This window comes from Hydrogenophaga sp. (assembly GCF_051860785.1).
Lineage (GTDB): Bacteria > Pseudomonadota > Gammaproteobacteria > Burkholderiales > Burkholderiaceae_C > Hydrogenophaga.
In genome coordinates this window covers 1-42,450 of sequence record NZ_JBIMLB010000033.1, presented here as the reverse complement: position 1 = coordinate 42,450, position 42,450 = coordinate 1, and the positions used below count along the sequence as shown (strand labels likewise).

Here is a 42,450-nt window from a genome sequence, read left to right as displayed (position 1 = left end):
CGTCCAGCGTCCAGGTCGTGCCGTCATCGAACACCGCCGATTCGATCAGGTAGCCAGCCTGCACCTGCCCGTTGTAGAACACATTCTTGATCGTCACCGAGTCGCTGTCATTGCCCATCCAGCGCAGCACAACGTCACTGCCCGAACGAATCACTTCGGTGTTGGCCACCGTTAGCCCGGCGCCCAGGCGCAGCGTATCCAGATTGCCAACGCTCGTGTCGTAGTCCGTAATGCTGTCAGCCCCGTCGCCGAGGTTGAAGACGTACGAGTCATTGCCCAAGCCACCATTGAGTACGTCGTTGCCCGTTCCACCGATCAGCGTGTCTGCCCCCGCATTTCCGTTGAGCGTGTCATCGCCAGCGCCGCCTTCAAGCACGTCGGCTTGGGCACCACCGTGTAGCGTGTCGTTACTTGCCGTGGTGTCCACGATCAACCTGGCAATCAGATCGGCTGTACCCAACACCGTGCCATCGTCGAACACCACCGATTCGATCAGGTAGTTGGTCTGGACCTGCGAGCCAGAGAACACCTGCTTGATCGTCACCGAGTCGCTGGCGTTGCCGACCCAGCGAAGCACCAGATCACCACCCGAACGAACCACCTCCGTGTTGGCTGCCGTCAGCCCTGCGCCCAGCCGCAGCGTGTCAAGGTTGCCGCTGGTGTAGTCATGGTCCGTGATCCTGTCCGCGCCATCGCCCACATTGAAGACGTAGGTGTCGTCGCCCGCACTACCACTTAGCGTGTCATTGCCACGGCCGCCATACAGAAAATCATGTCCTTCACCCCCATCCAAAACATCATTCCCCAAGCCACCGAAAATGAAGTCATTGCCCTCACGGCCGCTGTAAGTATTAACACCGTCGCCACCAATAAAGATGTCACGGCCAGCGCCTCCCCAAGAGTTGCCCTCCAAGATGCGCTCCAGCCCCAATGCCGCCAAGTCTTCCCATAGTGGTGAGTCCGAGGGCCACTCTGCGATCCACAACGCGAGTGCCATCTCGCTGTTGAACCCTACCTCCTGAAGAAGAGAAGGCACAAACCGGAACAGATCGACAAGATCACCCAACGCATGAGACGGATTTAACGCCTTTGCGTCTTCCAGCATTTGGACTAGTTCTGCGGACTCGAATCGAATTTCGTCTCCATGAGTTACCAACTCGATGCTGTCCAGGTAGGGCTTGAGCCGTGTTTGCAGTGCAAGCTGCGAGTAGATGCCTTCGGCAAGGCTGTCCCATGCTTCCTCCAGGAGTTCAACCTGCGGGCCACCGAGGGTGAGCGTGTGGACCTTGTAAGCCGCAGCGCCGACACCTACGGTGGTACCCGCGCCCAGCTGGAAATTGCCTCCTTGCTGACCTGGCAAAGCCACCTGCACGAATCGGGTGCCGTTGAAGACTTCCAGCAATGCCACTCGATCCAGCAAGTCCTGGCCTTGCTGGGTCAAGATTTGCTGTGAGCCCCCTTGTCCGCTCCAGACATTCACGAACATGCCCGTTGGTATCAGCCTGATCACATCCGTGGTCACTTCACTTGACAAACTTCCCGTCGTACGGATGCCTCCCTCCGTCACCAGAGCGTACTCACCCTCACCGTCCACCAATCGTCCAGTGGTACCCGCCCAAGCGGAAATCACGTCCTCCAGCAAGGCGCGTTGCTCATACGCCGTGGTTGCGGCGGTAAAGGCTGCCACCGCGTCCCGCAAAGCATCTGCCTGCGGTGTGCCAAGGCTCATCGCCTCGCGCAGATCGCGCACCCAGCCTGAGCCCCCCAGCTGCGGCAGGGCTTGCGCTGCCTCGGTCAAGTCCGGGTCATCGGTGAATTCCCGATAGAAGTTATTTGATGCCAGAAGCAAACTGCCCGAGAGTTCGGGCGACCCGCTGTCCCCCGTCGTGCCATCGATGCGCGTGAAGCTACCGCTCCAAGGCTGAGAGTTGCCATTGCCCAGATTGATCTGGGTGGCCGTTCCTTGGACGCTGATGCTCGCGATGCCTGCTTCCTGCAACGTTTTGAGTTCTTCGGCTTGGCTGATGCCGTCCTGGTTGGTGTCCTGCCAGATGCGCAGTTGGGCATAGATTGGATCTGCGGCGTCGATCTTGCCGTCTGCGTTGCTGTCGTGCTGGGCCAAGGCTTCATAACCATGTGCAGCGGTTTCGCCGCTGGGAAGCAGCGTGTTGTCGCCAAAGAGTTCACGGCCGCTATCGATCAGGCCGTTGCCGTTAATGTCAAGCACCAACAGACCGTCATCGGCCTTGATCCAACCAGTAGCGGTTTTGATGCCATCTGCGTTGTGATCGAAATAGACCAACTTTGAGGCGTTGATGCCTACAGCCTCAACTCCATCACCATCCATATCCAACACCAGAGGATCTCGGGGAGGGGTCCAATTAACCGCTGCATTGAAGTCTTTTGGGCAACTTTTTAGAGAGCGCATCTCACCCGTCAGCAGCGCTTCCCATAGCCCATTCATCATATCTTTCGTTGAAACCCCATGGTTGGAATTCAAGTACTCATCTATATCCCCATCACCTACGGCAGCATCCCAGAAATTTGAATCTGTGACGATATCGACGAAGGTTTTATTTGCTGCCGCAGCCGCAATAGCTGAGGCCGCAGTCATTCCAATTGCAATTGCTCCAACTCCAGGAACAACCACCCCGGCAGCTTTCGCAGTTACAGAAATCCATCCACCTATTTTCGCAAACAGAGCCAGCGTCGGTGCGCTTATAGGGACACCTGGGATATATGTCACAACCCCACTTCCATCTGAGACAGCTATTGCAGTGGCTCCAGATTGAGAGGCAATAGCAAACTGCCCTGTAATGACCCCTGCAGCAGGATTAATTCTTCCAGCAGCAAAATTAATTGCCGCAATCCACTTATTTGCAACAACTATGGGATTAGAATCATTCGACTCGCAGCTCATTGGATCTCCTATTATATCAATTTAATTAATGCAACCACGCAGAATATCCATAGGACCAGAGAGACAAAAGGTCTCCTGTAAGGCGCATAAAAAACTGCCTCAAACAAGTTCACCCTGTCGTTGGTTTCTGCATATCGCCTTTTTATGTACTCATTTTCTTTCTTAAAACTATCATTCCATTTACTTTGGAAAACTCGGTCTGCTTGCACATTCAGATACCACAGAATCCACCATACCAAGAAACAGCCGCTGATAATCCACAATGCATTCAGCACAGTGCCGAAAATACCCGCCACAGAATTAAGCATTTAATTAACCGTTTATTGACATGTAACTCTGATTGATCGAGCAAGGGGCATTGCAATTACGCCCTATTCTTGGCCTACTAACATAGGCATCTGTCTCACAACCATATCTTCCTAAGTCAGGATATGTTGGCCATGTCATTGCACCCTCCAATTAAAATGAATCCAGCTCTTTTATCGTGCATCCGAACAATTCTTATTTGATCCACGCGTCCGCAAATGGGCTCGCCTTCTTGTGCAACGAGGATGGGAATGGTTCGATGTTTCTGCGATATATATTCTCCAGATGCCAGCGAAGCCCTGTTTTATCGCCAACGTAACTCGCATTTCAAAGGTATCGGGACACAGTGACAAAATACATATATATTTTCCCTCAGAAACGTCAAAACCATTTTTTAGATACTTGCTTCGAATTCGTCACTGACACTTCTTCAAGTCGGGCCTCAAAACTTTTTTATTCAGAGCCACAGCCCGCCTAACTGCCAAGCAATAATGCGAAAAGAAATTTTTTACTGAAAATACCCTCAGTTCAATAAATCGATATTGCATTTGGTGCTTGACTCCGCCGTGCATAACGGCGATCCAATCCGCACAACAATGCAAGGCGAACCAAAAGCAGTCCGGGCGAGTAGGCTTGTAAAGTTGTCATAGCGCCGTCCCTGAAGCGGCGGCCGTCTGCGTGGTGTCTTCCCACATTCCTGGACGGGCCGTGTTTGTTGGTTCGCTTCCTGAAGAAAAACGCCGGGCTAAGCTGTCGTAAGCGCTATCTGCCTGGCTGACCGGTTTCTTCAGGTTTTTTCGAAGCGCGGATCATCACGCGTCGCCTGGAGGTGGCGGCGGTACAAGGCACTGATTGCGCATTCAGTGCCACCAGATGACAAAGATCTGCCCTGAACCTGTTGCAAGGCGGGGCGAAACCGGCGGGCTTGTTGAGGCAGACGGCCCGCTACACCCAACGCAGCAACAAGCCCGCCAGCGATGGCAACACCAGCGCACTGAACAACGCACTCAGCCCCATCGCCAACCCTGCGAAAGCGCCGGTCTCTTCGCTTTCCTGGAAGCCTCGCGCGGTGCCGATGCCGTGGGCGATGGTGCCGAGTGCGAAACCGCGCACCGCCGGATCGCGGATGCGCAGGGCGTCGAACAGGTAGCGGGCGCCCACGGCGCCGAGCACGCCGGTGCCCATGACGAGCACGGCGGTAAGTGACGGCAAGCCGCCAATCTTTTCTGCGATGCCCATGGCCACGGGCATGGTGACGGACTTGGGTGCGAGCGAGGCGATGGTGGCGGTGGAGGCGCCGAGGGCCCAGGCCAGCACGATGGCCGTGGTGGTGGTGGCCAGCACGCCCGCCACGAGCGCGCCGAGCAGTGGCAGCGCCAGGCGGCGCAGGCGGTGCATCTGTTCGAACAGGGGCACGGCCAGGGCCACCGTGGCGGGGCCGAGCAGGAAGTGCACGAACTGCGCGCCTTCGAAATACGTGGCGTAGGGCGTGCTGGTGGCCCAGAGCAGCGTGGCCAGCACCAGCACGGCCAGTGGCACGGGGTTGGCCAGCGGATGAAAGCCGCAGCGGCGATAAAACATGAATGCGGCCTGGTAGACCAGCAGCGTAAGCGTGAGGCCGAGCAGCGGCGTGGCCGAGAGGTAGACCCAGATGTCGATGAGGCGCTGCGGCGATTCAGGGGCCATCGTTGCGCCTTCCCTGCCGGCGCATGAGCCAGATCATCACCCAGGCCGAGACGGCCAGCCCGACGAAGGTGCTCACCACCAGCGCCACGCCGATGGCCAGTGCCTCGTTGCCCAGGCGTTGCAGGTGCTGCATCACGCCCACGCCGGCCGGCACGAACAGCAGCGAGAGGTGTTGCAGCAGTCCTTGCGAGGTGGGCTTGATCGCGTCGACCCACTTCGGCCGCAGCGCCAGCCCGGCCAGCAGGAGCGCAAGGCCCACCACCGGGCCGGGCACCGGCAGGGCCGCCCACCGCACCACCACCTCGCCCAGCAACTGGCACGCGAGCAGGGTGGCGAGCGCGGGGATCATGCTGCCCCGTCGCTCAGGGCTTCGTCGAGAACTTCCACCCAGTGCCGCACGGGTGTGGCCGTGCCGCTCTGCAGGTGCGTGATGCAGCCGATGTTGGCGCTGGCGATCACGGCGGGCTTCAGTTCATCCAGGTGGCCGAGCTTGCGGTCGCGCAGGGTGTAGGCGATGTCGGGGTTGAGCACCGAATACGTGCCAGCCGAGCCGCAACACAGGTGGGCTTCGTTCTTCGCCACCTGCACGGTGAAGCCGAGCGCGGCCAGGTGTGTTTCCACACCGCCCTTGAGTTGTTGACCGTGTTGCAGGGTGCAGGGTGGGTGAAAGGCGATCACGCGGGAGGCATCGGGCGTGTGCTTCAATTTCGGCCGCAGCGCGGGCACCAGCGCGGGCATCAGTTCGCTGAGGTCGCGGGTGAGGGCGCTCACGCGCGCAGCGCGTTCGGCGTAGGCGGGGTCGTCGGCCAGGATGTGGCCGTATTCCTTCACCGTCACGCCGCAGCCCGAGGCGTTCATCACGATGGCCTCGACACCACCATCTATATAAGGCCACCAAGCGTCGATGTTGGCGCGCATCTGCGCCTTGCCGCCATCCTGGTCGTTCAGGTGGAATTTCACCGCGCCGCAGCAGCCGGCTTGCGGCGCCACCACGCCCTGGATGCCGGCGGCGTCGAGCACGCGCGCGGTGGCGGTGTGGATGTTGGGCATCATCGCGGGCTGCACGCAGCCGGCGAGCATGAGCACCTTTCTGCTGTGCGTGGCCGTGGGGAGGCGGCCTGCGGCCTGGGGTGCGGGCACCTTGTTCTTCAGGCTGGCGGGCAGCAACGGGCGGACCCATTGACCGAGCTTCATGGCCGGGCCGAACAGCGGAGAAGGCAGCCCCTCCTTCAGCAGCCAGCGCACGGCGTTCTCGCTGGCGGGCCGCGCCACTTTTTCATCCACGATCTGGCGGCCGATGTCGACGAGGTGGCCGTAGTCCACGCCACTGGGGCAGGTGGTTTCGCAGTTGCGGCAGGTGAGGCAACGGTCCAGGTGCAGTTGCGTCTTGCGCGTGGGCTCGGCCCCTTCGAGCACCTGTTTGATGAGGTAGATGCGTCCGCGTGGTCCGTCGAGCTCATCGCCGAGCAACTGGTAGGTGGGGCAGGTGGCGGTGCAGAAGCCGCAGTGCACGCACTTGCGCAGGATGGCCTCGGCCGCCCGGCCATCGGCGCGCTGCTGGTATTCGGGGGAGAGCTGGGTTTGCATGGGGCGTGCTCAGGCGGGCTGGCCAAAGATCTGGCTGGGGTCGAACTCGGTGCGCAGGCGTTCGGTGATGGCCTTGATGGTGGGGCTCAGCGCATCGAAGCGCGGCACACCTGGGGCGCCGTCGGCTCCGGTGCGGAACACAGTGGCATGACCGTTCACTGCGGCAGTGGCAGTGCGGATCTCGCCCGCTGCGCTCGTCGGCGCCCACAGCCAACGCTGCGCGCCCTGCCATTCGATGAGCTGCGCCCAGGGCAGCGGGATCACCGGCGCGGTCTGCGGCACCGACAGGCGCCACAGGCACAGATCGGCCGAAGACGCGGTGAAGAACGGCAGGCGCTGGTCGCGGCACTGCGCCCAGTCGGGGCCCGCCTGCGCGTTGTCCATGCGTGTGCCACCGGCTTCGCGCAGCAGGCGTTCGCACGCGGCATCCACCGCTGCCACGGCGCCGCGCAGGCGCACGAAGAGCAGCTCGGGCGCGCTGGCCTGTGTGTCGTCCTTCACCCAACACGACGCGTTGATCGGCAATGGCTGCCCGCCCCAGCGGTGCAACTGTTCCAGCGCCTCGTGCTGGCCAAGTTCAAACACCAGCGTGGCCTCGGCTGGTGCGAAGGGCAGCACTTTCAGGCTCACTTCGGTGATCACACCGAGCTGGCCCAGGGAACCCGCCAGCGCGCGACTCACGTCGTAGCCGGCCACGTTCTTCATGACCTGGCCGCCGAAGGTGAGCAGCTCGCCGCGCCCGTTGATGAAGCGCGCGCCGAGCACGTAGTCGCGCACCGTGCCCACGCTGGCGCGCGCCGGCCCGGCCAGGCCTGCGGCGACCATGCCGCCCACGGTGCCACCCGGTGCAAAGTGCGGCGGTTCGAAAGGGAGGCACTGGCCTTGTTCGGCCAGGACGGCCTCCAGCTCGGCCAGTGGCGTGCCTGCGCGCACCGTGACCACCAGCTCGCTCGGCTCGTGGCTGACGATGCCCGACCAGCCCGCGATGAGCAAAGGTTCGCCCCGCACGGGCTCGCCGTAGAAGGCTTTGGTGTTGCCACCTTCGATGCGCAGCGGTGTGCGGGCAGCGGCGGCGGCGCGCACCTGTTCGATCAGTGGGCCGGGGTACTCGTGGGGGCTTTCAGGCATGCCTGCGATGGTAGTCGCAGCACCCCGGGCGACCTTTGAATTTTCTGCACACCGCAGTGCAATTGCGGTGCACCCTCCTCAGCGGGTGTACCCGGCGCACATGCCGGCATTCGGACGGCCCCTGCATTCGCGCTTGAGGCGCTTCTCGCGCGCCTGCGGGCTTTCTTCAGACGGCGCCTTGTGGAAGGTCACCTTGGAGGGTGCCTTGCGTTTGCCATCGCTTCCGGTGGTCTGGGCGGACAGGCCCGTCGTGGCAAGCAGGGCGAACAGGGCGATGGCGACGAGGCGCGGCTGGGCACGGGACATGATTTCCTCCTGAATGTTGTGGTGTCCGGGCGCGCATCATAGATAAAAAAACCCGCGCGCCTTGCGGCACGCGGGTTTCACATCCTTGGAGGGATGAAGGATCAGGCTCAGCGGGTGTAGGCCGTTTCGCCGTGCGACGTGATGTCCAGACCTTCGCGTTCGGCTTCTTCGCTGATGCGCAGGCCGACCACGGCGTCGACGATCTTGTAGGCCACGAACGAGACCACGCCCGACCACACGATGGTCAGCAGCACGCTCTTGATCTGGATCCACAGCTGTGCGCCGATGGCGTAGTCGTCGCCCTTGACGCCACCCAGGCTGGCGGCGGCGAAGACAGCCGTCAGCACGGCACCAACGATGCCACCGACACCGTGCACGCCGAACACGTCGAACGCGTCGTCGGCACCCAGCATCTTCTTGAGGCCACCCACGCCCCACAGGCACACCAGACCAGCGATCAGGCCGAGGAGGATCGAGCCCATCGGGCCGATGAAGCCAGCGGCGGGCGTCACGGCCACGAGGCCAGCCACCGCACCGGAAGCCGCGCCCAGCATGGAGGCCTTGCCCTTGTGCATGGCTTCACCCAGGATCCAGGACAGCGTGGCCGCGCCGGTGGCGAGGATGGTGTTGATGAAGGCAAGGCCGGCGATGCCGTTGGCAGCACCCGCAGAGCCGGCGTTGAAGCCGAACCAGCCCACCCACAGCAGCGAGGCACCGACCATGGTCAGGGTCAGGCTGTGGGGCGTGAGCGCTTCCTTGCCGTAGCCGATGCGCTTGCCCACCACGTAGGCACCCACCAGACCGGCGATACCGGCGTTGATGTGCACCACGGTGCCGCCTGCGAAGTCCAGCGCGCCGTCAGCGCCCAGCAGACCACCGCCCCAGACCATGTGGGCCATGGGGATGTAGCTGAAGGTGAACCAGATCACGGAGAACAGCACCACTGCGGAGAACTTGATGCGCTCGGCGAAGGAGCCCACGATCAGCGCGCAGGTGATGGCCGCGAAGGTCGACTGGAAGGCCACGAAGACGAACTCGGGGATCGTCGGCAGCAGGCCCGAGATCGTGTCCGGCGTGATGCCCTTCAGGAACACCTTGTCGAAGCCACCGAAGAACTTGCCTTCGCCGGCAAACGTCAGGCTGTAGCCGTAGATGCACCACAGGATGGTGATGAGCGAGAAGATGACGAACACCTGCATGAGCACCGACAGCATGTTCTTCGAGCGGGCCAGGCCGCCGTAGAACAGTGCCAGGCCAGGGATGGTCATCAGGATGACCAGCATGGTGGACGTGAGCATCCAGGCGGTGTCGCCCGTGTCGAGGGCGGGTGCGGCAGCTTCTGCGGCGGGCGCTTCGGCAGCGGCAGCGGGTGCAGCAGCTTCGGCAGCAGGTGCAGCCGCAGCGGGCGCTTCGGCTGCGGCAGGGGCGGAGGCGGCCGCCTCAGGCGGGGTTGCCGTCTGAGCGATGGCGTTGAGGCCACCAAAGGCCAGGCCCATGCCCAGGAACAGGGTTGCAATGAGTTTTTTCATTTCGGTGATCTTTCTTTTCCAGTGGCGGCGATCAGAGCGCTTCCTTGCCGGTTTCGCCGGTCCGGATGCGCACCACCTGTTCCAGGGAGGTGACGAAAATCTTGCCGTCGCCGATCTTGCCGGTGCGAGCCGCACCTTCGATGGCTTCGATCACGCGCTCGACGAGTTCGTCGGACACGGCGGCTTCGATCTTCACCTTGGGCAGAAAATCGACCACGTACTCAGCACCGCGGTACAGCTCGGTGTGGCCCTTCTGACGGCCAAACCCCTTGACCTCGGTGACGGTGATGCCTTGCACGCCCATGCTGGAAAGTGCTTCTCGCACCTCGTCCAGCTTGAACGGCTTGATGATGGCTGAAACCATTTTCATGCTGTGATTCCTCTTCTAGAACAGGAGGGTGATCAGACCGGGAGGCCGACACCGATGGTGAAACGGGCTTGAACCACCCCAGGGGTAGGCCAAGCACGGCAGGCGGACTGTTTCATGGGAACTCCCTGGGCTTGAATCAATCGCTTACACCCCCAAGCACGGACCATGCCAGCCGGGCGCCTGCGCAGTGCCTTTGCCCGTCCGATGCGCCTGCTGGTCACGCGCTCCCGATGCCGGTGCGGGTACCGGGTATCACTGCCGCAGGGGTGCCTGTGCCATCATCCGCGCCTTCGAAACGGCCGGGTCTGTCACCCCAAAGCCGTGCGCACCAAACCAGTGCGTCGCCAGCGCCGTGTTGCTTCACACGGGCAGGGCCGGGAAATGCACCGAAACAGGGAGAAATGGGCGATGGGTTTGTCATTGGTGCACAGCCGGGCCCTGCTCGGGCTGGAAGCGCGGCCGGTTTGCGTGGAGGTTCATCTGGCCAACGGCCTGCCCAGCTTCACCCTGGTGGGCCTGGCGGACACGGAAGTGAAGGAAGCGCGCGAGCGTGTCCGCTCGGCCATCGCCAACGCCGGGCTCGAATTTCCTTCCAACAAACGCATCACCGTCAACCTGGCGCCGGCCGACCTGCCCAAGGACTCGGGCCGGTTCGACCTGCCCATTGCGCTGGGCATCCTCGCCGCCAGTGGCCAGATCGCCAGCGCACGGCTGGCGGGCTGGGAATTTGCCGGCGAGCTCTCGCTGGGTGGCGAACTGCGCCCAGTGCGAGGCGCCCTGGCCATGAGCCTGGCCCTGCACCGCGACGCCGGTCCGCACGAGGCCCAGGCCCGGCTGGTGCTGCCGCCCGGCAGCGCCGAGGAAGCGGCCCTGGTGCCCCAGGCCGAGGTTTACCGCGCCCGCCACCTGCTGGACGTGGTGGCGCGCTTCCTGCCTGAAGGCAAGGAGGGTGCAGAAGCGCCGAACGATGGCGGCTGGGCGCGCCTGGTTCCAGCGGCGACGGCCGTGACACCGGTCTATGCCGACCTGGCCGACGTGAAAGGCCAGGTTGCCGCGCGGCGCACCCTGGAGATCGCAGCGGCGGGTGGCCACAGCTTGTTGATGGTGGGGCCGCCGGGCTCGGGCAAATCCATGCTGGCGCAGCGCTTCGCCGGCCTGCTGCCGCCCATGGACACCACCGAAGCACTGGAGAGCGCGGCGGTGGCTTCCCTCGCAGGCCGCTTCACGCTGGAACGCTGGGCGCAGCGTCCCACGTGCGCACCACATCACAGCGCCAGCGCGATCGCGCTGGTGGGTGGGGGCTCACCTCCACGACCGGGCGAGATCTCGCTGGCCCACCACGGGGTGCTGTTCCTGGACGAATTGCCCGAGTTCCCGCGCACCGCGCTCGAGGCCCTGCGCCAGCCGCTGGAGAGCGGGCACATCCGCATCTCGCGCGCCGCGATGCAAAGAGAATTCCCGGCGCGCTTCCAGCTCGTCGGCGCCATGAACCCCTGCCCTTGCGGCTTCCTGGGCCACCCCACCCGCGCCTGCCGCTGTACGCCCGAGCAGATTTCGCGCTACCAGGGCAAGCTCAGCGGCCCGCTGCTCGACCGCATCGACCTGCACGTGGAAGTGCCCGCGCTGGCGCCGGGCGAGCTGTTCGACGACACGGCCCGGGGCGAAAGCAGCGCGGCGGTGCGCGAGCGCGTGGTCGCCTCGCGCGAACGCGCGCAAGCCCGACAGGGCACCACCAACCAGGCCCTGGCCGGGCAGGCGCTCACCGAGCACGCCCGGGCCGACGTCGCCGCAATCCAGTTCCTGCACAAGGCCGCCGCGCGCCTGGGCTGGAGCGCGCGCAGTACCCACCGAGCCCTGCGCGTGGCGCGCACCATTGCAGACCTGGCGGGCGCGGACGCGGTGGGGACGGGCCATGTGGCCGAAGCGGTTCAGTACCGGCGGGTGTTGCGACAGGGTGGTTGAGCAGCCTGGATTTCCCCCGGCCACCGGCTTGCCGACGCAACTGGTATGGTTCCCGGTTCGACGCGACCGACGACCTTCAATCCAGGAACCCGACATGAGCTACCCGAACACGCTTCTCTTCATCAACGGCCAATGGCGCGAAGCCGCCAAAGGCGAGTCCATCGCCGTGTTCAACCCGGCCACCGGCAAGGAAATCGGCCGCGTGGCACACGCGCGGCAGGCCGACCTGGACCAGGCGCTCGCTGCGGCGCAAAAGGGCTTCGAGACCTGGCGCGACACAACGGCCATCAACCGCTCCAAGACCATGCGTGCGGCCGCAGCCCTGTTGCGCGAACGCGCGGGTGAAATCGCCCGGCTGCTCACGCTCGAACAGGGCAAGCCGCTGGTCGAGGCCAAGGGCGAAGTGCTGGCGGGCGCCGACATCATCGACTGGTTCGCCGACGAAGGCCTGCGCGTCTATGGTCGCATCGTGCCCTCGCGCGGCAACCTGGCCATGCGGCAGATGGTGCTGAAAGACCCGATCGGTCCGGTGGCCGCATTCACGCCCTGGAATTTCCCCATCAACCAGGTGGTGCGCAAGCTGGCCGCAGCGTTGGCCACCGGCTGCTCGATGATTGTCAAGGCGCCGGAAGAAACCCCAGCCGCGCCGGCCGAGCTGGTGCGCGCCTTTGCCGACGCGGGCCTGCCGCCCGGCGTGCTGGGCCTGGTCTATGGCACGCCATCTGAAATCTCCACCTACCTGATCGCGCACCCGGTGATCCGCAAGATCACCTTCACCGGCTCCACGCCGGTGGGCAAGCAACTCGCGGCCATGGCCGGCCAGCACATGAAGCGCGTGACCATGGAGCTGGGCGGCCATGCACCGGTGATCGTCTGCGAGGACGCGGACATCGCCCTGGCCGTCAAGGCGGCCGGTGCCGCGAAGTTCCGCAACGCCGGGCAGGTGTGCATCTCGCCCACGCGTTTTCTGGTGCACGAGAGCATCGTGAAAGAGTTTTCTGCCGCGCTCGTGAAGCAGGCGAAGGGCCTGGCCGTGGGCGACGGCACGGCCGAAGGCACGCAGATGGGTCCGCTGGCCAACCCGCGCCGCGTGACGGCCATGGCCGAGTTCACGAAGGATGCCCTGGAGCAAGGCGCCACGCTGGCCACCGGTGGCGAACGCATCGGGGACGCCGGCAACTTCTGGCAACCCACCATCCTGACCGACGTGCCGCTGAACTCGCGCGTGTTCAACGACGAGCCCTTCGGCCCCATGGCCGCGGTGCGCGGCTTCAACACGCTGGACGAAGCCATTGCCGAAGCCAACCGCCTGCCATTCGGCCTGGCCGGCTACGCCTTTACCAGCTCGCTGAAGAACGCCGACCTGCTCGCACGCCGCGTCGAAGTGGGCATGCTGTGGGTGAACATGCCTGCCATGCCTTCGGCCGAGATGCCGTTCGGTGGCATCAAGGACTCGGGCTACGGTTCCGAAGGCGGCCCGGAGGCCATGGAGGCCTACCTGAATGCGCGGGCTGTGACGATCATGAACGTCTGAGGCCGGTGCGCCTTGCGCGCACCTCAGCTCACGCGGCTTTTGAACCCCACCGCCCGGCTGTCGGAGACGATGTGCAGTTCCCGTCGCGTGGGTGGTATGAAGATCTGCTGGTAGTAGATCGGGTCCGCTTCGCCCAGGTAGGCCACGGCGCGCAACGCCATGCACGGTTGTTGCGGGCCGATTCCGATGAGTTTCGCCACATCGGGCGGCGGCGTTTGCTGGCGCATGAAGATGTCGATCTTCTGGATCGCCTGTCCGCACGCGCGGAAGATCACATCCTTGAAGTTCTCGCCAGAGAGTTTGCGCAGTGGCAGCTTGCCGAACACCGGCAGGCGAGCGGGATCGACCACGAAGGAACTGGAAACGGAGAACTCGTCGCTGATGCGGATGCAGCGGGTGATCTCCAGTCCCTGCGCCACGCCCAGCGTCCGTGACCATTCGCCCGGCGCCGTGATGGTGTGCCTTTCCAGCGCCTCGGGAAACACGGGCAGGTAGCCGTGGCCTGAATCGTCCACGAAACGGCAGTGGAAGGGGTGTGCCATTTCCCCGTCCTCGCTCTTGCCGGCAATGAACGAACCCTGGCCCTGCCGGCGCAGGATCACGCCCTCTTCCACCAGCTGTCGCAAGGCGCGCTGGATCGTTCCCAGGCTCATCGGCAGGCTGCCGGCCAGCTCCTGCTCGTTCGGCACCCGATCTCCCGGCACGAACTTGCCGCTGGCCACCGCGTGCACCACGGCGTCGCGCAGGGCGGTGTATTTCGGCACCCCGGGCCGGGAAGAGCGGTCCAGCAGCCGGGCCAGTTCGTCGAGTGTCATGGGTTGTATTTTGACCCGCCGCGATTCGTTTGCCTGAACCTCTTGCTGTTGAACAATTTATTCAATACTATATAGCTTTAGTTATTCAGATATCGCACCTACCGCATGCCAAACAACGTCATCGTCATCATGTCCGACGAGCACAACCCCAAGGTCATGGGTTGCTCGGGCCACGCCATCGTCTCCACGCCGCACCTGGACGCGCTCGCCGCGCGCGGCACGCGTTTCACGTCGGCCTACACCACCAGCCCCGTGTGTGTGCCGGCGCGCGCCGCCTTCGCTGTGGGCAAATACATTCACCAGATCGGGTTCTGGGACAACGCCGACGCCTACGATGGCTCCGTGCCCAGCTGGCACCACGGCCTGCGCGAGCGTGGGCATCGCGTGGTCTCGATCGGCAAGCTGCACTTCAACCTGACCGGCGAGGACCATGGCTTCTCCGAGGAGCAGGTGCCGATGCACATCCTGGGCGGCAAGGGTGACCTGATGGGACTGGTGCGCGAGGACCTGCCCCGCCGGGGCGGCGCGAAGAAGATGGCCGCGATGGCGGGGCCGGGTGAGTCCTCCTACACCCTGTACGACCGCGACATCTGCTCCCGCGCCCAGATCTGGTTGCGTGAAAACGCAGACCAGTCTCATGACAAGCCCTGGGTGCTGTTCGTTTCCTTCGTGGCGCCGCACTTCCCGCTGACGGCGCCGCCCGAACACTACTACCGCTATTTCAACAAGCGCCTGCCCATGCCCAAGCTGTATGCGCCGCAGGAGCGCACCCAGCACCCCTATCTGGATGACTACCGCAAGAGCTTCTGCTACGACGACTATTTTGAGTCGACCGAAGACGTGCACCGCGCCCTTTCAGGCTACTTCGGGCTGGTGAGCTTCATGGATGAACACGTGGGCAAGATCGTGCGTGTGCTCGATGAGATGGGCCTGACCGACAGCACGGACGTGATCTACACCAGCGACCACGGTGACAACCTCGGCGCACGCGGCCTGTGGGGCAAGTCCACCATGTACGAAGAGATTGCCGGGGTGCCGATGATCTGCGCGGGCCCCAGCTTTCCCAGCGGGCAGGTGGTGGCCACGCCGGTCAGCCACGTCGACGCCTTCCCCACCATCGTGGAAGCGGCCGGCGAGTCGTTCGCGGCCATGAGCGACGACCACCCCGGCCATTCGCTGGCCGACATCGCGCGCGGTGCGACACCCGAGCGCACCGTGCTCAGCGAATACCACGGCATGGGCTCCAGCACCGCGGCTTTCATGATCCGTGTTGGTACCTACAAGTACGTTCACTACGTCAAGTACCCGCCGCAGCTGTTCGACCTGGCGCGCGATCCCGATGAGTTGAACGACCTCTCGCGCGATCCTGCCATGGTCGGCGTCCTCGCCGAGTGCCGGTCGAAGCTCGAAGCGCTGCTCGATCCCGTGGACGTGGACCAGCGGGCCAAGGCCCGTCAGGCTGAATTGCTCGAACGCCATGGTGGTCGCGAAGCGGTCCTCGCGCGTGGTGACCTCGGCTTCACCCCTGCACCCGGCGTCGCCGCCGATTTCCAGTAGCCCACGGCCACAAGAGCCCATCCAGAAGGAGACATCCATGCCGACGAGAAGAGACATTCTGCTGGCCGCCGCAGCCAGCGCCAGCCTGCACACGGGCATGAGTTTTGCGCAGGCCGCATGGCCCGAGAAACCCATTCGCCTCGTCGTGCCCTTTCCCGCCGGTGGTGGTGTCGATTTCGTGGCACGCACGCTGGCGCTGCGGCTGGGCGAAGTGTTCAAGCAGCAGGTGATCGTGGACAACCGCAGCGGCGCCAGTGGCGCGATCGGAGCGGACGCGGTCGCCAAGGCCGAGCCGGACGGCTACACCTTGCTGATGGCCTCGCCGGCCGAAGTGCTGGTCGGGCCGATCGCCGGGCAGAAGACGCCCTACACACCGGAGACGGACTTCATCCCCGTCGCGCTGGCGGGTGAAACCCCTCTCATCATCGTTGCCCACCCCAGCCTGGCGGCCAAGAGCCTGCCGGAGTTGCTGGCCTACGCGAAGGCCAATCCCAACCGGCTGAGCTATGGCACGCCGGGCAATGGCAGCTCCATGCATTTCGCCGGCAAATCGCTCGAAGCGGGCGGTGGTGTCTCGATGATGCACGTGCCGTACCGGGGTGCAGCCCCCGCGATCAACGATGCCCTGGGCAACCAGGTCGGCCTGGCGATCGTGGGCATGCCGCCCACCGTCGCCCACATCAAGGCCGGCAAACTGCGCGCCCTCGCCGTCACCACCACTCAACGTTCCAGCGTCTTCCCCGATGTGCCTGCGGTGGCCGAACTGCCCGGCATGTCGAACTACCGGTTCACCAACTGGATGGGCGTGTTCGCGCCAGCGCGCACGCCACAGGCCATTGCGGACCGTCTGTCCACGGTGATCTCGCAGATCGTCAAGGAGCCCGCCATGCGGGAGAAGTTGACCGAAGCCGGCGTGGATCCGGTCGGCATGCAGCGCGATGCCTTCGCGGCTTTCCTGGCTTCGGAACGGGCACAGTACACCGCCATCGCCAAGTCGGCGTCGATCCGCTTCGGGGATTGACGACTCCCCGCTTCTGTCGCGTCAACGGTTGGGGCCGAGCCGGTGCGTGAAGGCCACCACCAACGCCGTGACCAGGAAGAAGGCCTGCAGCTCCAGACGCCAGCCACCGGTGTTGGTGATGTCGAGGAAGTGGCTGGCGTGTGCGAGCGCCAGGGCGAAAACCATGTTGATGGCGATCAGCAACGCGGCCGGCACCACCCAGAAGCCCACCAGCAGCATCAGTGGCGCAATCAGTTCGCCGAGGTAGACACCGTAGGCGATGAAGCCCGGCAGCCCCTTGGCGACCAGCATGCCCTCGATGCCACCGACACCGCCGGTGACCTTGGCCCAGCCGTGAAGGATCATGAGGAGGGCGAGGGTCCAGCGCAACAGGAGGATGCCGGCGCGGGGGTGATCGAAGAGTGCGTTGAGTGTTTTCATGAGATGGGCAGGGACTGGCCGTGACAAGGAAAGGTTGGCTCACGATGACAGAGCCAGCCGAGTGCTCAAGGTTCCGCAGCGCGCCTGGAGGGTGGACGTGCGCCCGCGCCAGCAGCTGCGGCCAGCACAGTCTCGTACTGTGGCACGGGTTGCTCAGCGCGCGGTACGCCGGCGGCCGATTCTGAATGCGCCTTGTACAAGGACAGGGCCTTGTATACACGGTCTTGCGGGGTCGCGTCTGGGTTCTGCCTGCACGTTTCAACCAAGTCCCGTATCAACGCGACTCGGTCTGGTGCTTCCGCGAAGCCTGTAAACGCTAGGTTGGTAAAGGGGTTCTTTGCTGCTCCTTCAATCAGGTGACGCGTAGCGCTGTGCGAAATGCAGTGCCTGCCATCGGGGACGCCCTTTTGATCATGTAGGTACACGGGCCGCCTCGGCCCAACCGTTGCAAAGGGCTGTGCCGTGATGAAACATTGGGTGTCGGTGACCAGATCTCCGTCGTGTTGACGATCACTGGCGACCAAGTCGCCATGCAACGCTTCCAGAAGAGCCTTCTCGTCACGTGGCAATTCGTTGGCGAACGTCATGGCTTCCTGGATCGCGTCTGCGGTTCCGTTGTGCCCGAGACGCCGCGCACTTGCGGCCAGGCTGACCCCTTTCTCCTTGAAGATGTCCAGCAAGGCCGGGATTTCTGTTTCCGCTAGCGCCTCGATGACCTCGGGCTTCCCATTAGATGTAGCCAGATAGGTAGGTCCGCGATTGTGCGAAGGGTCTTCAGAAAGGGTTGCTATCACCTTCGGATTCTTGGAGTTCGCCAACGCCGCTATGACTCCCGGGAATCCCGATTCGGCTGCCATTTCCGCTGGCGTGGGGCCAGTTGCATTCAAACGCATTGAAAGCGTGTTTGCAAGCTCCGGTACGCCACTGTTTGCCAATGCATCGATCACGGATGCGTGCCCCCTCAGGGCGGCAAGGTGTGACAGGTGACCGTAGCGGCCTCGCCCGGTCATGCTGGCCCGCAGCTGGGGGTCTTCAATGCGCGCCAAAGCGGAAATGGCCTCGTGTTTCCCACGTAGGACCGCCCTTTCCGCCGGCGTGCACTGGTCCATCGGATTGCTTTTCGACAGGCTAGCCAGCACCTCAGGGATATCGGTGTCTGCGAGCGCAGCAATGACATTGCCGTTCCCGTAATGAGCTGCCGTATCCGCTGGCGTGAAGTAATTGAACCGATGCGTGCCGCCTTTGGTCAGCACATGCGGGATGCCGGTATTCGCCAACTCGGTGAAGGCAGCGTCGTTGCCGAGGGCAGCGGCTAAACATGCTGGCGTATACCCTCTATCCGGATCGTGAGTCAACAGACCCGCCTTCATCTGATCGATTCCGGTGAGAGCTATCGCGGTGATCACCCCGTCTATTCCTGTAGAAATCGCGTGCATGGCAATTCCGTTGGCCCATGACGTCAGAGACTTGCCGTCAGCGTCGGATATCGGAGGCCCTCCTCTGTAGCTTGCCAGCGCTTCGACGAACTGTGCGACATCTGCAGAGCTGTCCACCCGATCTATCCATGCAGCAAGGCTTTCTTCCATGGCTCACTCCTTGTCGAAAGAAAAATGAGCGCATGGTGCCAACCCCCGCTCGGGGCCCGCCTTTTCGTCACAAACCACGTCGATCTCGGAACGGGTGCGCCGTGCAGGAGAACCGAGTACCTTCGTTCAGCCGAGCTGGGTTCAGAGATTCGGCGCCAGCCAACGCTGCAATTCGTCCCGCGCCACGGCGCTGCGAGCGGCCAGGTCTTCCACCTGATCCTCACCGACCTTGCCCACGTTGAAGTAGGTGCTCTGCGGGTGTGCGAGGTAGAAGCCGCTCACGCTGGCGGCCGGGGTCATGGCCAGGCTTTCGGTCAGGCCCATGCCGATGTCCTCGCATTGCAGCAGCTCGAACATGCCGCGCTTGACCGAGTGGTCCGGACAAGCCGGGTAGCCGGGCGCCGGACGGATGCCCTGGTACTTTTCGTTGATGAGTTCATCGTTGCTCAGCGCCTCGTCGGCCGCGTAGCCCCACAGGTCGGTGCGCACGCGGTGGTGCAGGCACTCGGCCAGCGCCTCGGCCATGCGGTCGGCAATCGCCTTGAGCATGATCGCGGAGTAGTCGTCGAGATCGTCGATGAACTGCTTTTCCTTCTTCTCCACGCCCAGGCCGGCGGTGACGGCGAACACGCCCACGTAATCGTCGGCCACGCCCTTGGGGGCCACGAAGTCGGCAAGGCAGCGGCTGGGGCGCATCACGCCGTCGATCTCCTGTTTCTCGGTCTGCTGGCGCAGGCCGTGCCAGGTCAGCGCCACTTCGCTGCGGCTTTCGTCGGTGTAGAGCTCGATGTCGTCGTCGCGCACGGTGTTGGCCGGGTACAGGCCCACCACGGCACTGGCGCTGAGCCAGCGGCCTTCGATCAGGCGCTGCAGCATGCGCTTGCCATCGCTGAACACGCGCCGCGCTTCCTCGCCCACCACCTCGTCCTTGAGGATCTCGGGGAAGGGGCCAGCGAGGTCCCAGGTCTGGAAGAACGGGCCCCAGTCGATGTACTTGGCGATCTCGTGCAGGTCGAAGTTCTTGAACACGCGGCGGCCGATAAAGCGGGGCTTGGCCGGGGTGTACGAAGTCCAGTCGATCGGCGTCTTGTTGGCGCGCGCTTTCTCCAGGGGCCACAACGGCACCTGCTTCTTGTTGGCGTGCTGGGTGCGCACGCGTTCGTAGTCGGCATTGACCTCGGCGATGTAGGCCGCAGCCTGCTCGCTCAGCAGGCCCTGGGCCACGCTCACGCTGCGCGAGGCATCGGGCACGTACACCACCGGGCCTTCGTAGTGCGGCGCGATCTTCACCGCTGTGTGCACGCGGCTGGTGGTGGCGCCACCGATCAGCAGCGGGATGCGGCGTTCGCGGAAATGTGCGTCCTTCTGCATCTCGCCGGCCACGTACTGCATCTCTTCCAGGCTGGGTGTGATCAGGCCCGAGAGGCCGACGATGTCCGCCCCCTCTTCCTTGGCCTTGGCCAGGATTTCGTGGCAGGGCACCATCACGCCCATGTTCACCACCTCGTAGTTGTTGCACTGGAGCACGACGGTGACGATGTTCTTGCCGATGTCGTGCACGTCGCCCTTCACCGTGGCGATCACGATCTTGCCCTTGGCCTTCACGTCGCCACCGGCGGCCTGCATGGCCAGTTTCTCGGCCTCGATGTAGGGCAGCAGGTGCGCCACGGCCTGCTTCATCACGCGCGCACTCTTCACCACCTGCGGCAGGAACATCTTGCCCTGGCCAAACAGGTCGCCCACCACGTTCATGCCATCCATGAGCGGGCCTTCGATCACGTTCAGCGGGCGGCCGCCACCGGCTTCGATCTCGCGCCACATCTCTTCGGTGTCTTCGGTGATGTGGTCGTTGATGCCGCGCACCAGTGCGTGCGAAAGGCGCTCGCGAATCGGCAGGGCGCGCCATTCGTTCTTCTTGCTGTCGTCGCGCGCCGCGCCCTTGGCGTTCTCGGCCACTTCCACCAGGCGCTCGCCGGCATCTGCACGGCGGTTGAGCACCACGTCTTCCACGCGCTCGCGCAGCTCGGGTTCGAGCTCGTCGTACACGCCAACCATGCCGGCGTTGACAATGCCCATGTCCATGCCGGCCTGGATGGCGTGGTACAGGAACACGGTGTGGATGGCCTCGCGCACCGGGTCGTTGCCGCGGAAGCTGAACGACACGTTGGACACGCCGCCGCTGACCTTGGCGCCCGGCAGGTTCTGCTTGATCCAGCGCGTGGCGTTGATGAAATCGACCGCGTAGTTGTTGTGTTCCTCGATGCCGGTGGCGATCGCGAAGATGTTGGGGTCGAAGATGATGTCTTCAGGCGGGAAGCCGACCTCGTCCACCAGCACGCGGTACGCGCGCTCGCAGATCTCTACCTTGCGCTCGTAGGTGTCGGCCTGGCCCTTCTCGTCAAAGGCCATCACCACCGCGGCCGCGCCGTAGCGCTTGACCAGCCCGGCTTGCCGCTTGAACTCGTCCACGCCCTCTTTCATGCTGATGGAGTTCACCACGCCTTTGCCCTGCACGCACCGCAGGCCGGCCTCGATCACCTCCCACTTGGACGAATCCACCATCACGGGCACACGCGCGATGTCGGGCTCGCCGGCAATGAGGTTGAGGAAGCGCACCATGGCGGCCTTGCTGTCGAGCATGGCCTCGTCCATGTTGACGTCGATGATCTGGGCGCCGTTCTCCACCTGCTGGCGCGCGACAGCCAGCGCGTCTTCGAAACGGCCTTCCAGGATCATGCGGGCGAAGGCCTTGGAGCCGGTGACGTTGGTGCGTTCGCCGACGTTCACGAACAGGCTGCCTTCGCCGATGCGCAGCGGCTCCAGGCCGGAGAGCAGCATCGGGGGAACGGGTGGGGACGGGGAAACGGTAGCGGAAGACATGAGACTCACCAAGGCAGGTTGCGGACAACAGACTGGGTGAGCGCCGTTTGGGCCTGTTCGCGCCCACTCAAGCCTGACGCACGGTGGAGGTTGGTGAACAACCTGCCGGCGCTGCAACGCTCCTTGAGAAGGCGCGATTTTAGCCCTTTGGTCAGCGCGTGGTGGCCAGCAGGCTCGTGAGCGCGTGCGGCATGCCGCCCGTCGTCCTGCACGGTCGCACGTTGGCACGCCCCAGCGCGGCCTCCAGAGCGCCCGCATCGCATGGCTCGAACACCAGCGCCCGAACAGCCACGCCCATGGCGGCGGCCTCGCGCGCAGCGCGTTGCAGATCGGCGCGCAGGTAGTCCGGGTCGTGTACGTCGATGTCGTGCGGCTCGCCGTCCGTCAACACCACCACCACGCGCCGCCAGCCCGGGTGCTGGCGCGAATCCTGTTCGCAGAGGTGCAGCGCATGGCGCAAGGCGACCCCTACGCGGGTGGAGCCAGCCGCTCGAAGGCGCGACAGCTGAGGCAGCGCCTCTCCCCAGGCTTGCAGGCAGGGCATGTCGATGCGGTGGCGGCCCTGGCTGGAAAAGGCCCAGAGGCCCGTGCGATGACCAAGCCGGCGCAAAGCGAGCGAGGCGGTGGCGGCGCTGCGCTGGATGCGCGCGAGCAGTTCGCCATCCTGCTTGCCCTCCTGTTCGCCGCTTCGACCCGTGGAGGCCGACGCATCGACCAGCAGCAGCACGGCCAGCGGCGGCGTGGGCCGCCAGGGGCGGCGGTGGATGCGCGGGTCGGGCGTGCGCTGGCCGCGCAGGTCCAGCGCGCAGTCGATCAGCGCCGCGTGGTGCAGCTCGTCGCCATCGGTGGCGCGGCCGCTGCCACGCCGCCACGGCCCACCCAGCCCTGCGAGGCGCCGCGCCAGCAGCCGTTGTTCCTGCGCCAGCGCGCCCGGCGCCCAGGCGGGCGGCCCTGGCGGTGGAGTGCCGCCATACACACTGCACCAGCGCGCCCGGTAGCGGCCGATGCGATGGTCCCATTCGGCGTGCACGGCGTCGGATTCGGCGCGCGTCGGCTCGGGCGATGCGGCGGGCGCCTCTTCGGTCGGTGGCGCGGCCTCGGCCTGCAGCGTCGTGTCGGAAGGCGGCAGGGACGCGTCGGGCAGCCACAAGTGGGTGTTGTCGTCGCGGTAGCGCGCGTGCACGGTGTAGGTGCGGGCGTTGAACGGCAGCCGCATCTGGCCGATGTCGTTGCCGAGCAGCGAGGCCGCTTCGCGAACCTGCGCGGGCGTGCGCAGTGCCAGCGTGCGACCATCCGACTCGAAGACCATGCGCCGCACGCGCGCCACCCAGGCGTGCGGATCGTCGTGCGCCGGATCGAGCAGGCAGGCGGACAGGCGCGCCAGCAGGTCTTCGAATCCGGCGCCGCGCAGTGCGGCCGCATCGGCATGGAAGGCCCGCCACACGGCACGCAGGCCGGGCAATTCCTGCAGCGCGAGCCATTCCACGCGCGCGTCTTCCAGCACGCCGAGCAGCGCCTGCTGCACGGGCTTGAGGCCTTTGCGGGGCTGGGGTTCGCCGCCAAAACGCAGGTGGGCGGCGGCGTGCGCGGCCACCGCCAGCGGCAGGTCAAGCGCCGGGTTCGCGGGGTTCGGCAGGTGCAGCACCGGATCGGCCACTTCGCCCCGCGTCAGCACGGGGCGGCGATCGGCATGCGGCTCGCCGACCTGCCAGGCGGTCTGCAAGGGCTGGCCCCACATGGCCCGTGCCACGCGACGAACCTGATCGGCGGTGTCCACGGTGTCGGCGTCAGAAGCTCGCGCGCACCAGCGCGCGCAGGGCGGTGCCCACCTCGGGATCGTCGCTCAGCGGTTCGGCGATGGCCTGCAGCGCGGCGTCGTGCATCGACAGGCCGGCGCGCGTCAGCAGCGCCGCGTGCACCAGCATGCGGGTGGAGGCGCCCTCGTCCAGACCTTCGTCTCGCAGGTGGCGCGTGCGCGTGGCGAGCTGCACCAGCCGCATGGCCAGTTCACCATCGACACCGCCTTCGTGCGCCACGATGGCGGCCTCGGTCCCGGGCTCGGGGTAGTCGAAGCCCAGGGCCACGAAGCGCTGGCGCGTGGACGGCTTCAGGTCGCGGTGCAGGCCCTGATAGCCGGGGTTGTAGCTCACCACAAGCTGGAAATCGCGGTGCGCCTGCAACAGCTCGCCGCGCCGCTCCAGTGGCAGCGCGCGGCGCGTGTCGGCCAGCGGATGCAGCAGCACGGTGGTGTCGGCGCGCGCCTCCAGCAATTCATCGAGGTAGCAGATGCCGCCGTGGCGCGCAGCGAGTGCGAGCGGCCCGTCCATCCACCGCGTGCCCTGGGCATCGAGCAGCCAGCGCCCGGCGAGGTCGCCCGCGCTCAGGTCTTCGTGGCAGGCCACGGTGACCAGGGGCAGCTTCAGGCGCCAGGCCATGTGCTCGACGAAGCGCGTCTTGCCGCAGCCCGTCGGCCCCTTGAGCAGCAAGGGCAGGCGCGCCGAGCGCGCCGCCTCGAACGCGGCGATCTCGCTGCCCACCGGCTGGTAGAAGGGTTCTTCCTGAAGGCGCCAGTCGGCCAGCGGGTCGGCTGCGCAGGACACTACCGATGGCCCACGGTACTCGGGTTGGGAATGCCCTCGATCGGACATTCCTCGGTGCCCACCATGGGCCGCGTGATGGCCTCCACCGCCTTCTGCGTGCCCTCGGGGTCGTTGACCCAGTTGGCGTAGAAGCCGTAGGGGCAGGCGGCCACGCCCTTGTCGCCCTCGCGCGAATTGATCAGGCCGGTGTAGCCGCGGTGAAGCAGCTTGAACAGGTGGTTCTCGCTCTGTGCGTTCTTGCGGAAGTCGCGGATGAGGCTGGTGGAGAGCGCGGCGTACTGCACGCCGTAGTCTTCCTCGCCACATTCGCCGAGCGTGCGGCCGTCAAAGCCAATGAGGGCGCTGTGGCCGAAGTAGCTGTAGACGCCGTCGAAGCCTGAGGCATTGGCCACCGCCACATACGTGTTGTTGGCCCAGGCCATGGCCTTGGCCATCAGCACCTGCTGGTCTTTCGCGGGGTACATGTAGCCCTGGCAGCGCACGATGAGTTCGGCGCCCTTCATGGCGCAGTCGCGCCAGATCTCGGGGTAGTTGCCGTCGTCGCAGATGATCAGGCTGATCTTCAGGCCCTTGGGGCCTTCGCTCACGTAGGTGCAGTCGCCCGGATACCAGCCTTCGATGGGCACCCACGGCATGATCTTGCGGTACTTCTGCACGATCTCGCCCTGGTCGTTCATCAGGATGAGCGTGTTGTACGGCGCCTTGTAGGGGTGCTCCTCGTGCTGCTCGCCGGTGAGCGAGAACACGCCCCACACCTTGGCCTTGCGGCAGGCCTCGGCAAAGATGTCGGTCTCGGCGCCTGGCACGGTGGACGCGGTGTCGTACATCTCTTTGGCGTCGTACATGATGCCGTGCGTGCTGTACTCGGGAAAGATCACCAGGTCCATGCCCGGCAGGCCGGTCTTCATGCCGACGATCATGTCGGCGATCTTGCGCGCGTTGTCCAGCACCTCGGCCTTGGTGTGCAGCCGGGGCATCTTGTAGTTCACCACGGCCACGCCGACGGTGTCCTTGCTGCTTGAAATGTCGCCGTGCATCATGGAAGTACGACCTCGTTGTTGGAAATGAAGGGGGTTGCAGCCATTGTGGGAGGCGCTTCGAAGCTGGCGTATACGTCAATTGACGTAGCCGGTGGCTGGATCAGAATCCGTACCACAAGAGGAGACATCCATCATGCGAACCGCGAACGCGATCCTGGCGAGCGCGCTCCTGCTGGCGACCGTGGCAGCGGAGACGCACGCTTCCCTGGACGGTCACCCGTCCGTGACCCAGTACCTGTCGAACGATGCACCCTTCGTCGTCTTCGGCGTGACGCCCACCAGCCTGGGCGCGGCCTCGACGAGCCTCAAGCTCACCTTCATCGCCACCGACCCGCTGGAGCAGGTCAACGTCTTTCCCTTCGTGCGCCGCACACCCGACGGACCGGCACGCCTGCGCCCGCATGTGGCCTGCGGCCCCAGGGATCCAGGGTCGTGGGACTGCCACATTCCTGTTGCCGAGCTGTTGCGCGAGCTCAAGGACAGCGATGGCGAACTGGGCCTGCGCATCGAGGCCCATGGCGATCTGCGCAAGCGCAGCCAGCACAGCACGGTGATCGTCACCTTGCCGGTGCGTCATCCGCCGGCCAGCGCGAGCCGATGACCCCGTTCAGCGCGGGTGGCGCGCCAGCGTACCGCGCAAGATCTCGATGAAGCTCAGGCTGGCGGCCGACAGCGAGCGGCCCCGCTTGGTCACCACCGACACATCGCGCGACACTCGAGGCGCCGAAATCGGCCGGATCACCAGTGCCGGATTGCCTTCAGCGCGAGCATAGGCCGAGGGCATGATGGCAGCGCCCATGCCGCTGGAGGTCATCCACAGCGCAGTGGACAGGAACGACACCTCGTTGCTCACCTCCAGATTCACCCCCACCTGCGCTGCGGTGGTCTCTATCAGCGGGCGGATGCCGTACCCGGGACGCACCGTCACCATGGGATGACCCGCCAGGTCGGCCCAGCGCACACTGCGCAGCCGGGCCAGTGGATGCGCTTGCAGGCACACGAGCGCGAGGTGATCACGCAGCAGGGTTTGCGTGTCGATCTCGGCACCCGGCCGTTCGGGGGTTCCGATCCCGAAGTCCACATGCTCTCCCAGGATGCGCGAGACGAACTGGTCGGGTGCGCAGTCGTCCACCAGAAGCCGCACGTGTGGGTGCTGCTGCATGAAGCGCTGGACGGCGTCGGGCAGGAGGAACGAGGCCAGTGTCGGCGTGATGGCCACGCTGATGCGGCCACGCTCGAGCAGCGCCAGATCACGGAAGCCAGCCGACAGCGCATCCACGTCGCGCAGGATGCGCTCGGCCATGGGCAGCATCTCGGTGGCGGCCGGGGTGGGCTGAAGCGAGCGCGTGGTGCGGTCGAACAGGCGCGCGCCCAGGCCTTCCTCGAGCTGGCGCAGAAGCATGCTGACAGCCGACTGCGTGACAAACAGCTTTTCCGCCGCCGCGCTGAGCTTGCGAAGGTGGTGCACCTGCACAAAGGCACGCAACTGCCGGATCGACGGGCTGAAGTTCGGATTCATCAGGGAACATCATATTTGATTCGGAATTTATTGATTTACGAATGAATGAATGAAGCGTTCAATGCGTGCTTCCGGGCACGACAACAAGGAGACAAGCACCATGACCGACGCATTCAACACAGCGCACACGCCAGGCAGACTCAGCCGCCGCACCGCCCTGGCCGCCATGACCCTGGCCGGTATGTCCGCCGCTGGCCTGGCTCGAGGTCAGACGAGTTCCGACTACCCCAACAAGCCGATTCGTGTGGTGGTGACGTTCCCGCCCGGCGGAAGCGCCGACGCGGTCTTTCGCCTGCTGGTGCCCCGGCTCACCGAGAAGCTCGGTCAACCCGTGATCGTCGACAACCGGCCGGGTGCCGGCGGCAACGTCGGCATGTCGCTGGTGGCCAAGGCGCCCAACGACGGCTACACGCTGGGCCTGGGTGCTGCAGGCGCCCTGTCCGCCAACGTGAGCCTGTACGACCAGATGCCCTTCGATGCCCAGCGCGATCTGAAGCCGGTGGCCATGCTGGCGGGCATTCCCTTCGTGCTCGTCGGTCACCCGTCGGTGGAGCCGCGCACGCTGAAGACCCTGATCGAACGCGCCAAGTCCGCACCTGACAAGCTGTCGATCGCGCACGGGGGCAACGGCACCGCCATGCACCTGTCGACCGCCCTGTTCCAGCAGATGGCGGGCATCAAGCTGGTGGAGGTCGCCTACCGCGGCTCCGGCCCGGCTGCGCTGGACACACTGGGCGGGCAGGTGCCACTCGCCATCGTCGATCTGCCGGCGTCGCTGCAGCAGATCCAGGCCGGCAAGCTGATTGCCTATGCCGTGACCGGCACCCAGCGGCTGCCCACCCTGCCCGATGTGCCGACGATGGCCGAGGCCGGCCTGGCGGGCTACGACTCCACCGGCTGGTTCGGCATCGTGGCACCGGCCGGCACGCCCGACGCCATCGTCTCGCGGCTGAACGCCGAAATCAATGCCGGCCTGCGAGACGAGCAGACGCGAGCCACCATGAACTCCATGGGCGTGGCGGCGGCGCCAGGCACTCCTGCGCAGTTCGCCAGCTACATCGCCTCCGAAACCACCAAGTGGGCCACGGTCATCCGCACCGCCCGCATCAAGCTCGACTGACCTGATGAACCAGCAGACTTCGATCGCCGACGTGCTGATCGTGGGCGCAGGCCCGGTGGGCCTGACCCTGGCCATGGACCTCGCTTCACGGGGCGTGAGCGTCGTGATCGCCGAAACCCGCCGCCGCGGCGAGCCGCCCAGCGTGAAGTGCAATCACGTGGCGGCTCGCACCATGGAACAGTTCCGCCGCCTGGGTGTGGCACAGAAGGTGCGGCTGGCCGGCCTGCCCGAGGATTATCCGAACGACGTCGTGTTCCGCACCTCCTTCACGGGGCAGGAGCTGACGCGCATTCTCATTCCCTGCCGGCGCGACCGCTACACCGCTGAGGACGGCCCGGACACCTGGTGGCCCACACCGGAGCCGCCGCACCGGATCAACCAGATCTACCTCGAGCCGATCCTGCTGGAACATGCGGCGTCATTGCCCGGTGTGTCGCTGCTCGACCGCACGCAGATCACCGGTTTCACCCAGGACGATGACGGCGTGGTGGCCACCGCGCTGAGCCTGGACGATGGGCGCACCATCGACATCCGTTGCCGCTACCTGGTCGGTTGCGACGGCGGCAGCTCGACCGTGCGCAAGACCATGGGTGCGAAGCTCGAAGGCACGCCGGTGATCCAGCGCGTGCAGTCGACCTACATCCGGGCCCCGGGCCTGCGCGAGCTTGTGCCAGGCGCACCGGCATGGTCGTGCTACGCGGTCAACCCGCGCCGCTGCGGCACGGTCTTCGCCATCGATGGGCAGGACCGCTGGCTGGTCCACAACCACCTCAACCCCGACGAGCCGGACTTCGAGTCCATCGACCGCGACCAGTCGATCCGGAACATCCTCGGCGTGGGGCCCGATTTCGAATACGAGGTGATCAGCAAGGAAGACTGGGTGGGCCGGCGTCTGGTGGCAGACCGGTTCCGGCAGGGCCGCGTCTTCCTCGCCGGCGACGCCGCACACCTGTGGGTGCCCTACGCGGGTTACGGCATGAACGCCGGCATCGCGGATGCGATCAACCTGGGGTGGCTGCTGGGCGCCTGCATCCAGGGCTGGGCCGACGAGCAGGTACTGATTGCGTATGAACTCGAACGCCAGCCCATCACCGAGCAGGTGTCGAACTTCGCCATGGACCATGCGCAGAAGATGATCCGCGCCCGCAGTGCCGTGCCACCGGACATCGAGGCGCCAGGCCCGCATGGCGAGGCGTTGCGCGCCGCCATGGGACGGGAAGCCTACGAACTCAACGTGCAGCAGTTCTGCTGCGCCGGCCTGAACTTTGGTTACTTCTATGCGGACTCTCCGCTGATCGTTTCCGATGGCGAGGCGCCGCCCCCCTACACCATGGGCAGCTTCACCGCTTCCACCGTGCCCGGCTGCCGCGCGCCCCATTTCTGGCTGGAGGACGGGCGCTCGGTGTACGACGCCTTCGGCCCGGGCTACACGCTGTTGCGCAGCCACCGCGCGGTCGATATCGAGCCCCTGCTGCAGGCCGCTCGGCAAGCCCGCATGCCACTGGCTGTGATCGACGTGGCCGCAGCGCAACTGCCCGAAGGCTACCGCCACCCGCTGGTGCTGTGCCGCACCGACCAGCACGTGGTGTGGCGCGGCGAGCGCCTGCCCGAGAACACCGGCGCGTTGGTTGCCCGCCTGTGCGGCCGCGCCCATGCGCTGGTGCCCGAGGCACTCAGTGGCTGATCATCCAGGGCCGCTTTGACGGGAAGGCCTTCGCGCCATTCGGCGCCGTCACAGTCGCCTTGCTGCGCCCGGAGGTGCTGCAGCAGCCGCAGCCGGCCGGGTGCTTCAAGCGCTGGTAGTCGCGCGACATCTTCGGCTCGTGCCGCGCGCGCTCGTTGATGCCGATCGCCGTGCGCGTGCCGCCATCCATGAGCGCCAGGCGCGGCGCGCTGACGAACACGCGCGGCGAGGCGGTGCCGCAGTCCGGGCAGCCGGCCGGCTCGTTGCGTTCGCTCAAGGAGCGGAACGCATCGAAACCACCGCAGGATGGGCAGTCGTAGTCGTAGGTCGGCATGGCGTCACAGGTCCGGCGACAGGGGCATCACCACCGAGCCATCGAGGTGCTTGATCGGGCCGTTCGCGTTCGGGTTGATGTCGAACTCGAAGATCTGCGTGGGCAGCCACAGCGTGGCGCAGGCGTTGGGCACGTCCACCACGCCGCTGATGTGGCCCTGCACGGGCGCGGTGCCGAGGATGGAGTAGGCCTGCGCGCCCGAGTAGCCGAACTTCTTCAGGTACTCGATGGCGTTCAGGCAGGCCTGGCGGTAGGCCACGTTCACGTCCAGGTAATACTGCTTGCCGCTCTCGTCGACGCTGATGCCTTCGAAGATGACGTAGTCGTTGTAGGTGGGCGTGATGGGGCTGGGCTTGAAGATCGGGTTCTTGATGCCGTACTTGGCCATGCCGTCCTTGATGATGGACACCTTCATGTGCACCCAGCCAGCCATCTCGATGGCGCCGCAGAAGGTGATCTCGCCGTCGCCCTGGCTGAAGTGCAGGTCGCCCACGGACAGGCCCGCGCCGTCCACGTAAACCGGGAAGAAGATCTTCGAGCCGCGCGAGAGGTCCTTGATGTCGCAGTTGCCGCCGTGTTCGCGCGGGGGCACGGTGCGCGCGCCGGTGGCCGCAGCCTTGGCCAGCGCATCGCCCGTGAGCTTGCCCATGTGGGCGGTGCCGGCGAAGGGCGGGTTGGCCAGGCCGCTGGTGGCGGGATCGGAATCGATCAGCGCCTGCTCGCGCGTGTTCCACATCTCCAGCATCTTGGGGTCCGGCAGGCAGCCGATCAGCCCCGGGTGGATCAGGCCGGCGTACTTCACGCCCGGCACGTGGCGCGATTCGGTGAACATGCCCTTGAAGTCCCAGATCGACTTCTGCGCCTGCGGGAAATGCTCGGTGAGGAAGCCGCCGCCGTTCTTCTTGCTGAAGAAGCCGTTGAAGCCCCAGAGGCTGTCGTCCTTGGCGCCGATGTCGAGCAGGTCCACCACCAGCAGGTCGCCGGGCTTCGCACCCTTCACGCCCACCGGGCCGCTGAGGTAGTGCACCGTGGTCAGGTCGATGTCGCGCACGTCGTCGGCGCTGTCGTTGTTCTTGATGAAGCCGCCGGTCCAGTCGTAGGTCTCGAGCACGAAGTCGTCGCCCGGGTTGACCCAGCAGGCCATGGGAATGTCCGGATGCCAGCGGTTGTGCACCCCTTCGTTGCTGGGTGCGGGGGCGTTCAGGTCGACTTTGATGAGGGTCTCGGGCATGGCTTGTGCTCCTTGGGTGGACGGGGAATGGAATCGGGGAGGAAGAAGGTCAGACGGAAAGGTAGGACTTGATGCGCTGCTGGTCGGTGTCGCCGCGCTCGGTCTCGTGCACCAGGCGGCCGCCTTCGATGACGAACAGGCGGTCGGCCACGTCCATGGCGAACGAGAGCACCTGCTCGGAGACCACGATGGTGATCTTGCGCATCTTGCGGATTTCGTTGAGCGCCTTGGCGATGTCCTTGATGATGGACGGCTGGATGCCTTCGGTGGGCTCGTCGAGCAGCAGCACCTTGGGGTTGGTGACGAGCGCGCGCGCGATGGCGAGCTGCTGTTGCTGGCCGCCGGAGAGGTTGCCGCCCTTGCGCCGGCGCATGTCCCACAGCACCGGGAACAGCGCGTAGATCTCCTCCGGAATGGTGCGATCCTTCGCGTTCTCCAGGCCGGTCTGGATGTTTTCCTCCACCGTGAGTGTGGGGAAGATCATGCGGCCCTGCGGCACGTAGGCCAGGCCCTTGGCCACACGGCGAAAGCTTTCGTCGTGCGTCACGTCCTGGCCGGCCACCGAGATGTGGCCGGTCTTGGTGGGCAGCACGCCCATGAGGCTCTTGAACAGCGTGGTCTTGCCCATGCCGTTGCGGCCCATGATGGCCACGCACTCGTTTTCGCGCGCCTCGAACGAAATGCCGTGCAGCGCCTGGCTCTGGCCATAGGCGACGACGAGGTCCTTGACTTTCAGCATACGAACTCCTTACTCGAAACTCGCGTCGGCGCGCGGGATGATTCCAGAGGCACCGAGGAACCGGCTTTGCCGGGCCTCTGGTGCCGTCCCCCTCCCGCCGAAGGCGAGAGAGGGGGAAGACGCGAAGCGGCGCAGGGGGTGTTTCATGTCAGTGGCCGAGGTAGACGTCGATCACTTTCGGATCGGCTTGAACTTGATCCATGGGACCTTCGGCCAGGATCTTTCCCTGGTGCATGACGGTGACCTTGTGGGCGATCTTCTTGACGAAGTCCATGTCGTGCTCGATCACGATCACGGCGCGGTTCTGGCAGATGCGCTGCAGCAGTTCGGCGGTGAGGTCGCGCTCCCGCGCGCTCATGCCGGCGATGGGCTCATCCAGCATCAGCAGCTCGGGCTCCTGCATCAGCAACATGCCGATCTCCAGCCACTGCTTCTGCCCGTGCGAAAGCAGCCCGGCCTCGGTATCGAGCTTGTCGCCCAGGCCGATGTCCTCGGCCACCGCTTTCACGCGCGCCTGGATCTCCTCGGTGGCGGTGAAGGCCAGCGCACCCCAGACCGAGCGGCCGGAAGGAAACGACACCTCCAGGTTCTGCAGCACCGAGAGGTTCTCGTAGATCGAAGGCGTCTGGAACTTGCGGCCGATACCCTTGCGCACGCGCTTGTGCTCAGGCACCTTGATGATTTCCTCATTCTTGAACTTGATGCTGCCGGCGCTGGCCTTGGTCTTGCCGCAGATCAGGTCCAGCAGCGTGGTCTTGCCCGCGCCATTGGGGCCGATGATCACGCGCAGCTCGTTCTTGTCCACGTAGAGCGTGAGGTCGTCGATGGCCTTGAAGCCGTCGAAGGAGACGGTGAGGTCTTCCACGGAAAGGGCGAAGTCGGTGTTGCTCATGGGGCTCTCCTCAGACGCTCTGGCCGCTGGTGCCTTCGGGCAGCTTCACCGACGACGTGGACGGCGGCTGCTTCATCATGGGCGCGTGGGGCGGTGGGGATGGTGGTTGTGGCCGCGAGGCAGACGCCTCCTTCAGCGCGGTGCGGCGGCCCTTCCACCAGGGCACGATCCTGCTTTCCCACACACCGGCCAGGCCCATGGGGAAGGCCATGGTCACGCCAATGAAGAGGCCGGCCATGAGGAACAGCCAGAGGTCGGGGAAGCTCTCGGAGAAGAAGGTCTTGCCGGCGTTGACGAGCAGCGCGCCGTACACCGCGCCCACCAGGCTCATGCGGCCGCCGACCGCGGCGTAGATCACCATCTCGATCGAAGGCACGATGCCCACGAAGCTCGGTGACATGAAGCCCACCTGCAACGTGAACAGCGCACCGCCGATGCCGGAGAGTGCTGCCGCCAGGCAGAACACGAAGATGCGGAAGTCGGCCACGTCGTAGCCCGAGAAGCGCACGCGGTCTTCCTTGTCGCGCATGGCCAGCAGCAGGGTGCCGAGCTTGCTGGTCTGGATCCAGCGGCAGACCACGATGGAGAGCACCAGCATGCCGACGCAGACGTAGTACAGGATGTACTTGGCGCTGTCGGTGCGCGTGTCCCAGCCCAGCAGCGTCTTGAGGTCGGTCATGCCGTTCACGCCGCCGGTGTAGCCCTGCTGGCCGATGATGAGCACCGTGAGGATCAGCGCCACGGCCTGCGTGATGATGGCGAAGTACACGCCGCCCACACGCCGCTTGAACATGGCGAAGCTGATCAGCCAGGCCAGCAGCGTGGGCACCACGATGACGGCGGCCAGTGCGAACGGGAAGCTCTTGAACGGCACCCAGAACGAGGGCAGCTCGGTGATCTGGTTCCAGTCCATGAAGTCCGGAATGCCGGGGGTGGACTGGATCTTGGTGGCTTCGGGGTCGGAGGCTTCCAGCTTGAGGAACATCGCCATGGCGTAGCCCCCCAGGCCGAAGAACACGCCCTGCCCCAGGCTGAGCACACCGCCATAACCCCAGAGCATCACCAGGCCGATGGCAACGAAGGCGTAGGTGAGGTACTTGCCGACCAGGTTGAGGCGGAAGATGTCGAGGCTGAGCGGCAGCACCACCGCGAGCAGCAAGGTGAGTATCACCAGGCTGGCGAGCTGGTAGCGGGTGATCCAGGCTTTCAGGGCGTTCATGACGTACTCCGGGAGACAAAAAATCAACGGCGGACTTTGCTGGCGAACAAGCCTTGGGGCCGCAGCATCAGGATCACGACGATCAGGGAGAGCGTGAGCATCTTGGCCATGGAGCCAGCCATGAAGAACTCGGTGATCGACTGCGTCTGGGCGATGCCGAAGGCCGACACCACGGTGCCCAGCAGGCTGGCCGCACCACCGAAGGTGACGACCAGGAACGCGTCGACGATGTAGAGCGAGCCCGAGGTGGGACCGGTGGAGCCGATGGTGGTGAAGGCCGCGCCGGCCACGCCGGCAATGCCGCAGCCGATGGCGAAGGTCAGCCGGTCGGTCTTCTTCGTGTCGATGCCGATGGCGTTGGCCATGGCGCGGTTGCTCACCGTGGCGCGCACCCGCAGGCCCCAGCGGCTCCTGTGCAACGCGATCAGCACGCCCGCGGTGACCACGAAAGCCAGCGCCAGCACGAACATGCCGTTGATGGGAATGTCCAACCCATCGGCAGGCGCCCAGGAGCCCAGGAGCCACTCCGGCAGCGTGGGACTCACTTCCTTGGGACCGATGAAGGTGCGGAAACACTGCTGCAGCGCCAGGCTGATGCCCCAGGTGGCCAGCAGCGTGTCCAGAGGACGTTTGTACAGGTGGCGAATCAGCGCCCACTCCACCAACCAGCCGGCCATGAAGGCAAAGACAAAGGCGGCCAGGATGGCGAACGGAAAATACGCAGCCACCGCGCCGGGGCTGATCTCATTGGCCAGCGTGGAGCCCAGGAAGACGGTGTAAGCGCCGATGGTCATGAACTCGCCATGCGCCATGTTGATCACGCCCATCTGCCCGAAGATGATGGCCAAGCCCAGCCCCATGAGCAGCAGCACGGCGAACAGGCTCAGGCCTGCGAAGCCTTGCATCAGGCCGATGTTGAGCAGGTCGTTGAAACTCATGTCCATGAGGAAACTCCAAGGCGAAGAACGGCGCAACGAGAGCAGACCTCTCGATCCAGGATGCGGCGGATCCGGCTCCGCCGGTCCGCACGCATCGCCCCCTTGAGGGGGTCACGGCGCCAGTGCGCCGTGGCAGGGGTGGGTCACTGGTAACCCTTGGGAAACGGATCGGGTTTGATCAGCTCGGGCGACTCGGCGACCACCTTGAAGGTGCCGTCGGGCATGCCCATGGCGATGCGCGACTTGCTCCACAGGTGATGGTTCGGATCGAGCTTCACGTAGCCTTCTGGCGCCGTGGCGAGCTCGATGCCGGTGCGCGAGGCGGCCACCACCTTGTCGACGTCGAAGCTCTTGGCCTTCTCGACCGCGGCCTTCCACAGCCAGGGGCCGAGGTAGCCGGCCTGGGTCACGTCGCCGATCACGGCGTCCTTGCCGTACTTGGCCTTGAACGCCGCCACGAACTTCTTGTTGTTCGGGTTGTCCAGGGTCTGGAAGTACTTCATCGACGAGTAGAAGCCCGCGAAGTTTTCGCCGCCCACGCCGGTCATCTCGTCTTCGGTCACCGACAGGGTCACGAGCGTCTGCTTGTCACCGGTGATGCCGGCGGCCTTGAGCGCCTTGTAGAAGGCCACGTTGGAGCCACCGACCACGGCGGCGAAGATGACGTCGGGCTTCTGCAGCTTGATCTTGTTGACCAGCGAACCGAAGTTGGTGCTGCCCAGCGGGTAGTACTCTTCGCCGACGATCTTGCCCTTCTGGAAGTTCTCGACGTGCTTGCGCGCGATCTTCATCGACGTGCGCGGCCAGATGTAATCGGAACCGATCAGGAAGAAGGTCTTGGCTTTCTTCTCTTTCTGCGCCCAGTCCAGGCTGTACAGAATCTGCTGCGTGGCTTCCTGGCCGGTGTAGATCACGTTCTTGGACTGCTCCAGGCCTTCGTAGAAGGTGGGGTAGTACAGCAGGCCGTTCTCTTTCTCGAACACCGGCAGCACGGCCTTGCGCGAGGCCGAGGTCCAGCAGCCGAACACGGCGGCGCAGCGGTCGTTGATCAGCAGCTTCTTCGACTTCTCGGCAAACGTGGGCCAGTCGGAGGCGCCGTCTTCCTTGATCACCTTGATCTTGCGACCCAGGATGCCGCCCATGGCGTTGATCTCGTCGATGGCGAGCTGCTCGGCCTGGATGGAGCCTGTTTCCGAGATGGCCATGGTGCCGGTGGACGAGTGCAACTGGCCCACGGTGACTTCGGTGTCGGTCACGGCCAGCTTGGTGGTGTTCACCGAGGCGGTGGGCTGGCCGAAGCTCCAGGCGGGCAGACCGGCCAGGCCGGCCGCGCCCAGCATCTGCAGCACGCGGCGGCGGCTGGCTTCCGGGGTTTCAAGGGTCTGGAACGGCTGGGCATTCGGATCGGAGGGGTTTTTCATGAAGGGCTCCTGGAACGGTTGGGAGGGAGAAAACGGCAGCGCGCCGACTGGGTTGAAGACTAGGGAAAACACCCATCCGCTCCCATACGTCAAATAACGTAGAGCCCCTATCTGGCCGGTGGGGACGGTTCTTGCTAGCGTCGATGGCATGCCTTCGCCCGACGCCGCCACGCCCGTGGCCACCCAGAAAATCTTCCGGTTCCGCCGGGAATACAACTCGTGGGTGGCCGACGAAACCATGGAGGACTACGCCCTGCGCTACACGCCGCGCAGCTTCCGCAAATGGAGCGAGTGGCGGGTGGCCAACACCGCGTTCGGCTCGCTCTCGTTCCTGGCGCTGGAGGCGATCGGCGGCGCGATCGCGGTGAATTACGGCTTTGCCAACGCCATGTGGGCCATCCTGGTGGTGGGCGCCATCATCTTCTTCACCAGCCTGCCCATCGCCTACTACGCGGCGCGCTACGGGCTGGACATGGACCTGCTCACACGCGGCGCCGGCTTTGGCTACCTGGGCTCGACCATCACCTCGCTGATCTACGCGGTGTTCACGTTCATCTTCTTCGCCATCGAGGCGGTGATCATGGCGCTCGCGCTGGAAATGGCGACCGGCTGGCCGCTGGCCTGGTGCTACCTCATCTCGGCGGTGGTGATCGTCCCGCTGGTCATCCGGGGCATCACCCTCATCTCGAAGCTGCAGGCCTGGACGCAGCCGCTCTACCTGTTCCTGCTGGTGCTGCCTTTCGTGTGGATCGGGCTTTCGCAACCGCAGCTGTACCGCGACTTCACCACCCTCACCGGCATCCGCTCGGGCAGCAACGAGTTCCACCCGCTGATGTTCGGCGCTGCCGCCGCCGTCATCTTTTCGCTGGTGGTGCAGATCGGCGAACAGGTCGACTTCCTGCGCTTCATGCCCGAGCGCACGCGCCAGAACCGGGTGCGCTGGTGGGCGGCGGTGCTCATTCCAGGCCCGGGCTGGATCGTCATGGGCATGCTCAAGATGGTGGGCGGCGCCTTCCTCGCGTTCGCCGCCATGCAGTTCGAGGTGGACCCCGAGCGCACCGCCGAGCCCACGCAGATGTTCCTGGCCGGCTTCACCGAGGCCGTGGGCCACCCGGGCCTGGCGGTGCTCATGACCGTGGTGTTCGTGATCCTGGCGCAGATCAAGATCAACGTGACCAACGCCTACGCGGGCTCACTGGCCTGGAGCAACTTCTTCGCGCGCGTCACGCACAGTCACCCGGGCCGCGTGGTCTGGCTGGTGTTCAACGTGTGCATCGCCACCCTGCTCATGCTGCTTGGCGTGTTCACCGGGCTGGAGAAGGTGCTCGGCGTGTACAGCAACGTGGCCATCGCCTGGGTGGGCGCGCTGGTGGCCGACCTCATCATCAACAAGCCGCTGGGGCTGAGCCCCAAGGGCATCGAGTTCCGGCGCGCCCACCTCTACGACTTCAACCCGGTCGGCATGGGCTCCATGATCATCGCCGCGCTGGTGGCCAGCCTGGCCTACGCGGGCGTCATGGGTGAGTACGCCGCGGCTTTCTCGCCCTTCATCGCGCTCGGTCTGGCGCTCGTGCTGGCACCGCTGATCGCGTGGGCCACGCGGGGCCGCTACTACCTCGCACGCAAGCCATCGGTCGAATGGAAGCCGGGTCAGGCGGTGCGCTGCTCGGTGTGCGAGAACCAGTTCGAGTCGGACGACATGGCCAGTTGCCCAGCGTACCAGGCACCCATCTGCTCGCTGTGCTGCTCGCTCGAATCGCGCTGCCACGACCGCTGCAAGACCAACTCGCGCGCCATCGATCAGTTGCGCGCCGCGCTCACCGCCGTGCTGCCCAAAGGCCTGGCGGTGCGCGTCAACTTCCGGGCCGGCCAGTTCCTCACGGTGTGGCTCTCGCTCAGCGCGATCATGGCCTTTCTCATCGGCATGATCTACGTGCAGGAAAGCCTGCACGCACCGGCCGAAGCCCTGCAGCTGCCCTTCCTCAAGATCTACGCCTTCCTCGTGCTGCTGGCGGCGGTGTGCTCCTGGTGGGTGGTGCTCACCACCGACAGCCGCCGCATGGCGCAGGACGAATCGGAGCGCCAGACGCAGCTGCTGATGCTGGAGATCGACGCCCACAAGCGCACCGACGCCGAACTGCAGTCCGCTCGCGACCGCGCCGAGGCGGCGAGCCAGGCCAAGACGCGCTACGTGGCGGGCATGACGCACGAACTGCGCACGCCGCTCACCAGCATCCTGGGCTACGCGCAGATCCTGCTGAAGAACAGCGACATCTCGGTCTGGGTGCGCGAGACCATTGCCACCATGCAGCGCAGCGGCCAGCACATGCACACGCTGATCGACGGCTCGCTGGACCTGGCGCGCATCGAGGCCGGGCGCCTGCGGCTGGACCCGGTGCCGCTGCCGCTGGGGCAGCTGCTGGAAGACGTGGAGCGCATGATCCGCCCGCAGGCCGAGGCCAAGGGCTTGCGGTTCACGGTGCAGCGCGAAGGCGAGCTGCCGGCCTGGGTGCGCGCCGACGCCAAGCGCCTGCGGCAGATCCTCATCAACCTGCTCAGCAACGCGGTGCGCTTCACCGACGAAGGCGAGGTGACCCTGAAGCTCGACTTCCGCCAGCAGGTGGCGCGCATCGACGTGGTGGACACCGGCATCGGCATCGCCGCGCAGGACCAGAAGCGCATCTTCCTGCCGTTCGAGCGCGGCAGTGCCGGACGGCGCGCGCGAGACTCCGGCACCGGCCTGGGCCTGACCATCACACACCTGCTCACCGACATGATGGGCGGTGAACTGATGCTCAAGAGCCGGCCGGGCCACGGCAGCACCTTCTCGCTGCGCCTGTACCTGCCGCCGATTCCCTCGGACCCCAAGCACCCGCTGCCGATTCCGTCCACGCTGCGCGCCGTGACCGGCTACCGGGGCGAACGCCGCAACGTGCTGGTGGTCGACGACCAGCCGCTGCACCGCCAGTTGCTCGCCAGCATCCTGGTGCCCCTGGGCTTCGTGGTGCGCGAGGCCGCCAGCGGGCAGGAATGCCTGGAAATCATCGAACAGCATCCACCCGACCTGCTGCTGCTGGACCTGACGATGGACGGCCTGGACGGCTGGCAGACCGCCGAAGCGGTGCGCAGGCTGCTGCCTTCATCGCGCCTGCCCATCGTGTTCGTGTCGGCCAATCTCATCGACAACCGCCCCGAGGAATTCAAGGACCTTGACTACCAGGGCTTCGTGGCCAAGCCCATGACCGAGTCCGAGCTGCTGGACGCCCTGCGCCAGGCCCTGGCGCTGGACTGGGTGACCGAACAGGCTCCGGTGGTGGCCACCGAGAACGTGGCGCGGCAGCGCGTGAGCGGCCTGCCATTGCCCGAAGCGCTGCGCGAGGAGCTCCAACGCCTGGCGCGGCAAGGCCAGGCCGCCGCGTTGCGCCAGCGTCTGTGGCAAGCGCAGGGTGCCGAGCCCGCCCACGCCGCCACACTGGCCCTGCTGCAATCCTGCGCAGACCGTTTCGACTTTCAAACCCTGATCGAATACCTCAGGGACACCGCGGAGCTCTCGGACGATGACACCCTGGTCTGAAACCCTGCCACCCGACACCCCGGTCACCCAGCCGGTGATTCTGGTGGTGGACGATTCACTGGACACCCTGCGCATGCTGGGTGACGCGCTCGTGGCCGAAGGCTACGTGGTGCTGGCCGCGCGCGACGCCGAAGAAGCGCTGGAACGCTTCGAGGTGGCGATCCCCGACGGTGTGCTGCTCGACGCCGTGATGCCGGGCATGAACGGCTTCGACCTCTGCCAGCGCATCAAGGCCACGCCCGCCTGGTCGCACGTGCCGGTGGTGTTCATGACCGGCCTGTCCGACAGCGAACCCACCCTGCGCGGCTTTGCCAGCGGCGGCGTGGACTACGTGGTGAAGCCGCTGCGCATTCCCGAGGTGATGGCCCGCCTGGCCACGCACGTGCGCAACGCCCGCGTGGCGCGGCTGGCGCAGGAAGCCGTGGACGTGGCCGGCCTGGGCAGCGTGGTGCTCGATTCATTGGGCCGCATGGCCTGGCGATCGCCCCAGGCCATGGTGTGGCTCGAACGCGCCTTCGGTACCGGCACGGCGGCACTCGAACGGGCCGCGCAATGGCTGGCCACCGCCCGCCGCGAAGGCACCGCCACGCAAGACCGCGACCAGGGCCGCCTGCTCGCCCGCCACCTCGGTCAGGGCAGCCTGGGTGAATCGATGCTGCTGCTGAGCTGGAGCCCACTTGAAAACGCCGCCGCCCAGCGCCTGCGAGACGTCGCCCTCACCCCGCGCGAAACCGAAGTGCTCTCCTGGCTCGCCAAAGGCAAGACCAACCGCGACATCGCCGACATCCTGGGCATGAGCCACCGCACGGTGAACAAGCACCTGGAGCACGTGTTCGAAAAGCTGGGGGTGGAGACGCGATCGGCGGCGGCGGCGATTGCGGGGAGGTTGTTGCCGCAGGACTAGCGGTTGGCGGACACACTTTTCTTCAACTTCTCGAAGCTGAGCGTGGCATCGCGGGCTTGGCTGATTCAGCGCCAGGGCTGAAGGGAATTTCCGTCTTGTTCCCCTCGACGGTTCCCTGCAATCGCCATAGATTGCCCAGGTTGTTATGGCCTCGGCATTCCTTGGATCGAGCGCCAGCACTTTGGCATGGTTGTCATGACCTCATCGAAACGCCACTGGCTTGTGCGTCGCCGATGTTGAGCACACGGCACTTTGATTATTAGTCCTACTCCTTTTCTTCCATTAAGCCATAAACTTTCGCTATCTTCTTTCATGAACTATTTGAAATAAAACAGAGGTCCCCATTGAAAACAATGCGATTGCCAACCAAACCTCAATTGAGAAAACTCGATGAGACAAAATCCGGCCAAACATCCATAAACATGCCGTGCATGCGACGACAGTAGTCAGAAATGAAAACAACACTCGCGTTACAAGCCCCTTATTCTGCAAGAGCAAATATGTTGCATGATTACTCATTAAGGCAATTAGCAGCCCCAATAACAGCAGATAAGTCATGGTGAAGTTGTTTTAAAGCATTCTGGACAAACCGATCGGTATGCACGAATTAACACTGCAGTCTCATTTACGATTCTTCGGGCCATATCTGGCTCGGGGTATAGATCACCGACTATATGGCTCTTATCAGGCAATCCAATCGAATTTCCCCCATTCCATACGGAAAATCCATGCCCACCTGCATACTGATCTTGCCAAGCATGGAGAAATCGCGCTAAACCAGTTAACGTTTTTGAGTCCCACTGCTCAGTCAAGAACTTGTCGTATGCAGCTCGGCACGCGGCCGCATTTGTATCTGCACACATAGCATGCTGATGAGAATTTTTTGGATCCTGAGTGCCTTCTATAAAATCAGCGTTTTTAACGCCAATTGCTAGCTCGAGACCGTCTTTAGACGATAGTCCTGCAGACTGAGCTCCACGAAGAGTCAAATCTTTATGGACATTCGACAAAAAATTGAAAAGATACCCATAAGCCGCAGTTTCTGCCCCATTTGCAAATTTGCCTCCACCGATTACAGAGCCAACTCCACCGGCAACAGCCGTAACTATGCCTTTGCCGACAATTTCCCCCAAGCTGGCACGTGATCCCGCGCTTCCGATGTGATTCGTCGCGAACTTGCCAAACAGTGCACTGGTAGCGCCTGAGCCACACTTGCCACCGCCAGCCACAGAACTCACGCAGCCCGCTGCGGCATGCGCCATATAGCGCGCTGCAGAGCTCGCTCCAATTTCTCCAGCGCCACCCGCCAGTCCTGCAGCACCAAACAATGCACCCGTAAAAGCACCTTGGAGCCCCGCCTCGAGTGTGCCCCCGCTGACCACTCCCGCTGCGAAACCGCCTGCGATGCCTGCAACCACAGGGCTCCAAGCTGCTCCTGTAGCCGTACAGGTCGCCCAGGCGCTGCTGGACACCAGCCCTCCCGTGTAGTACGCAACGGCGATGGTGACCACCACCTTGACCAGTTTCTTTAGGCTGAAGTAGCCGGAGGGGTCGGTGTATGCCAGCGGGTTGTTGAGCACGTAGGCATAGCGGTTGTAGCTCTGCAGGTTGCCCGGTGCCTGGATGAA

Annotated in this window: 32 protein-coding genes, 1 pseudogene and 1 riboswitch; of the genes and pseudogenes, 9 read left to right on the top strand and 24 right to left on the bottom strand. The window is 64.7% G+C overall.

The features are described from left to right. From ACTIF6_RS25840 to glnK, 8 genes are all read right to left on the bottom strand, one after another. Positions 1-2,920, bottom strand: a 2,920-nt coding sequence (locus ACTIF6_RS25840; RefSeq protein WP_439590585.1) for a calcium-binding protein, incomplete at its 3' end; no start/stop codon positions are given. 1,251 nt (positions 2,921-4,171) lie between these two features. After that, the gene (locus tag ACTIF6_RS25835) at positions 4,172-4,912 is read right to left on the bottom strand and encodes an LrgB family protein (RefSeq protein ID WP_439590584.1); all 741 of its coding nucleotides are present in this window, start codon (positions 4,910-4,912) and stop codon (positions 4,172-4,174) included. Then, entirely contained in the window at positions 4,902-5,261 is a 360-nt protein-coding gene (locus ACTIF6_RS25830) for a CidA/LrgA family protein (RefSeq protein WP_439590583.1), read from the bottom strand. The genes ACTIF6_RS25835 and ACTIF6_RS25830 overlap by 11 nt, the downstream gene beginning before the upstream one ends. Beyond that, on the bottom strand, positions 5,258-6,499 hold the full coding sequence (gene glcF, locus ACTIF6_RS25825; protein ID WP_439590582.1) for a glycolate oxidase subunit GlcF: 1,242 nt from the start codon (positions 6,497-6,499) through the stop codon (positions 5,258-5,260). Before glcF ends, ACTIF6_RS25830 begins: the two co-directional genes overlap by 4 nt. Positions 6,500-6,508: 9 nt before the next feature. Further along, on the bottom strand, positions 6,509-7,627 hold the full coding sequence (glcE, locus tag ACTIF6_RS25820) for a glycolate oxidase subunit GlcE (RefSeq protein ID WP_439590581.1): 1,119 nt from the start codon (positions 7,625-7,627) through the stop codon (positions 6,509-6,511). Between the two features lie 78 nt (positions 7,628-7,705). After that, complete coding sequence (locus ACTIF6_RS25815; RefSeq protein WP_439590580.1) at positions 7,706-7,933, bottom strand: hypothetical protein; 228 nt, start codon at positions 7,931-7,933, stop codon at positions 7,706-7,708. A gap of 107 nt (positions 7,934-8,040) precedes the next feature. After that, a complete protein-coding gene (gene amt, locus ACTIF6_RS25810; protein ID WP_439590579.1) occupies positions 8,041-9,462 on the bottom strand; it encodes an ammonium transporter in 1,422 nt (473 codons plus the stop codon). 31 nt (positions 9,463-9,493) lie between these two features. Continuing rightward, positions 9,494-9,832 carry a P-II family nitrogen regulator gene (gene glnK / locus ACTIF6_RS25805; RefSeq protein WP_086126640.1) on the bottom strand — a complete coding sequence of 113 codons (339 nt, stop codon included), beginning with the start codon at positions 9,830-9,832 and terminating at the stop codon, positions 9,494-9,496. A 408-nt stretch (positions 9,833-10,240) separates the two neighbouring features. Here glnK and ACTIF6_RS25800 point away from each other — a divergent pair, with 408 nt between their 5' ends. Then, positions 10,241-11,794, top strand: a complete 1,554-nt coding sequence (locus ACTIF6_RS25800; RefSeq protein ID WP_439590578.1) for a YifB family Mg chelatase-like AAA ATPase — start codon at positions 10,241-10,243, stop codon at positions 11,792-11,794. 94 nt (positions 11,795-11,888) lie between these two features. Continuing rightward, on the top strand, positions 11,889-13,328 hold the full coding sequence (locus tag ACTIF6_RS25795; RefSeq protein ID WP_439590577.1) for an NAD-dependent succinate-semialdehyde dehydrogenase: 1,440 nt from the start codon (positions 11,889-11,891) through the stop codon (positions 13,326-13,328). A gap of 23 nt (positions 13,329-13,351) precedes the next feature. On the opposite strand, the gene ACTIF6_RS25790 is transcribed toward ACTIF6_RS25795, so the two are convergent. Beyond that, positions 13,352-14,143, bottom strand: a complete 792-nt coding sequence (locus ACTIF6_RS25790) for a GntR family transcriptional regulator (RefSeq protein WP_439590576.1) — start codon at positions 14,141-14,143, stop codon at positions 13,352-13,354. A gap of 105 nt (positions 14,144-14,248) precedes the next feature. Between ACTIF6_RS25790 and ACTIF6_RS25785 the strand changes: the two genes are divergently transcribed. Next, on the top strand, positions 14,249-15,700 hold the full coding sequence (locus ACTIF6_RS25785) for a sulfatase-like hydrolase/transferase (RefSeq protein ID WP_439590575.1): 1,452 nt from the start codon (positions 14,249-14,251) through the stop codon (positions 15,698-15,700). Positions 15,701-15,737: 37 nt separating this feature from the next. Then, positions 15,738-16,721, top strand: coding sequence for a Bug family tripartite tricarboxylate transporter substrate binding protein (locus ACTIF6_RS25780; protein ID WP_439590574.1), 984 nt, complete (start codon positions 15,738-15,740; stop codon positions 16,719-16,721). Between the two features lie 21 nt (positions 16,722-16,742). Here ACTIF6_RS25780 and ACTIF6_RS25775 read toward each other — a convergent pair whose 3' ends face one another. From ACTIF6_RS25775 to ACTIF6_RS25750, 6 genes are all read right to left on the bottom strand, one after another. Further along, positions 16,743-17,141, bottom strand: a complete 399-nt coding sequence (locus ACTIF6_RS25775) for a DoxX family protein (RefSeq protein ID WP_439590573.1) — start codon at positions 17,139-17,141, stop codon at positions 16,743-16,745. Positions 17,142-17,206: 65 nt separating this feature from the next. Further along, positions 17,207-18,727 carry a hypothetical protein gene (locus ACTIF6_RS25770; RefSeq protein WP_439590572.1) on the bottom strand — a complete coding sequence of 507 codons (1,521 nt, stop codon included), beginning with the start codon at positions 18,725-18,727 and terminating at the stop codon, positions 17,207-17,209. A gap of 141 nt (positions 18,728-18,868) precedes the next feature. Then, complete coding sequence (gene metH / locus ACTIF6_RS25765; RefSeq protein WP_439590587.1) at positions 18,869-21,565, bottom strand: methionine synthase; 2,697 nt, start codon at positions 21,563-21,565, stop codon at positions 18,869-18,871. Between the two features lie 73 nt (positions 21,566-21,638). Further along, positions 21,639-21,738, bottom strand: a riboswitch (S-adenosyl-L-homocysteine riboswitch). Positions 21,739-21,758: 20 nt separating this feature from the next. Further along, complete coding sequence (locus tag ACTIF6_RS25760; RefSeq protein WP_439590571.1) at positions 21,759-23,384, bottom strand: VWA domain-containing protein; 1,626 nt, start codon at positions 23,382-23,384, stop codon at positions 21,759-21,761. A 10-nt stretch (positions 23,385-23,394) separates the two neighbouring features. Next, entirely contained in the window at positions 23,395-24,255 is an 861-nt protein-coding gene (locus ACTIF6_RS25755; protein WP_439590570.1) for a CbbQ/NirQ/NorQ/GpvN family protein, read from the bottom strand. Further along, positions 24,207-25,247 (bottom strand): aliphatic amidase, encoded by a 1,041-nt coding sequence (locus ACTIF6_RS25750; RefSeq protein ID WP_439590569.1) that lies wholly within the window; start codon positions 25,245-25,247, stop codon positions 24,207-24,209. The genes ACTIF6_RS25755 and ACTIF6_RS25750 overlap by 49 nt, the downstream gene beginning before the upstream one ends. 133 nt (positions 25,248-25,380) lie before the next feature. Here ACTIF6_RS25750 and ACTIF6_RS25745 point away from each other — a divergent pair, with 133 nt between their 5' ends. Then, entirely contained in the window at positions 25,381-25,848 is a 468-nt protein-coding gene (locus ACTIF6_RS25745; protein WP_439590568.1) for a hypothetical protein, read from the top strand. A gap of 6 nt (positions 25,849-25,854) precedes the next feature. Here the strand turns inward: ACTIF6_RS25745 and ACTIF6_RS25740 are convergent, their stop codons facing one another. Further along, positions 25,855-26,766, bottom strand: coding sequence for a LysR family transcriptional regulator (locus ACTIF6_RS25740; RefSeq protein WP_439590567.1), 912 nt, complete (start codon positions 26,764-26,766; stop codon positions 25,855-25,857). Positions 26,767-26,866: 100 nt separating this feature from the next. On the opposite strand from ACTIF6_RS25740, the gene ACTIF6_RS25735 reads away from it, so the two are divergent. Continuing rightward, positions 26,867-27,886, top strand: a complete 1,020-nt coding sequence (locus ACTIF6_RS25735; RefSeq protein ID WP_439590566.1) for a Bug family tripartite tricarboxylate transporter substrate binding protein — start codon at positions 26,867-26,869, stop codon at positions 27,884-27,886. 4 nt (positions 27,887-27,890) lie between these two features. After that, on the top strand, positions 27,891-29,570 hold the full coding sequence (locus ACTIF6_RS25730; RefSeq protein WP_439590565.1) for an FAD-dependent oxidoreductase: 1,680 nt from the start codon (positions 27,891-27,893) through the stop codon (positions 29,568-29,570). Here the strand turns inward: ACTIF6_RS25730 and ACTIF6_RS25725 are convergent. The 7 genes from ACTIF6_RS25725 to urtA all read right to left on the bottom strand — a co-directional run bounded on the left by ACTIF6_RS25725 (position 29,560) and on the right by urtA (position 36,344). Beyond that, complete coding sequence (locus ACTIF6_RS25725) at positions 29,560-29,904, bottom strand: FmdB family zinc ribbon protein (protein WP_439590564.1); 345 nt, start codon at positions 29,902-29,904, stop codon at positions 29,560-29,562. The genes ACTIF6_RS25730 and ACTIF6_RS25725 overlap by 11 nt on opposite strands. Before the next feature lie 4 nt (positions 29,905-29,908). Beyond that, positions 29,909-31,135, bottom strand: coding sequence for a formamidase (fmdA, locus tag ACTIF6_RS25720; protein WP_439590563.1), 1,227 nt, complete (start codon positions 31,133-31,135; stop codon positions 29,909-29,911). Positions 31,136-31,184: 49 nt separating this feature from the next. After that, on the bottom strand, positions 31,185-31,874 hold the full coding sequence (gene urtE, locus ACTIF6_RS25715; RefSeq protein WP_439590562.1) for an urea ABC transporter ATP-binding subunit UrtE: 690 nt from the start codon (positions 31,872-31,874) through the stop codon (positions 31,185-31,187). 148 nt (positions 31,875-32,022) lie between these two features. After that, positions 32,023-32,766, bottom strand: coding sequence for an urea ABC transporter ATP-binding protein UrtD (urtD, locus tag ACTIF6_RS25710; RefSeq protein WP_439590561.1), 744 nt, complete (start codon positions 32,764-32,766; stop codon positions 32,023-32,025). A 10-nt stretch (positions 32,767-32,776) separates the two neighbouring features. After that, a complete protein-coding gene (gene urtC, locus ACTIF6_RS25705; protein WP_439590560.1) occupies positions 32,777-33,985 on the bottom strand; it encodes an urea ABC transporter permease subunit UrtC in 1,209 nt (402 codons plus the stop codon). Positions 33,986-34,008: 23 nt separating this feature from the next. Then, entirely contained in the window at positions 34,009-34,923 is a 915-nt protein-coding gene (gene urtB, locus ACTIF6_RS25700; RefSeq protein WP_439590586.1) for an urea ABC transporter permease subunit UrtB, read from the bottom strand. A gap of 143 nt (positions 34,924-35,066) precedes the next feature. Beyond that, a complete protein-coding gene (gene urtA / locus ACTIF6_RS25695; RefSeq protein WP_439590559.1) occupies positions 35,067-36,344 on the bottom strand; it encodes an urea ABC transporter substrate-binding protein in 1,278 nt (425 codons plus the stop codon). A 148-nt stretch (positions 36,345-36,492) separates the two neighbouring features. Here urtA and ACTIF6_RS25690 point away from each other — a divergent pair, with 148 nt between their 5' ends. Both ACTIF6_RS25690 and ACTIF6_RS25685 read left to right on the top strand, forming a co-directional pair. Next, positions 36,493-39,918, top strand: coding sequence for a hybrid sensor histidine kinase/response regulator (locus tag ACTIF6_RS25690; RefSeq protein ID WP_439590558.1), 3,426 nt, complete (start codon positions 36,493-36,495; stop codon positions 39,916-39,918). Further along, entirely contained in the window at positions 39,902-40,822 is a 921-nt protein-coding gene (locus tag ACTIF6_RS25685) for a response regulator (RefSeq protein ID WP_439590557.1), read from the top strand. Before ACTIF6_RS25690 ends, ACTIF6_RS25685 begins: the two co-directional genes overlap by 17 nt. 554 nt (positions 40,823-41,376) lie before the next feature. Here ACTIF6_RS25685 and ACTIF6_RS25680 read toward each other — a convergent pair. Next, a pseudogene (locus tag ACTIF6_RS25680) lies at positions 41,377-42,450 on the bottom strand (hypothetical protein); the annotation flags it as partial.

Excerpts from the sequence above, each read along its gene's own strand:
- ACTIF6_RS25785 (WP_439590575.1), top strand. The coding sequence starts at position 14,249 with ATGCCAAACAACGTCATCGTCATCATGTCCGACGAGCACAACCCCAAG.
- urtD (WP_439590561.1), bottom strand. The coding sequence starts at position 32,766 with ATGAGCAACACCGACTTCGCCCTTTCCGTGGAAGACCTCACCGTCTCC.
- urtE (WP_439590562.1), bottom strand. The coding sequence starts at position 31,874 with ATGCTGAAAGTCAAGGACCTCGTCGTCGCCTATGGCCAGAGCCAGGCG.
- ACTIF6_RS25795 (WP_439590577.1), top strand. The coding sequence starts at position 11,889 with ATGAGCTACCCGAACACGCTTCTCTTCATCAACGGCCAATGGCGCGAA.
- glcE (WP_439590581.1), bottom strand. The coding sequence starts at position 7,627 with ATGCCTGAAAGCCCCCACGAGTACCCCGGCCCACTGATCGAACAGGTG.
- fmdA (WP_439590563.1), bottom strand. The coding sequence starts at position 31,135 with ATGCCCGAGACCCTCATCAAAGTCGACCTGAACGCCCCCGCACCCAGC.
- ACTIF6_RS25735 (WP_439590566.1), top strand. The coding sequence starts at position 26,867 with ATGACCGACGCATTCAACACAGCGCACACGCCAGGCAGACTCAGCCGC.
- ACTIF6_RS25780 (WP_439590574.1), top strand. The coding sequence starts at position 15,738 with ATGCCGACGAGAAGAGACATTCTGCTGGCCGCCGCAGCCAGCGCCAGC.
- urtA (WP_439590559.1), bottom strand. The coding sequence starts at position 36,344 with ATGAAAAACCCCTCCGATCCGAATGCCCAGCCGTTCCAGACCCTTGAA.
- glnK (WP_086126640.1), bottom strand. The coding sequence starts at position 9,832 with ATGAAAATGGTTTCAGCCATCATCAAGCCGTTCAAGCTGGACGAGGTG.
- ACTIF6_RS25725 (WP_439590564.1), bottom strand. The coding sequence starts at position 29,904 with ATGCCGACCTACGACTACGACTGCCCATCCTGCGGTGGTTTCGATGCG.
- ACTIF6_RS25830 (WP_439590583.1), bottom strand. The coding sequence starts at position 5,261 with ATGATCCCCGCGCTCGCCACCCTGCTCGCGTGCCAGTTGCTGGGCGAG.
- ACTIF6_RS25690 (WP_439590558.1), top strand. The coding sequence starts at position 36,493 with ATGCCTTCGCCCGACGCCGCCACGCCCGTGGCCACCCAGAAAATCTTC.
- ACTIF6_RS25770 (WP_439590572.1), bottom strand. The coding sequence starts at position 18,727 with ATGGAAGAAAGCCTTGCTGCATGGATAGATCGGGTGGACAGCTCTGCA.
- ACTIF6_RS25775 (WP_439590573.1), bottom strand. The coding sequence starts at position 17,141 with ATGAAAACACTCAACGCACTCTTCGATCACCCCCGCGCCGGCATCCTC.
- ACTIF6_RS25815 (WP_439590580.1), bottom strand. The coding sequence starts at position 7,933 with ATGTCCCGTGCCCAGCCGCGCCTCGTCGCCATCGCCCTGTTCGCCCTG.
- metH (WP_439590587.1), bottom strand. The coding sequence starts at position 21,565 with ATGCTGCTCTCCGGCCTGGAGCCGCTGCGCATCGGCGAAGGCAGCCTG.
- ACTIF6_RS25745 (WP_439590568.1), top strand. The coding sequence starts at position 25,381 with ATGCGAACCGCGAACGCGATCCTGGCGAGCGCGCTCCTGCTGGCGACC.
- amt (WP_439590579.1), bottom strand. The coding sequence starts at position 9,462 with ATGAAAAAACTCATTGCAACCCTGTTCCTGGGCATGGGCCTGGCCTTT.
- ACTIF6_RS25800 (WP_439590578.1), top strand. The coding sequence starts at position 10,241 with ATGGGTTTGTCATTGGTGCACAGCCGGGCCCTGCTCGGGCTGGAAGCG.
- ACTIF6_RS25740 (WP_439590567.1), bottom strand. The coding sequence starts at position 26,766 with ATGAATCCGAACTTCAGCCCGTCGATCCGGCAGTTGCGTGCCTTTGTG.
- ACTIF6_RS25685 (WP_439590557.1), top strand. The coding sequence starts at position 39,902 with ATGACACCCTGGTCTGAAACCCTGCCACCCGACACCCCGGTCACCCAG.
- glcF (WP_439590582.1), bottom strand. The coding sequence starts at position 6,499 with ATGCAAACCCAGCTCTCCCCCGAATACCAGCAGCGCGCCGATGGCCGG.
- ACTIF6_RS25750 (WP_439590569.1), bottom strand. The coding sequence starts at position 25,247 with ATGATGCACGGCGACATTTCAAGCAGCAAGGACACCGTCGGCGTGGCC.
- ACTIF6_RS25835 (WP_439590584.1), bottom strand. The coding sequence starts at position 4,912 with ATGGCCCCTGAATCGCCGCAGCGCCTCATCGACATCTGGGTCTACCTC.
- ACTIF6_RS25730 (WP_439590565.1), top strand. The coding sequence starts at position 27,891 with ATGAACCAGCAGACTTCGATCGCCGACGTGCTGATCGTGGGCGCAGGC.
- ACTIF6_RS25755 (WP_439590570.1), bottom strand. The coding sequence starts at position 24,255 with ATGTCCGATCGAGGGCATTCCCAACCCGAGTACCGTGGGCCATCGGTA.
- urtB (WP_439590586.1), bottom strand. The coding sequence starts at position 34,923 with ATGAGTTTCAACGACCTGCTCAACATCGGCCTGATGCAAGGCTTCGCA.
- urtC (WP_439590560.1), bottom strand. The coding sequence starts at position 33,985 with ATGAACGCCCTGAAAGCCTGGATCACCCGCTACCAGCTCGCCAGCCTG.
- ACTIF6_RS25790 (WP_439590576.1), bottom strand. The coding sequence starts at position 14,143 with ATGACACTCGACGAACTGGCCCGGCTGCTGGACCGCTCTTCCCGGCCC.